The organism is Microbulbifer hydrolyticus, assembly GCF_009931115.1.
Lineage (GTDB): Bacteria > Pseudomonadota > Gammaproteobacteria > Pseudomonadales > Cellvibrionaceae > Microbulbifer > Microbulbifer hydrolyticus.
On sequence record NZ_CP047491.1, the window covers coordinates 1,020,001 to 1,077,671 of the forward strand.

The window sequence follows — 57,671 nt, forward strand, 5'->3', positions numbered from 1 at the left end:
CGACAAGGGGGGTGAAAAACCTCCCCGCCGGAAGACCAAGGGTTCCTGTCCAACGCTAATCGGGACAGGGTTAGTCGACCCCTAAGGCGAGGGCGAAAGCCGTAGTCGATGGGAAACAGGTTAATATTCCTGTACTTGCAATTGCTGCGATGGAGTGACGGAGAAGGCTAGGCCAGCACGGCGATTGGTTGTCCGTGTTTAAGGTAGTAGGCTGGGGACTTAGGCAAATCCGGGTCCCTAAGGCCGAGAGCTGATGACGAAGCTTACTTCGGTAAGTGAAGTGGTTGATGCCATGCTTCCAGGAAAAACTTCTAAGCTTCAGGCAATTGTGAATCGTACTCTAAACCGACACAGGTGGTCAGGTAGAGAATACCAAGGCGCTTGAGAGAACTCTGGTGAAGGAACTAGGCAAAATGGTACCGTAACTTCGGGAGAAGGTACGCCGGTTTTGGTGATGGGACTTGCTCCCTAAGCTGAGGCCGGTCGAAGTGACCAGGTGGCTGCGACTGTTTATTAAAAACATAGCACTCTGCAAACACGTAAGTGGACGTATAGGGTGTGACGCCTGCCCGGTGCCGGAAGGTTAATTGATGGGGTTAGCTTCGGCGAAGCTCTTGATCGAAGCCCCGGTAAACGGCGGCCGTAACTATAACGGTCCTAAGGTAGCGAAATTCCTTGTCGGGTAAGTTCCGACCTGCACGAATGGCGTAACGATGGCCACGCTGTCTCCACCAGAGACTCAGTGAAATTGAAATCGCTGTTAAGATGCAGTGTACCCGCGGCTAGACGGAAAGACCCCGTGAACCTTTACTACAGCTTTGCACTGAACTTTGAGCCTACTTGTGTAGGATAGGTGGGAGGCTTTGAAGCTGTGACGCCAGTTGCAGTGGAGCCATCCTTGAAATACCACCCTGGTATGTTTGAGGTTCTAACTCTGGTCCGTAATCCGGATCGAGGACAGTGTATGGTGGGTAGTTTGACTGGGGCGGTCTCCTCCCAAAGAGTAACGGAGGAGTACGAAGGTGCACTCAGCATGGTCGGAAATCATGCAATGAGCATAATGGTATAAGTGCGCTTGACTGCGAGTCAGACATGACGAGCAGGTACGAAAGTAGGTCATAGTGATCCGGTGGTTCTGTATGGAAGGGCCATCGCTCAACGGATAAAAGGTACTCCGGGGATAACAGGCTGATACCGCCCAAGAGTTCACATCGACGGCGGTGTTTGGCACCTCGATGTCGGCTCATCACATCCTGGGGCTGAAGCCGGTCCCAAGGGTATGGCTGTTCGCCATTTAAAGTGGTACGCGAGCTGGGTTTAGAACGTCGTGAGACAGTTCGGTCCCTATCTGCCGTGGGCGTTGGAAATTTGAGAAGAGTTGCTCCTAGTACGAGAGGACCGGAGTGAACGAACCTCTGGTGTTCGGGTTGTCACGCCAGTGGCATTGCCCGGTAGCTATGTTCGGACGGGATAACCGCTGAAAGCATCTAAGCGGGAAGCCTCCTTCAAGATTAGATTTCCCTGACTCCTTGAGAGTCCTAAAGGGCCGTGGAAGACTACCACGTTGATAGGCTGGGTGTGGAAGCGTTGTGAGGCGTTGAGCTAACCAGTACTAATTGCCCGTGCGGCTTGACCATACAACAGAGATGGTTACTAACGATTACTGATTGATCGAATGAGAGGTCAGTGGATTGTGAGCCGAGAGACGCAGAGATCGATTGATCGACTTGCGGTGTATTACTACAGAATGTTTCGCCGACTTATTTGGGGTTATCGCCGGTCCGTAGTGACCGAGGCAAACAAGCGATAACAGGCAGCGCAGGGCACTAAGCCCATAAGACCAGACCAACCCAAGCCAGTTTGCCTGACGACAATAGAGTTGTGGAACCACCTGATCCCTTGCCGAACTCAGAAGTGAAACGCAACATCGCCGATGGTAGTGTGGGGTTTCCCCATGTGAGAGTAGGTCATCGTCAGGCTTCTATCCCAAAAGCCCTGATCGCTAACGCGGTCAGGGCTTTTTTCGTTTTAGCCAGAAATCCTAAAACTGGCGATGGATTGAGCGGTTCATTGCCGTTATTTTGAAAAACTCGGGATGACGGTTTTTTAAACGCTTCCCGAACCCCAGTAACCACGCCGCTCACACCCAATATCCCACACTTACCCACAGCTCTGTCCAAGGTTTCTGTGCGTAACCTGCCTGTGAATAACTGTAAAAACTTTATCAAAATCAATCCACAAGTAACGCCGTGAGCCATCAATAGGGTCTGATGGCTACCAGGTTGAAAAGTTACCCACCGTTGTGGATGAGAAAAGCTGGATATATCCGTTACGCGGGTGTAGATTGTGCACAATCTAATTGTAGGCAACTAAACTCAATAAAGAGGCTTCTAATGACGGACCTTTACTCTATCCCTGTTCAAGCCAACGACGGCCAAGCAACGACTCTGGAAGACTACAAAGGGAAAGTTCTGCTGATTGTAAATACGGCGAGCAAGTGTGGTTTCACACCCCAGTATCAGGGGCTGGAAGAGCTGTACCGGAAATACAAAGACCAGGGGCTGGTGATCTTGGGATTTCCGTGCAATCAGTTTGGCAAGCAGGAGCCCGGTAGTGACAGTGAGATTCAGGAGTTCTGCACGCTGAATTACGGCGTGAGCTTTCCTGTATACGCAAAGCTCGATGTGAATGGCGCCAATGCCCATCCGCTATTTACGCAGTTGAAAAAGGCGGCGCCCGGAATCCTGGGGACGGAAGGGATCAAATGGAACTTCACCAAATTCCTGGTGAATCGTGATGGAGATGTGGTTAACCGCTATGCGCCAAAAGACAAGCCGCAGGATCTCGAGGCCGATATCGAGAAGCAGCTTTGAGCGACCGGAGAACAGACCTGTTTGAATCTGGTGGCGCGTCGCTGAACCTCGATCGGCAACTCTGTTTTGCGCTCTACGCAACGTCACGGGCGATGACGCGCGCCTATCAGCCCATGCTGCGAGAGCTCGGGGTTACCTATCCGCAATACCTCGTACTGTTAGTGCTGTGGCAATGGGACAATGAAAAGGTAAATCCCGAAGACTGTACCGTAAGTGCACTGGGCGACCAGCTGATGCTGGATTCCGGCACCCTGACTCCGCTATTAAAGCGTATGGAGGTACAGGGGAATGTGACACGTCGGCGCGGAAGCCGGGATGAACGGGTTACCCTGGTACAGGTCACCGAAAAGGCGCGGCAACTGCAGTTGTCCGCCAAGGCCTGGATGGATGGCGCACTGCACTCACTCGCAGTACCCCAGGAGCGGCTGTCTGCACTGCACAGGGAATTGTGGCAGCTGCTCGACGCGCTTCAATCTGGCACTTCCAAGTAGGATGCTTATCTTTTATTTATGCCTTGGTTGGGTTCGTCTTTGCGTAAATATGCTGATGCGGCTTTCATATTAGGATGAATCTTGATGTTTGGTGGCTGGGCGACTTATAGTTCACATCACTGGGATGCGGGCTCTGGCGCGGGTTCCAGCGGGCAGGTCGCGATCATCGCGGCCAACTGCCAAGCAACTAGTTTCAAGCAAGCATCTTAAATAACCAGGACATTGATAACAGCAGCCATGAACCCTGTAGCCCCTTTCGGCCCGATATCCTCGGTCGTGCGGCCCTCGGCCTCCAGATCCTCTGCAATTTGCCCCAAATCTGGCCCGGCGTTTCTCTGCGCCCCTTCCTCCGCTGCTCTCCTGCTACTAACAAGCCTGCTACGACTGCCGCGCCGCGGCATATAATTTTATCCCCCTACCTCTCTACAGAATTCCGTACTTAATTAGAGCAGTGCATAGACAGCAACGCCACGGCTGTTTAGCCTCGGGCCAGACTAGGAGAAGAGCCCTGATGAACACTAAAAAAGATAAATTAGTCATTTTTGATACCACGTTGCGCGACGGCGAGCAGAGCCCCGGCGCTTCCATGACGAAAGATGAGAAAATCCGCATTGCGAGCATGCTGGAGCGCATGCGTGTGGATGTGATCGAGGCCGGCTTCGCGATTGCCAGCCAGGGCGACTTTGAGGCAGTTCAGGCCGTGGCTGAAACGGTCAAAGACTCGACAGTATGCAGTCTCGCCCGGGCGGTAAAGCCGGATATTCTTCGCGCTGCAGAGTCCCTGAAGAAGGCGAATTCTTCGCGGATTCATACCTTCATCGCCACCTCCCCGATCCACATGAAGTACAAATTGCAGATGGATCCGGAGGATGTGCTGCGACAGGCCGTCGAAGCGGTCAAACTCGCTCGCCAGCACACCGACGACGTAGAGTTTTCGCTGGAAGATGGCAGTCGCTCTGAGCCGGAGTTCATGTACCGCATAATCGAAGAGGTGATCAAGGCGGGAGCGGGTACCATTAATATCCCGGATACTGTCGGTTACGGTGAACCGGGTGAGTACGGCGCCATGTTCAAGCGGGTCATTGAAAATGTCCCGAATTCAGACAAGGCCATTTTCTCGACCCATTGCCACAACGACCTTGGGCTCGCCGTTGCCAACTCCCTGTCGGCTGTGATGAATGGCGTCCGCCAGGTCGAGTGCACCATCAATGGTCTGGGTGAGCGCGCCGGTAACGCCGCCCTTGAGGAGATCGTGATGGCCGTGCGCACCCGCCAGGATCTCTACCCGGTAGAGACCGGCCTCGATACCACGCAAATCGTGCCGACATCCCGCCTGGTGTCATCAATTACCGGATTCCCTGTACAACCCAACAAAGCGATTGTCGGTGCCAATGCCTTTGCGCACGAATCCGGTATCCACCAGGATGGCGTGCTCAAACATCGCGAGACCTACGAAATCATGCGCGCTGAAGATGTGGGCTGGGGGCAGAACCGGCTCGTGCTCGGCAAGCATTCCGGACGTGCGGCCGTCAAAGCGCGCTATGGAGAACTGGGTATCACCTTTGCTGACCCAGCGGAGTTCAATGTGTTGTTCCAGCGCTTCAAGGACCTTGCGGACAAGAAGCACGAGATTTTCGACGAAGACCTGCAGTCGCTTATTTCCGGTGCCGCCGATCCGGTGGAGCACTATCAGTTGGCCGATCTCGAAGTGCGCAGCAAAAGCGGCAGCAATCCCCAGGCGCACCTTGAACTGCTGATCGACGGTGAAAGAACCGCGTGCAGCGCGGAAGGCAGCGGTCCGGTGGATGCAACCTTCAAGGCGATCGAGTCTGTTGTCGGCAGTAACGCTGACCTGCAGTTGTACTCGGTCAATGCGGTAACCCAGGGAACTGATTCCCAGGGCAGTGTGACGGTTCGCCTCGAGCGGGATGGCAAGCTGGTCAATGGCGTGGGTGCGGATACCGATATTCTGGTCGCGTCCGCCAAAGCGTACCTGGATGCGTTAAACTTGCTGGCCAGCAAGAGCGCCAAGCCTCAGGGCGTTTGACCGGCAACCTAATCGGGAATCAATGTGAACGAGTTACAGCGGACGGAATACCTCACGGCACTGGGTCTGACCAGCTATATGCCGCGCTTCCGTCTGCCGTTGGCCCCGGAGCCGTTGCAGGCTCCGCTGCCTCCGCCGGCTGATGAACGTCCGGAGGCAACGCCAGCGGCTGTCGCGGTAATGGCGGCCGTTGCTGGTGTGGCCGCGGACGCCGCGACCACACCGGGTGAACCCCATGCACAGCCCGATACTCGCCCGGAGCAGGTTCGTCCTGAGCCTTCTGCAGATATGGGGCGGGTGCTAGGCAGTATTACCGCGGAAACCCGTGTAGCTCCAGCCGCGTCCCAGGTGACACCGGTCGCACCGCCACAACGGCAGGTGGCGCCATTCGTGTTGAGTTGCTGGCGTTTGGGTGAGGAAGTTCTGGCCGTAGACAGCCGTGAACCCGGTAGCGCGCTGCCGGTGGAGTCGCTGTTTGGCAATATTGTCCGCGCGCTCGGCTGGCACCAGCTGGCGTCGGAACGAAACAAGTTACGCTGGCCCCTGGCAGAAAGCCCGTTCGCTGCGGCGGCCGGGGCCGATGATGCAAGGGATACCTGCAGTAGCTGGGTGGAGGCAGCCTGTGCCCGCAAGCCGGTAAAGACAATCTGGCTGATGGGGCAGCAGGCACAGGAATTCTGTGCGCCGGCGCCCATGACCGAGGCAGTGGCTGACTGGCAGGGCGTGCGCCTGGTATCCATGCCGAGCCTTACCGAGCTACTTCAGGAGCCTGCGCGCAAGCGCGAGGTGTGGAACCTGTTGCGCAAACTTTACCCCGAGCAAACCCGACGCTGAATCACAAGCCCGGACACAGCACCGGCAACGGAAGTCGCCCTCCAGTGAATCCCCGATCTCCCAACTTTCCCCCTGTACCTGACACCTCTGCAGCCGGCCTCCCCGTGCGTCTCGAAAAAGCAGGGCTGTCGGATTGCGAGGCTCTGGCGGTATTGGCCCGCAGTGCCCACAGCCATCCCTGGAGTGCGGCGCAATACAGGGGCAGTCTTGAGTCAGGACACACCTGTTGGATATTCCGTGCAGGTGATTCAGGCGACCAGGTTTCAGCCGGGATTGCCGCCTGCTGCGTGGTCAGTCGGTTGTTCGACGAGATGGAAATCCTGGATGTCGCCGTGGCTCCAGAGTGGCGTCGTCGGGGAGTGGCAGGACGATTATTGCAGGAAATATTTTCCCGCCTGCCGGAAGATGTCGCACGCGTGTTACTCGAAGTACGCGCTTCCAACCGTCCCGCCCGTGCGCTGTACCACAAGCTCGGGTTTTCTGAAGACGGTCGCCGAAAAAATTACTATCCCAAGCCAGACGGTAGCCGGGAAGACGCGCTGCTGATGAGTCTGGTATTGTAAGTGCCATCTATCGGGGAGCAGCCGCCGCTACAGCGCCGCAGCGATAAATAGCAACCCCTCGCCAAATTCCGGAATGACCATGCCTCCCAATCGTACCCAACCGTCCCTGCTCGAAGGCCCGGTCGCGGCGCACCTGCGTCGCCTGGCTTTGCCCATGGTGTGGGGCATTCTCGCCACCATGTCATTCAATGTGGTGGATACCTATTTTGTAGCGCAGCTGGGCGATGCGCCGCTGGCGGCGATGAGCTTTACTTTTCCGGTGGTAATGGTCATCAACGCCCTGGCGATTGGCCTGGGGGCTGGGACCTCATCCGCGGTGGCACGGGCCTATGGTGCCGGTGACATGGTGCGGGTGCGACAATTGGTGAGTGACGCAACGTTTCTCGCGTTGATCATCGCCCTGGCGGTGAGTGCCGTGGGGCTGCTTACGATCGAGCCGCTGTTCCATCTTCTGGGTGCTGAAGCGCGGTTATTGCCGCTGATTGCAGACTATATGGTTCCCTGGTATCTGGGTGCCGTGTTCGCAGTGGTTCCCATGGTTTCCCTGTCGGCCTTGCGGGCTATCGGTAACAGTTCGCTTACCGGCCGGATCCTGATGGCCGTTGCGTTGTTCAACCTGATTCTCGATCCCCTGCTGATTTTTGGCCTGTTCGGCTTCCCGCGCCTTGAGCTGCAGGGGGCGGCACTGGCAACGGTGATCGCGCGCGGATTGAGTTTTGCCATAGCCCTGTATGTCCTGGTAAGGCGAGAGCAGATCCTGACCTTGCCGAGCTGGCAGTGGCCGGCGCTGCGAGATTCCTGGCGCACCCTGCTGGCGGTTGGGCTTCCGGCAATCGCCACCAATGTAATCATCCCCATGTCTGGCGGTGTTGTGGTCGCACTGGTTGCCACCCATGGCGTAGACGCGGTGGCTGGACTTGGCGTTGCGCTGCGTATAGAGCCTGTAGCCCTGATCGTGTTTTACGCCTTGTCTTCTGTGGTGGGCCCGTTTATGGGGCAGAACGCCGGTGCCGGACTAAATGAGCGCCTGTCGCAGACGGTGGCGGTAATGGCGAAATTCTGCATTGTATTTGGGGTGATACTGGCCGCGGTACTCTGGGTTGTAGGCGGTCCCGTGGCGTCCCTGTTCAGTGACTCTCCGCAAGTGATCGCCGTTGCGGTTGCTTACTTGAGCCTGGTGCCGTTCAGTTACGCCGGCTACGGGTTTGTGATGTCGGCCAACGCGGCGTTCAACGGGCTCGGTCACCCGCTGCCCGGTACATTTATTTCGTTCCTGCGTGTATTGGGTGTCTATCTGCCGCTAGCCTGGCTGGGAAATCGGCTGTGGGGCATACAGGGCCTGTTTGTCGCCACATTGATCTCCAACCTTGTTCTGGGTGTGCTTGCCTGGTGGTGGCTGAGAAAATATCTGGAGTCTCACAGCTCCGAATTAACCAGCGCGGTAGCGAAGTGAATCTGGGCGGCGCCCGCTGGAGCTGAGCACTCTGTGCTCGAGTAAGGCGCCGCAGTTTTAATTTATTGAGAGGGTCACCTGGCTATTGGCCGGGTGGCAGCTTCCAGCCAGGATCGGGTGTGGTCGTTGACCAGCGGGGACAGGGTTTCGCGAACCTGTGCATGGTAGCCATTCAGCCACTCCAGCTCGCTGTCGGTTAGCAGGCTGGGCTCGATCAGTTGCCGCTCGATCGGTGCGAGGGTCAGCGCTTCAAATTCCAGAAAGCCCGGGTATTGGTCACTCGATTTCACGAAAATCAGATTTTCGATGCGAATGCCGTATTCGTCGGTGCGATAAAATCCCGGCTCATTGGAAACGATCATACCCGCTTCCAGCGGCACATTGGTGTTGGCTTTGCCGATCCGCTGTGGCCCTTCGTGCACGCTCAGAAAGCTGCCGACACCGTGCCCGGTTCCGTGGGCATAGTCCAGCCCCACGCTCCACAGTGACTGGCGTGCGAACGCGTCTATCTGCTCGCCGCAGGTGCCCTCAGGAAAGCGCAGGGAGGCAATGGCGATATGCCCCTTGAGTACTCGGGTGAAGTGCTCTTTTGCTTCACCCGGAAAACTGCCGAGCGCGATAGTGCGGGTGACATCCGTGGTACCGTCGGGGTACTGGCCGCCGGAGTCGATCAGGTAGATTCCTTCCTCGCGCATGGGGAGACTGGATTCGGGGGTTACCCGGTAGTGGACGATGGCGCCATTGCCGCCATAGCCGGAGATGGAATCGAAGCTGTCATCGGTAAACCCTTCCCGCAGTTCCCGCTTGCTGCGCAGTAAATTGACCGCTTCCAGTTCACCGAAATTTTCCTGCTTCACCGCTTCAGGCAGCTCCGCCAGAAACTCACACAGGGCTGCGCCATCGCGCACATGAGCGGCGCGGCTACCTTCCAGTTCCACGGTGTTCTTGCGTGCCTTGGCGACGGTAATGGGGTCGCGTTCCAGCAGAATCTGTATCTCGCGGTTCCGCAACTCTTGCAGGGTCCAGCAGTTGGTCAGTAGCGGGTCTGCCCACACGCGCTGCACATGCTGGCGCTCGGCAGCGGCAAACAGTGCGGCTTTGTCACTGACTATCTCCACATCGTTACCCAGGTGCTGGCGCAGGGCATCGCCGATGGCGCTCTTCGCCAGATACAGGGTCGCGCTGCCATCGGCGTAAAGGAATCCCATCGAGAGAGCGACAGGCAAGTGGGGGATGTCACTGCCACGTATATTGAATAGCCAGGCGCAGACTTCGGGGTTGGCCAGCCAGAGTGCCTGCTGGTTCTTTTCCCCCAGTATTTTGCCGATACGCTGTCGTTTGCTGGCGGATCCCTCACCGGTAAAGGTCTGAGGGTGGGGGTGCGCTGCACCGCTGGGGGGCGCGGGGCGATCGCTCCACACGCTATCAACGGGGTTGATGTCCACAGCCTGTAGCTTGATACCGCATTCATCGAGGCGTTTTTTGAGGGGGGCGAGCCCGGGCTGGGTATGCAGGCGCGGGTCGTAGCCGAGGGTGTCCCCTTCGCGCATTGCGTCGCAAAGCCAGTTGGCGACGTCGGCTGGCGCCAGGCTTTGTTGCTCAATCGGCTGGTTGCCGATCTGCTGCTTTGCCTGGATGGTGTAGCGGCCATCCACAAACAGTGCGCTGCGGCTGTTGGTCACTGCGGCCAGGCCGGCGGAACCGGTAAATCCGGTAAGCCAGGCGAGACGCTCGTCGGCGGCGGGCACATATTCGTTCTGGTACTCGTCGCACCGGGGCACCAGGAATCCCTGTAACTGCTGTTCAGACAACCCCTGTTGCAGCGCTTCCAATCGTTCCTGACTCATTGTTCACCTCGAAATCTTATGGGGTGTGGCGATACCGGGCCTGCCGTGTCTTTGCGCCCGGGCCGGCAGTTATGTTCCAGATTTGCGGCAGTCTAGGCCTCACCTATCGTCTTTGCCAGCGATTCTGGCGCGGCAGACGTGTATAATGCGCGCCTGTTTTTTATCCAGTCTCAAGTTGCATTATGGGTCAGTCTTCGAACCTGGCGGGCATCAACGGCCGCCGTACCTTCGCCATCATCTCCCACCCGGACGCCGGTAAGACCACGGTGACCGAAAAGCTGCTGCTGTTCGGAAATGCCATCCAGCTGGCGGGCTCGGTCAAGGGCAAGAAAGGCCCGCACGCGCGTTCGGACTGGATGACCATGGAGCAGGAGCGGGGTATCTCGGTCACCTCCTCCGTGATGCAGTTCCCCTACAAGCAGCGGGTGGTGAACCTGCTCGATACACCGGGGCACGAGGACTTCTCCGAAGATACCTACCGGGTACTGACCGCGGTGGACTCCGCGCTGATGGTCATCGACGGCGCCAAGGGTGTCGAGGACCGTACCATCAAACTGATGAACGTTTGTCGCCTGCGTACCACGCCGATCCTGTCGTTTATCAACAAGCTCGACCGCGATATCCGTGACCCCATTGAGGTGATGGATGAGATCGAGGAGGTGCTGAACATCCAGGCCGCGCCAATCAACTGGCCGCTGGGATCCGGCAAGCACTTCAAGGGCGTGTACAACCTCTATACCGACACCATCCATGTGTTCAAACAAGGGCAGGGGCACACTATCCCGGAGGACACCCGGATCGAGGGGCTGGACTCCGACGAGGCTACGGCGCTGCTGGGCGAGGATGCGGATGATATCCGTGAAGAAATCGAGCTGGTGCGTGGCGCCACCCACGAATTCGACCTGGAAGCTTACCGTGCCGGCAAGCTGACCCCGGTGTTCTTCGGTACCGCGCTCGGCAACTTCGGCGTGCGCGAGATGCTGGACGGGTTTGTCGAGTGGGCGCCGGGCCCGCAGTCGCGCGCGACCAACGAGCGCGAAGTACAGCCCAGCGAAGACAAGTTTTCCGGCTTTGTTTTCAAGATCCAGGCGAATATGGATCCTAAACATCGTGACCGCATCGCCTTTATGCGGGTCTGTTCGGGTACCTACCGCCGCGGTATGAAAATGAAACACGTGCGGCTCGGCAAGGATGTAAAAATTGCCGATGCCGTCACCTTTATGGCCGGCGACCGCACCCATGTGGAAGAGGCCATTGCCGGCGATATTATCGGTCTGCACAACCACGGTACCATCCAGATCGGCGATACCTTTACTGAGGGTGAGAGCCTGAAATTTACCGGTATCCCCAACTTTGCACCGGAACTGTTCCGCCGTATTCGCCTGAAGGACCCGCTTAAACTGAAGCAGTTACAGAAGGGCCTGCAGCAGCTGTCGGAAGAGGGTTCCACGCAGGTATTTTTCCCGCTGGACAACAACGACATCATTGTCGGTGCTGTGGGGGTGCTGCAGTTTGAGGTGGTGGCTTACCGTCTGAAAGACGAGTACAAGGTGGAAGCCATCTACGAAAACGTGAATGTGAACACCGCGCGCTGGGTCGATAGCGAAAGTGCCAAGGAGCTGGAAAACTTCAAGCGCAAGGCCAGTATCAACCTGGCACTGGACGGGTCGGGGCACCTGACCTACCTGGCGCCCACCCGCGTGAACCTGCAGCTGGCAGAGGAGCGTTACCCGGATGTGCGCTTCTACGCCACTCGTGAGCACTGATTCAGAATATGAACCCGCAAAAACCTGAAGAGATTGTTGCAGTGACTGCCGTAAAGAAAACAACGATTCCCACACAGCTGCCAGAGGAGATGCCGCGTACTGGCAACTGGTTTACCAAGGGGGTTGGCCTGCTGATTGTCAAAATGCTGGGCTGGCGGTTTGATGGGGAATTTCCCCACGAGAAAAAGCTGATGGTGGCTCTGGCCCCGCATACCTCCAACTGGGACTTTATCGTGGCCATGCCGTTCATCATGGCATTGAAACTGAAAGCTTCCTGGTTGATGAAAAAAGAGGCCTTTTTCTTCCCGTTTAAAGGTATTTTCATGTCGTTGGGTGGTATTCCCACCGACCGCTCTGCCGCTGGCGGGATGGCCAAGCAAGTGGCCAGCCAGTTCAAGCAAAATGACAAAATGTGGGTAGCCATCACCCCGGAAGGCACGCGCAAAAAGGCCACCAAGTGGAAAAATGGTTTCCTGCGTATTGCCCACGCGGCACAGGTGCCTATCTTGCTGATTGCCTGGGACTTCCCTACAAAGCGCATCTGCATAGATTCGGTCTTCCACACCACCGGTAACCTGGAGGCGGATATGCAGGAAGTTCAGAAGCGTTTCAGCAAGTATCGCGGCCGCAATCCGGAAAACCAGACGGATATCGCCTGACGATCCCAAGGTGCAGACCATAACTGGCGAGCTTTCCCCCAACCTGTATTTGATCCTGTCGGCGGTGGCCTTTGCCGCGGGATTTATCAGCTCGATCGCCGGCGCCGGCGGGATGCTGACCCTCCCGGCCCTGCTGTGGGCCGGTATTCCGCCGCTGGACGCGTTGGGAACCAATAAATTCCAGAGCGTCTTCGGCACCCTGTCGTCGACGCTCAATTTCTTCCAGAAGGGACATCTGAACTTGCGGCCTCTGTGGCCCGGGATATTGGCCTCTGCGGCCGGCTCGGCCCTGGGGGTGTGGGCGGTGACGCGCTTGGGCGGAGACCAGCTGCGTACCCTGTTACCGATATTGCTGATTGCTCTCTCGTTGTATTTCGCCTTCTCGCCACGGATTTCCGACCGCGACGGTACTCCACGTATGGGCAATGGCTGGTTCAACCTGCTGGTTGGTGGTGGTATCGGTTTCTATGGAGGGTTCTTTGGCCCTGGCATGGGCTCCCTGTACGCCCTCGCATTCGCCGCGCTGCTGGGGTACAACATGCGCAGGGCCACGGCACATACAAAGCCCCTGGTGCTGGCCACCAATGCCACTGCCATGGTGATTTTCATGCTGGGTGGGCACCTGCTGTGGGGGCTTGCACTCTGTATGTCTGCGGCGCAGTTTGTGGGGGCAAGGCTGGGTTCGAGCCTGGTGATTGCGCGCGGTGCGGGCCTGGTCAAGCCGGTGATCATTGTTGTGACCGTGGCAATGGCCATTCGCCTGTTGCTGGAAGCGTAAGCACCTCCGGCGGTACAGGGTAATCGAGGAGGGATTTGCGGTGACCATCGTCATAACACTATGCGTGGCATTTTGTGTGTTCGCGGTCATTGTCTGGGGGTTGATGCACATGCGTACCCCGCGCTTCCGGTTGGAGCGGGAGCAGTTCCAGCAGGGGCTGGAAGATGTGATCACCGGGCAGGCGGATGACAATGAGTGGCGGGTGTTGATCGGCTACCCGATGCGACACGATCCGCCGCTGGAAAAGCTGAGGCTGGAGTGTCTGCAGATTGAAGAGGACGAGTACACCGGTAAACTGCCTTATCTGTTTTCCGATGCCGGCCTGACACGGCTGCGCGAGGTGCGCGAGCGCCTGCTGGCGCTACCGCCGCAAAGTGACACTGATTGACCCTGATAACTGATTTAATCCCTATAAAAATTCTCAACGTTGTAATTGGAGAGATCATGCTGAAATCCCTGAAAAAGTTTACCGGCGGGCTGTCGGTAGCGCTGTTGGCGGTCACCGCGCAAGCTGCGCCGCTCAAGCAGGAAGACCTGTCCGTGGCGGAAGTGCTGCGGGATCGCGCATTGGAGTCTTCCGATGCGTACAGCATCGTCGAATCCCTGACGGTGGAGGTGGGACCCCGTCGCGCTGGCACCAAAGGCGATGAGCGCGCCGTGGCCTGGGCACAGGAAAAAATGAAGGCGCTGGGGTTTGATCGTGTCTACACCGAGCAGATCGATGTGAAACGCTGGGCGCGCGGCCACGCACACGCCGAAGTGACGGCACCTTTCCCGCAGCCGCTGGTGGTGACCTCCCTGGGCTATGGTGCCTCCACTCCGGAAGGTGGCCTCACCGCGGAAATCGTTGAATTTGCCGATGTCGAAGCACTGCTGAAAGCGCCGGCGCGCAAGGTGAAAGGCAAGATTGCGTTTATTAACAAGCGCATGGAGCGCGCCCGTACCGGTGAAGGCTATGGTCCTGCTGTACAGGGCCGCAGCCAGGGTATGCGTGCCGCGGCGGAAAAAGGGGCGGCAGCCATGCTGCTGCGCTCCGTGGGCACCGACTCCGATCGCTTTCCCCACACCGGCATGATGTCCATCGACGGTGTCGAAAATCCGGTACCGGCACTCGCCCTGTCCGCACCAGACGCCAACCTGCTGGAGGCCATGTTAAAGCGCGGCAAGCCGGTGGAAGTGAAGCTGAACGTACACAATGAGGCGCTGGCTGACGGCCCCTCGTTCAACGTGATCGGTGAAGTGGTCGGTCGTGAAAAGCCGGAAGAAGTAGTGTTGATTGGCGCGCACCTCGATAGCTGGGATGAGGGCACCGGGGCACTGGACGATGGCGCCGGTGTTGCCATCGTGACGGAAACCGCACGCCTGATCGCGGAACTGCCGCAGCGTCCACGACGTACCCTGCGTGTTGTATTGTTCGGTGCGGAGGAGATCGGCCTGGTCGGTGCGAAGCAGTATGTGGATGCGCACCAGAACGACCTGGACAAGATCATTATGGTTTCCGAGTCGGATTTTGGTGCTGGCAAGGTCTGGCGTTTTGACACCCGTATTCCTGAGAGCAAATTCGCAATCGCCGACCAGATGATGCAGCTGCTGGCCCCACTGGGAATCGAGCGCGGCAATAACAAGTCCTCCGGTGGCCCGGATAGCAGTGTTTTCGTCGCTCAGGGCGTGCCGGCAATGGGGCTGTACCAGGATGGTAGCGACTATTTCGACTATCACCATACCCCCAACGATACGCTGGACAAGGTGGACCCGGAGAACCTCAAACAGAACGTGGCGGCCTGGGTAGTGATGTCTTTCCTTGCCGCGGAGATGGAAGGGGACTTCGGTCGCGTTCCGACGGAGCACTGATCCCGAAGTAGTGATACTCAAATCCTGAAACCCCGCAATCGCGGGGTTTTTTATTGTCGTGACAATTGCCTTACCCGCAACTTCATTGACTTTGTTTTTTCGCGTCGTGCATGCTTCGACTACATTCACCTGAAGTAAATAACAGAATCTGAGGAGCACACCATGGCAACAGTCACAATGAAGGGAAACCCGGTGGAAACCGTCGGTGAACTGCCCGCGGCGGGCAGTCAGGCGCCAGCATTCACTCTGGTGCAGGGCGACCTTTCCGATCTCACACTGGAAAGCCTGGCAGGCAAGCGCATCGTGCTGAATATTTTCCCGTCTGTGGACACCGGCACCTGTGCCATGTCGGTTCGCACCTTCAATGAAAAGGCCGCCGCGCTGGACAATGCCGTCGTGGTCTGTGTCTCTGCGGATCTACCGTTCGCCATGACCCGCTTCTGTGGTGCCGAAGGTATCGAGAACGTGAAACTGGGTTCGGCGTTTCGCTCCGACTTCGGCAGCGATTACGGTGTCACCTTCAAAAGTGGCCCGCTCACCGGTTTGTTGTCCCGCGCGGTTGTCGTAATCGACGAGAGTGGCAAGGTCGCCTATACCGAGCAGGTTGCCGAAATCACTGAAGAGCCGGACTACGAGAGTGCGCTCACTGCGCTTTAAACCTGCAAGCTCGAGATCTGGGGCCGCAATGAACAATCTCAGGAGGTTCATGGCGGCCCTTTTTTTTGTGCGTGTTGCCTGTTGTCGACACCGCTGCGGCAGCAGTCGACTACCAGATCGAGCAGCTGCAAGAAAATGTCTACCGGTTTTCCGCAGGGTTAAGGATGGTTAACGCTGTTCTCCCCTGAGCCCCAGCACCCGTTCCTGAAGCTCATCCAGTTTTACCGCCGATGCCTCAAGCGGCTGATCCGCTACCACACACACCCTGGACCAGAATCGCTTTGGTAGCGTGCTGAACGCGTGCCCGTCTTTGTGGCTGAAGAAACTCCCCCACAGGCCGCGCAACGCCATGGGAATGACCGGTACCGGTGTGCGCTGCAGGATTTTTTCAATCCCCGCCTTGAACGGTTGTAGCTCGCCATCTTTGGTTAGCTGGCCCTCGGGGAAGATGCATAGCAGGTCGCCGTCTTTCAGTCCCTGCTCAATTTCTTCAAATGCCCTGGCGTAGCCCTCCGGGTCCCGCTGTCGTGAGCAGATGGGAATGGCGCGGCTGGTCTTGAAGATGAAGTGCAGTACCGGAATTTCATAAATGGGCTTGTACATGATAAAGCGGATGGGGCGGCGTATCGCACCGGCCAATAGCAGCGCGTCCACATAGCTCACATGGTTGCAGGCGATAATGGCCGCGCCTTCGGCGGGGATTTTTTCAAGTCCCTGATGCTTCACCCGGTACATGGTGTGCGACAGCAGCCAGATCAGCAGGCGCATGGCGAATTCTGGTACCCGGTTGAATACGAAAATAGCCACGGCTGCATTCATCAGCGCGATGATGAGGAAGAACTGCGGAATGGTTGCGTCGAGAACGTTCAGGAAAACGATCCCCAGCACCGCAGCGACCACCATAAACAACGCATTGAACACGTTATTAACGGCAATGATCCGCGCGCGAATTTCGGGATCCGACCGCTCCTGCATCATGGAATAGAGGGGCACGATAAAGAAACCGCCGAAGATACCAATCAGTGTCAGGTTAACGAGAATTCCCAGAGCGCCATCATTCGCCCAGAAGGCTGCAATGGTGGCTTCTGCCGGAGGTTGGTAACTGCCCGTTGTAGTAGCCAATAGAATGCCCACGACGGTCAAACCTGCAGCACCGATGGGCACAAGTCCTAATTCCACCCGTCCACCAGACAGTCGTCCACACAGCAGCGATCCGATGGCTACACCGATGGTGAAGCAGCAGAGCAGCAGGGTAACCAGTGATTCGCTACCACCGAGTACATTGCGCGTGAGGCTTGGGATCTGTGTCAGGTAGGCCGCTCCCAGCAGCCAGAACCAGGAAATTCCGATAATCGCGTAAAACACCGCGGGCTTTTTCGCGGCTTCCTTCAGGATGCGGACGGTCTGGGTGACGGGGTTGTAGTTGATCTTCAGGTCCGGCGCAGGTGGAGCCGCCTTGGGGATAGCGCGACTTACCAGGTAGCCGGTGATGGCCGTGACCAGAATCACGGTGGAGATCCACAGCAACCCGGATTCTCCTTCACCGGTAAAACCGGCCAGTAATCCGCCGACAATGGTGCCGGTGAGAATGGAAACGAAAGTACCCATTTCCACCAGTGCATTGCCGCCCACCAGCTCGGTTTTCTGCAGGTGCTGCGGCAGGATCGCGTACTTCACCGGCCCGAAAAATGCCGATTGCACCCCGAGCAGAAACAGGACACCCAGGCAGAGATAATTATTGCCGCTGTAGAGTGCGCTGATACCGAGTAGTGCGATACCTATTTCAGCGAGTTTGATACGTCGGATCAGTGTGCTTTTATCGAGCTTGTCGGCCACCTGCCCGGCGGTGGCGGAGAACAGGAAAAACGGCAAGATAAACAGCCCGGCGGCAAGGTTGATCAGAAAGTTCGCTTCACTGGTGGCAAGCCGGAACGCGATCATTACGATTAGCGCATTCTTGAACACATTGTCGTTAAACGCGCCCAGGGACTGAGTGCAGAAGAACGGCAGAAAGCGGCGGGTAGCCAGCAGTTGAAACTGGTTCTTGTGGGCCATGATGGTCTCCCCAAAGTCCTTTGCGAACTATGGTAAGCCATTCGAAGGGATAGGGGACAGTAACATCTGCAATAAAAAAGCCCCGCAGAGCGGGGCTTGTTCAGTCAAGGGCGGTGTTACCAGATAACGACACGCTCTTCTTCCGGAAGGTACATACCGTCACCCTCTTTTACATCGAACGCGGAATAGAACGCGTCGATATTGGGCAGAACACCCTGTACACGGTACTCCGCGGGTGAGTGCGGGTCGGTTTTCAGGCGCTCGCTCAAGGCTTCCTCGCGCATTTTGCTGCGCCATACCTGTGCCCAGCCCAGGAATACACGCTGGTCGCCATTGAAGCCGTCGAGCACCGGTGCTTCCTCGCCGTTCAGGGACATCTTGTACGCCTTGTAGGCGATGCCGAGACCGGACAGGTCACCAATGTTCTCACCAAGGGTCAGCTCGCCATTTACGTGCTCGTCTTCCAGCGGCTCGAAACCATTGTACTGGGCAACCAGCTTGTTGGTGAGGCCTTCAAAGTTGGCGCGGTCGGAGTCGGTCCACCAGTTATTCAGGTAGCCCTTGCCATCGAACTTGCTGCCCTTGTCGTCGAAGCCGTGGCCGATTTCGTGGCCGATTACACCGCCGATGCCACCGTAGTTCACGGCATCTTCCGCATTCATATTGAAGAAGGGCGGCTGCAGGATAGCGGCCGGGAACACGATCTCGTTCATTGCCGGGTTGTAGTAGGCGTTCACGGTCTGCGGGCTCATGCCCCACTCACCGCGGTCCAGCGGTTTACCCAGCTTGTCGCGCTCGTGCATGGTTTCAAACAGAGTGGCGGCGAGGGCATTGCCCACCAGATCGTCGGCACTTACCTGCAGGTCGCTGTAGTCGCGCCATTTGTCCGGATAACCGATCTTGGTGGTGAAGTTGGCCAGCTTGGTCAGCGCTTCTTTCTTGGTGTCTTCACTCATCCAGGCCAGGGATTCGATGGATTCTTTATAGGCAGCCTTCAGATTGTCCACCAGCTTAACCATGCGAGCCTTGGCTTCCGGCGGGAAGTATTTTTCCACGTACCGCTGGCCGACGAGTTCACCCACGGAACCATTGACGAACTGTACTGCACGCTTCCAGCGGGGTTCCATTTCTTTGGTGCCGCGAATGGTGGTGCCATAGAAATCAAAGTTGGCCTGGGCAATTTCGCTGTGCATGTAGGGTGCTGCAGCGGAAAGTACTTTGATCTTCAGGTAGCGCTTCCAGGTATCCAGTTCGGTGTCCGCAATGATGTCGTTGGCAGCTTCGAGGTATTCCGGCTGACCGACAATAAACTCTTCGGCCTTTTCCAGGTGTGCTTTCTGCAGGTAGCTGTCCCAGTCAACTGCGGGCATCATCTCTTTCAGCTCGGCGACGGTTCTCTTGTTGTAGTACTTGTCCGGATCCCGGTTTTCCACGCGGGTGCGATGGTGCTCAGCCAGGCTTTTCTCCAGATTGAACAGTTTGTCCGCAAATTCTTCGGCGTTCTCCAGGCCGGCAATCTGTTGCATCTCGACCAGGTAGTCGCGGTAGGCCTGCTGTAGCTTCTGTCCTTTTTCGGAGTCGTCGAAGTAGTAGTCACGATCCGGAAGGCCGAGGCCCGCCTGCCACATGAAAGTGATGTAATTTTCGACCTGCTTGAGGTCCTGATAAATAGTGCCACCGAAAGGTGCGTCGTAGCCCACGGTATCGGCATAGGCGAAAAAGTCGGTCAGATCTTTCTGCGACTGGATCGCATCGACCTTGGCCAGTTCGCCGGAAATCGCGTTGAGACCCTTCTTCTCGATCAGCTCTTCGTTCATAAAGCTGTTGTACAGGTCGCCGATCTGTTTGGCTCCAGTGCTATCGGCATGGTCGCCGGCTTCCATGATCAGGGCCTTTACTTCCTCGGTTGCCTTGTCGCGGAGAATGCTGAAACCACCCCAGCGGGATTTGTCCGCGGGGATTTCAGTGGTTTCCATCCACTTGCCGTTAACGAAGCTGTAGAAGTCGTCCTGCGGGCGCACGCTAGTATCCATGGCGCTCAGGTCGATGCCGGAGCCCAGCTCGGCGACCTGAATGGCGGAGGCTTCAGCAGCGGAAGTGCTGGTCTGGGTGGTGTCTGCCTTGGGGCTTTCGGATTGCGAACAGCCGGTCAGAGCCGTGCCGGAGATGATGCCGGCAATTGCCAGGGGAAGAAGCAGTTTTTTCATAGTTGGCCTTTTGGGCTTGTTATACGTGATCGGTCTATGGACCGGGTGACAATCGGGTCAATCCCATAGTATGCACCGAGATTGGGGTCGGGCAAGCGGGCATGCGGCCAGTTGCAGGGCAGGAGCGACGGATTTCGGGCAATAAAAAACCCCGCGAAGCGGGGTTTTCTGGGCCTTTCCGGATTAATCCGGGAGGCGGAAGGTGATGGGGACTGAGAACTTGTACTCATCGATATTCAGCTGGTCTGGAGTGGCCGGGAAGGGGCCGGCACGTTCCACCGCCTCCAGGGCCTCCCGGTTGAGGCTGGCATAGCGCGATTCCTGCAGGGTGCGAACGTTCTTGACGTTGCCTTTGCTATCGATGGTCACATTCAGGCGAACGCTGCCTTCCTGGCCGCGCTCCTGGGCGCGTTTCGGGTAACGGATATGCTTGAACGTGTGGCGCAGCAACATGGAATGGTAGATCTGGCGCGCCAGAATCATGTTGGCGGTAAGCGGAGCCTCTTCCTCTTCTTCCAGTTCGTCTTCTTCCATCGGCGTCGCTGGGCGCGTTTTGGTCGGCTTCAGTGGTCTGGGCTCGGAGGTCTGCGCTGCGGCAGTCGCCGGTTTGGCTCCTGCGCCTATCGGCGTCGGTTTCGCGATTGCCGGTGCGCCGATGGCGGCCAGGGTGGGTGGCGGAATGTCGGGGGTAAGCTTGGGCTTGCTCGCAGCGGCGACCTGAGCCGGCTCTGGCTTGGGCTCCGGCGCTGCCGCCGAAGCCTCTTGCTCTTGCGTGGCTTCCTGCACGTCAGCCATGGCGGCAACCTGGGCTACACGTTCGGCACCAGGCTGCAGGGCTTCGTAGGTGGCCAGCAGGCCCGAATTGACTTCACCGGATCCCATCAGGTCGTCGCGGAAGTCCGTGGACGGCGGCACCGGGCCAATCCAGGCGCGCAGCAGGGTGTTGAAGAATTCGCGGTCCTCGATCATCCCCAGCATGATGTCATTCAGGGATACCGAGGTAGTGCCTGTATCTGCGGCGAAGTCGATGCGGAGTCGGTCTCCGGCCATCAGCCGGCCCTTGAACAGGTTGGCAAAGGTCACCATGTTCTCGGCCTGGCCAGTGAGTACGCTACCTGGATTGTTGATGGCAATGCCTTCCATCCACTGATTGCGGAAGCGGCGGGCAGAGAGGCGATCGGCTATGACGCGAACCTCCAGGCTGCGAGGCATGCTGTTGTTGAGCAGTGCACTGGCATCGCCGGAGAGCTGCTCGGAGTATACGGCGGCGATGTATTGATCTTTATTGAATTGTTGTTCCAGAGCGAGACCGTTCAGCAGCGGAGCCGCTTTTGCAGCCAGGGCCGTAGCGAACAACAGCAGGGCAATGACGAGTTTGGTCGTTTTCATTTTTGCTTTGGTATCTATTTGAAAGCCGGATGGGCTGAACCCGGCAGATAAAGCGCTGAAAAATCAATCAAAATACCCCAGAAAAATTTCCAGCTGCTTCGATCGCACCTTCCCCCCGAAAGGTACGAGGCCTCGTGATCATTGACCTGAAAACTGGTGGGTATTTTTCATCCAGTTTTGGCTTATATTAACCGAGGCTCTGCTCAACTCTACTGCAACTGCAACGGAGTTCAACCCTGAAATGGGTAAAATGTCTCGTTTTTTCAAATCCGGGAAATGGTGGGGCAGACAGCGGTCACTTTCAGCCTAGAATGCGGCATCGAATGGTGCACTCGCGACAGGCAGGGTTTTGTCGCTGCGCCACCGAAACGCTGGGAACTGGTCCGAATTTCCCCCCGGTAGTACGGTAGCCGGTGATACCAGCATATAAATACAAATACGCACAATACGATTAAGCCAAGAGTTTCATGAACTACAAGCCGCTCAGTGACTACCCGCGGGATGCGGTAGATCGCCTCCTGAATGTCATACATCTGTTTCGCGATATTCGTGCTACCAGTGAATGGCAGTACGATGTGTTGTTAAAACGCTCCCGCCTTTCGACTCTGGCCCCGGGCGAGGCGCTGCTACATGCGGGTGATGTGGATCAGTGGGTCTATTTTCTGTTGCGCGGTGAATTACACGTGCACGTGGATGACGATGCAGCGGCCCGCGAAGAGCGGCCCCTGGCGGTGATTCGCCCCGGAGAAGTCTTTGGGGACCTTTCCATGTTACTGGCGAAGCCGCGTAGCGCGACTATTGTTGCGGCGCCGGTCGGGCAGGAGGTTCAGGTACTGGCCGTGGACTGCACCCTGTTTGGTGACCTCGAGGATTTTTCACTACTGCACCTGCCGACCAAGCTCGTGTTTTATCGCAACATGGTGCATTCACTGCGCTGGAAGCTCGAGGTGTATCGCTCCAAATACCCTGCCCACGAGCTGGCCAATAGCCATCGCCGCCTGAAACTTTATACCGGGCCGAAAAACAGTAAAGAGGAACTGGTTGCTCTGGCCGGGCAGGCGCGCGACCTGGCGCGGATCCTGTTGGACTGGAATGCCGAGTTCGGCAGCGGTCAACTGGCCGCCGAGGAATCTGACATGACGAACTTTCTCGAGTCGATTCTCTCCTAAACCCCGCTTAACTGCCTGAGCACCCCCGCCATCCCCATTGCCGGGGAAACGGGGGCTCAGCCCCGTTTTCCGCTTGCTCGCGGTGGTGGTTCGACCACCTGCTTTCCCCATCTTCCCGCAAGGGCTTTCCCTTCCGTCAAAAGCCTGGTCATTGGCACATGGCCGGGCAGTCAAACTACTTGGCGCTGCCTGTACGCGGCTGGTGTTTCTGTTTCGAGATACAGCAAGGTGAGCCTGTGGCCACTCTAAGGCCTATTGATTTCGCAATTCGGCAGCTTTCACCACTGCACGTTGATCCTATCGCGCATAAAATGCGTACACTTCCACCTCCCAAAGGGCGATCCGGCCCACGAACCGTACGCTTCCCGAATGCACAGGAATTATGCAGGTATGAATTTTCTGGTATCTCTCTGGCGGCAGCGCAATTACCGAATCGCTGCAATTGTCACCCTTGTTGCTGTTGTGTGGCTGCTGAGTGGCCTCCTTTCCGGCGGGAATGAGAGTGCGCGGGGGAGTGCCCCGGTTGCAAGCACGCAGAGGCCGACCGCTGAGGCGATAACGGTCAAGGCGCGCAGGTTGGAGGCTCAGCCATACATCACCCGTGTAGTGGTGAACAGCCGCACCGAGGCCAATCGCAGTGTTCAGGTGCGTGCCGAGCTGGATGGCGTTATTGCCGCGCTTCCGGTAGCCGAAGGCCAGCGCGTGGCTGCAGGAGATGTGATTTGTGAGGTCGCAGCAGAAGACCGGCCAGAAAAACTGGCGCGGGCGCGGGCGACCCTGCGCAAGGCCGAGCTCGATTATGCCGGAGCCAAAAAATTGCAGGGGCGTGGGCTGCAGTCTGAAGCGGCCATGGCGCAGCAGGAAGTGGCGCTGGCGAATGCCCGTGCCGAGCTCAAGCGTGCACAGGTGGATGTCAAAAATCTCCAGATCCGCGCGCCCTTCGATGGTCTGGTCAACAGTCGCGCGGTAGAGCTGGGTGACTTTATCCGTCGCGGTGAAGAATGTGCAACTGTGCTGGACCTCGATCCGATGCTGATTGTGGGTGAAGTATCAGAATCACAGGTAGGTCGACTGAAGCCGGGCGGCCAGGCCAGTGCCCAGTTGCAGCAGGGGCAATTAATAGAGGGGCATTTGCGCTACGTGAGCCAGCAGGCACACCCGGTCACCCGCGCCTACCGGGTGGAGGTTGCTGTGCCGAATGCCGAAGGCGCTTTGCGCAGCGGAATCAGCGCGCGCATGGCACTGCCTACGGGGGAGGTGCTCGCACACAGAATCAATTCCTCGCTTCTGACCCTGGACGACCGCGGACAGCTGGGAGTTCGCACCCTGGATGCGGAACACCGGGTCCGGTTTGTGAATGTAGAGCTTGTCAGTGATGAAAATGCCGGTGTTTGGGTTACCGGATTGGCGCCGAGACCACTGCTGATCACTGTGGGGCAGGAATATGTGAGTGAGGGGGAGCAGGTTATGGTGGAGTTCGAAGCATCCGCAGGGGACCTGCCGGCTCCTGCGGCGGGTTTGGACACCACGGATAAGGCCGCGTTGCTCTCCGGGACCAGCTTGATTGAGCCCACCGCTGACGTGGCGACGCAGCAGGTCGACGCGAAGGCCCAGGAGCCTCAGCAATGAAGCTACTGGACAGTGCCGTAGACCGGTTTCGCAGCAGCATCAGTCTGATGTTGCTGATCGTCATTATGGGGATCGCTGCCCGTGGCGCGATGACGGTGGAATCCAGCCCTGAAGTAAGCCCGCCCATCGTGATCGTTCAGGTGAGGCACGAGGGCATTTCCCCGGAGGACGGGGTTCGCTTGCTGGTTCGTCCCCTTGAGCAGGAGATTCGAGCCCTCGAAGGGGTAGAGGAGGTGATTGCCAACGCGCGCGAGGGGCTGGTGTATCTGGTGATCGAGTTTGACTCGGCAGTGGACATCGATATCGCGGTGGATGACGTTCGTAACGCCGTCGACCGCGCGAAAGCGGAGCTGCCTCGGGATGCGGATGAGCCCATCGTCGAGGAGGCCTCTGCACAGCCATTCCCCGCGATTGTGGTGACGCTCGCGGGTGAGGGAATGGGTGAGCGGGAGATGCTGCGCAGCGCGCAGCTGCTCAAACGCAAAATCGAAAACATCAGTGAAGTACTGAGTGCCGAGATCAACGGCAACCGGGAAGAGGTGGTGGAAGCCATCATTGACCCGGTGCGCCTGGAGCACTACCAGATTACCAGTGGCGAGCTGATCAACGCGGTGCTCGGTAATAACCTGCTGATTCCGGCGGGGGAAATGGATGTCAGTAAGGGGCGCTTCTCTGTCAAGGTCCCGGGGTTGATCGAAACTGCTGCGGACGTGTATCAGATCCCGCTGAAACAGTCCGAGCACGGTGTGGTGACTCTGGGGCAGGTCACTGATATCCGCCGCACGTTTAAAGACGCCACCAGCTATACCAGCGTAAATGGGCGCCCGGGCCTCGCTATCAATGTGGAAAAACGCACGGGGGTCAGCTCAGTTGACCTCGCAGATACCGTGCGTGCGGTGGTCATCGCCGAACGTGAATATCTGCCGCGCGGGGTACAGGTCGACTTTGTATTCGATACGTCGCAAATGGCGCGGGATATGGTCAGTGAGATGGAGGGGAATATCCTCACTGCCATGTTGCTGGTGATGATCATCGTAGTGGCCGCGCTCGGGTTTCGCTCGGGTTTGCTGGTCGGTTTCGGTATCCCGTTTTCATTGCTGTTTGGGTGCATTATCACCTGGTATCTGGGCTACTCGTTCAACTTTATGGTGATGTTCGGCATGCTGCTGGCCCTCGGCATGTTGATTGATGGTTCCATCGTTATTACCGAGTTTGCTGACCGCAAAATGGCGGAGGGCCTGTCGGCGCGGGTGGCATATTCCATTGCGGTGCGCCGTATGTTCTGGCCGGTGATGGCGTCTACCGGCACGACACTCGCCGCGTTTCTGCCGATTATTTTCTGGCCGGGGGTGGTGGGCGAGTTCATGCGCTACCTGCCGGTAACGGTATTTTCGGTGCTGGCGGGCTCCCTGGTGTATGCACTGTTTTTTGCGCCGGTATTGGGTTCGGTATTTGGCAAAAGCAATATGGGCCTGCAGGACCAGCAATATCTCAAGCAGCTGGAGAGCGGAGATCCAACCGGGCTGGCCGGCGTTACCGGTGTCTACGCGCGTATGCTGGACCCGGTAGTGCGTCACCCCTTCCTTTCTTTTGCCGCCACCATTCTGGTGCTGATTGGTATCTTCGTCGCATTCAACAAGTTCAACCCGGGTGTAGAGTTTTTCACGGAGACGGAAGAGCAGTACGGTAACGTGGAGGTGCGGGCACAGGGCAACCTTTCGATTGAAGAAAAGAAAGTCCTCGTTGCACAGGTGGAGCAGGCCCTGATGCAGGTTCCCGAGGTGCGGGTTGTGTATTCGGCCATTGGTTCTGGGGGGATTTCCGGTAACTCGGAGAAATCACCGGACCAGATTGCCAACCTGTTGGTGGAGCTTCTGCCTTCCATGGAGCGCGAGCGCAAGAGTGGAGCGATATTTGCGGATATTCGCAGGCGCACTGCCAATTTCGCCGGAATCAAAATCACGGCCAATGAATTTGAAGGCGGTCCTCCGATAGGCAAGGACATCGTGCTGGAATTGCGCAGCCGTGATTACGCCCCATTGTTGGCGGAAACCAAGCGCCTGCACCAGGCGCTGGAGGGTGAGTTCGATGGCCTGCGGGATGTCGTCAATACCGCGCCGCTACCGGGTATCGAGTGGGAGGTGAAGGTGGATCGGGCCAAGGCTGCACTGTATGGGGCAGACCTGACCGGTGTGGGACGTGCTGTTCAGCTGGTTACCAACGGGGTATTGATGGCGGAATACCGACCCGATGACTCCGATGAGGAAGTGGATATCCGTATTCGCTACCCCGACTACGTCCGCGGCATAACCGCACTGGATGAGCTGAAGGTGAATACTCCCGGCGGTGCGGTGCCTGTCAGCAGTTTTGTTACCACTGTCCCAGGCCCCAAAGTCGACAAGATTGAGCGTATCGACGGTATCACCCGAATGCAGGTGAAGGCGGACGTAGAAGACGGTGTACTGGCTGATGACAAAGTGCGGGAAATCCGGCAGTGGCTGGCGGATCACCCGATGGATGATCGTGTAGAGCTCTTGTTCCGCGGCGCCGACGAAGATCAGAACGAGTCCCTGGTCTTTCTCCAGGTGGCGTTTTCACTGTCGCTGTTCCTGATGTTTATCCTGTTGGTGACCCAGTTCAACAGCTTCTATCAGTCTGCACTGATTTTATCCTCCGTCATTATGTCTACCGCAGGTGTAATGCTGGGGTTAACCCTGACCCAGAGTACATTCAGTGTGATCATGACCGGAGTGGGTATCGTGGCGCTGGCGGGTATTGTGGTGAACAACAATATTGTTTTGATCGACACCTACAACTATGTACGCAAGGCAGAGCCGGAAATGAGCCACGGCGCCGCTGCGGTAAAGGCAGCGGCGCAGCGGTTGCGGCCAGTGTTCCTCACCACCGCGACCACGATCCTGGGGCTGTTGCCTTTGGCGCTCGGAGCGAGTGTGGATATGTTGGGGCGCACAGTGGTGGTGAATGGGGTGATTGCCTCGTTCTGGGTGAAGCTCGCCAGTGCGATCGTTTACGGGCTCACTTTCTCCACTCTGCTGACGCTGATCGTCACTCCGGTGATGCTGGCACTACCTTCCGCAGTAAGAGACTGGGTGCGGCAGATTGTCCCCGGTCGAGACCGGACTGCAGGTGAGAGCTAGTAGGTAAGCAAAGAAAGAGAGAAGGCGTGAAATGGGGGTGTCATTCTGCCCCCACTAACGAAAAAACCCCGGCATGCCGGGGTTTTTTCGTTCCGTCTGCCAGAAATGACAGCTTAGGATTTTGCTTTCGGCGGACGACCGCGGCGGCCGGGAGCCTTCTTGGCAGCAGAGGACTTGGGCGGACGGCCCGGCTTCTTCTTGGCTGCAGAGGACTTGGCCGGACGACCTGGCTTTTTAGCAGCGGTTTTAGTCGCAGCTTTTTTTGCCGGACGGCCAGGCTTCTTCTTGGCGGCTGCCTTTGCTTTAGCCTTGGCTTTCTTGGCCTTTTCAGCAGCTTTTTTCTTGGCAGCAGCGGCTTTTTTCTTCTCAGCAGCGGCTTTCTTCTTGGCCGCAGCGGCAGCCTTCTTCTTGGCGGCAGCAGCTTTCTTCTTGGCAGCAGCAGCGGCTTTCTTGGCAGCAGCAGCAGCTTTCTTCTTGTCAGCGGCAGCTTTCTTCTTGGCAGCAGCAGCGGCCTTCTTGGCGGCAGCAGCGGCTTTTTTCTTCTCGGCGGCAGCCAGCTTCTTGGTGATGGCTGCCTCTTCCTTGGCTACAGCCTTGGCAACTTTGGTTGCCAGGGCGTTGTCGGAGCTGATGGCTGCCAGCTTGGACTTGGCATCACTTGCGACTGCTTTGGCGGCGGTAGCGACCTTTTTGGCCGCAGCGGCTGCGGTCTGGGCGGCTTTCAGCTGCTTCTGCTGAGCAGCGGATTTCTTTTTAGCGCGAGCGGCTTTCACCTTGGCAGCGGCAGCCTGTGCTTTTTGAGCAGCCTTGTCAGCTTCCTTGGAAGCTTTGTCGGCTTCCTTCTTCGCATCGGCTTCCTGGGTGCTGCGAGCCTTTTCAAGCTGGCTTTTCAAAGAGGCGAGTTCCGCTTCCAATTTCGCTACGGCGCTCACTTTGGTAGCAGCGGCTTTTTTACGTGCGGCCATAAAATATCCCTGTATCTAAATTTAGTATTTAGGTGTTATTTTGGATGAGTGGAATTCATCGCGCTAATTGCAGCTTATTTATATACTTGAATGCAAGTGTTTTAAGGGTGTTTTTACTCTGTAATGAATAAATTTAAGGTTTTTTTTACATTTATCGGCTTTTTCTGGTTGCTGCTCTGTGGATTTGGAGCCATTTACGCGATCGCAACCGGGTATGGGAGTAATTCACCGACGGCCTGGTTAGGGCTTTTAATTAATGCTTGGGCGCTACCGATCTGGATGCTGGTGCGCTATTTGTATCCCGGAAAAATCGCGGGTGATTTGCGTGAGCCGGGCGCTTTTTCCGGCGTGTTGATGGGGCTGGCAATTGTTTTGCTGGCGGACAATGAGCGAGGGTTGCCGGTTTATCTGGCGATAGCCAATTTGTTCGTACTTCTGGCTTATCTTTACCATCTGAGCGCAGTGCGTCACCCGAAAATGCCTGCTCTGGATACGGAATTTCCGCCGTTGGAGATTGAGGGGAGTGAAAATTGGCGAGCTGCCGCGTTTTGCCGTGAGCGGAGACTGGACGGCGTACTTTTGGTGTTTCTGCGGGGGAGCTACTGTGCTGATAGCCGGAGCCAGCTGCACCAGATACGGGCGCTATTGCCGGATCTGACGCGTCGCAATATCGGTTTACTTCTGTTGAGTACGCAACCAGAACTCAAATGGCCCGCGCCATACGCTACAGACCCTTCTGTGTTTGTTGGGGGGAATGTTGGTGTTGGGAATACAGCGGGGCGGATTCCTTCCGGTGCAGAGAAGTATCGGGAAGATAGTCAGCTGCGGCAGCTGGATGTCAGTGGGGAGGCTAGCTCATCGTTTGTGGCCCGGTCCGCTGCGCCGTTTATTTTACGGCCCTGGGTCAGGGACGCGGCGCGCCCCAGTGCTTGGTTAATTGACCGAGAGGGTTACATCCTTTGGCGCGAGCTGGCGGCGAATTACCGGGAACCTGCGAGTGTGGAATTGCTGCGCAGCCAGCTGTTTCGGGTGGAAGACTGATTGGGTTTTCCCTGGAGGCCACTTACTCACATAAAAAAGGCGTAGCGGAGAACCCGTTACGCCTTTTCTGCTTTTAGCCGCCTTCCCCGGAGATTTTCTACAGGGAAACACTCAGGAAGTGGATGGCCGATTAGCGGGGGGGGGTTACAGCGGGCCGTAGGGCAGGTACCGGTTGTCGGAATGCTGTCGAATCCACAACAATTGCTCCCGCTGCAGGGGCATCTTTCGTTGACGCAGGGATTTCGCCAGCGGAATGACCGGAGACTCAGCGCCCCCCTGCCAGTCCTGTAGCTGCATCTCGGCCAGAGTGAAGAAGCGGATCAGCGCCCAGACCTGGGTGCTATTCCAGTTGGGAGCCTCTTCCAGCCACTGGGTTGCGGGCAAGCCCGCAAGCCAGTTGGCAGACTGCAGATCCTGCGCGAAAGATTTGAGATCCGGTGCACTCTCAATGTCATTGCTCTCTCCGCTCGCTTCGCTTACGGCATCGATAATCCGTTGCAGCACTGCGCGATCAATCTCCGTGCGCGACTGGTCGTTGGATGCTTGGTTGTCTGGTTCCCAGGCGCCGACACTCATACTCTCTCCTATATAGGTAGGCATGCGAATAGCAGGCATGCATTTAATGGTGCGGATTATACCTGCCCCGCGCCGGGGCTCTACCCGGCATTTCGGGTGCGCTCCGGGGGGGCTTTTGCCGGGCCCGGGGCGGGGCATCTGTACAAATGGATGCAGGGCGCGGAATTTAGCATAATCACCCGGTACCTCACGGTCTCGGCCATCCTCATACTGGAGACCGTTTACCCGGAGTACATTATTGAGTTGACCAAAATTTCCCTGGGGGCCACGTGGATTACATAGACCAGCCGATCGCTGCGCAGAAGCGCATCGCTTTGGTAGCGCACGACAACCGCAAGTCGGCACTGATTGAGTGGTGTCACAAGCACCAGAGCGTTCTCCAGCAGCATCACCTGCTGGGTACCGGCACCACCGGCAGCAAGATCGAGGCGGCCACCGGGATGCCGGTAGAGCAACTGTTCAGCGGCCCCATGGGCGGTGACCAGCAGCTGGGGGCTAAGATATGCCAGGGCGAGGTGGATATCCTGATCTTTTTCTGGGATCCCTTCGAGCCCATGCCGCACGACCCGGATGTAAAGGCGCTGTTGCGAATCGCCGCGGTGTGGAATATCCCGGTGGCCTGTAACGCGAGCAGTGCCGATATGATCATCCAGTCAGAGCTGATGACGCGGAGTTTTCCCCGGCAGATACCTGACTATCAAGGCTATCTGGCAGCGCGAAAGGACGAATTGGCTGTATGATTTGTGAGCTTTCGGGTTGGGGGAGCTTACTAACCCCTTGATTTGCAAGGGATATGGCCGGAGTGAGCAGGTTGCACTTGCATTGATGGCCATTTCCCGGCAATCTTCCCCACCTGATTAGACCGGGGAACCGGCGAATTCGTATTAAAAAACTGTACGGTGTTTTATGAGTAGACGACGCGGTAAGGCCGTAGAAGAAGAAAAGGCCGATATTGACCTGACGCCCATGCTGGACGTCGTGTTTATCATGCTGATCTTCTTCATCGTTACGGCATCCTTCGTAAAAGAGAAGGCGCTGGACGTGAACGTGCCGGATCCGGATCAGACGGAACAGACTCCACCAGACCCCGACAAGCAGAATATCCTGATCACAGTGAATTCTGCCGATGAGATCTGGATGGGCCAGAACCGCATCGATAGCCGTGCTGTGCGCGCTCGTATCGCGCAGATGTTTGCGGAAAACCCGCAGGCGATCGTGATTGTTCGTGCGCACAACAAGTCCAGTGCGGAGACTTACGTGACAATTGCCGATGCGGCGAAAGAGGTAAACCCGAACATTCAGGTTTCCCTGGTGCCGTTCGAAAAGGAATAATTTCCTTTCGACGCAGCCCATCGAAGAAAAAGCCAGCATTTGCTGGCTTTTTTTATGCCTGTAGAATGGTCTTCGCCGCTCAAAACTCCGAGCGGATCGCCCACAAATCCGGGAATACCGGCTTGAACAGGGTGCTCTGCAAGTAGCCTACCCCGCTGGATCCACCGGTTCCCATTTTCCTGCCGATGGTGCGCTCCACCATTTTTACGTGCCGGTAGCGCCACTGTTGCAGGGATGTGTCGATATCCACCAGAGCCTCACAGATATCGCTTACCAGCGGGTCATTCCGGTATACGTCAATCAGAACCTTCTGTACCGCAGTTGACGGCTCAGCCGTTACGCTGAAGTCCCGTTCCAGTACGGCGGCCGGGATCTCATGCCCCTCATGGGCGAGAAAGCGCAGGAACGCATCCCAGAGGGTGGGGGCCTGCAGGCGCTTTTGCAGGCGCAGGTAGTGATCGGATCCGGGCTCGTAATTCTCAAGCTTGGTCGAGTCCTTGGCGCCATACAGGAACTCGAGTTCGCGAAACTGATAAGACTGGAAGCCACTGGCGGTGGACAGGCGGTCGCGGAAGGACATGAACTCCAGTGGTGTGAGGGTTTCCAGGATATCTACCTGCTGAATCAGGGTGCGATAGATGGCGTCTACCCGTTTCAGGGTATGTAGCGCCCGGTTGCGCTCGCCGGCATTGAACAGCCGAACGAGGAAATCGAGCTCGTGCAGCAACTGCTTGAACCACAGCTCGTAGCTCTGGTGAATGACAATAAACAGCAGTTCGTCGTGTTCCGGGCCCTCCGAGAGCGGCTGCTGGCATTTCAGCAGGTCGTCTACCTTGAGGTAGGAACTGTATGTCACGGTCATGGTGTGGTACTTCCTTTGCCTGTTCCTGCGACCGAAACGACTGTACCGGTATTCACAGGAATATGAATCTGAAATTGCGTAAATTCGCCAAACTGTGGCCGCATTATAAGGTCTTGTGCCGGCGGGTTGGAAAACTCCGTTTAATTCCTTCCATGTACAATACGTTACCCAAACTGGTCGAATTGGACCTCGTGCGGCGAGTGTGAGTGGCTAAACTAGTGACTTGTTCACTGTGACCATAATTTGTCTATTTGGTCATAACGCTCGTTTGCCAGTGCAAAACCCTGTGATAATCACACAAACGCGGAGTCCGCTATGCAGAGCTCATGTGCAGAAATTCAGGCCCAGGTATCCGACCGGGTACTGGAAATCACAATCAATCGCCCGGAGCGCAAAAATGCCCTCACCATGGCCATGTACTCCGCGATGGCGGAGCTACTGAACAGTGCCGCCAGCGATCCGGGTGTGCGGGTAGTCATTCTCGCCGGCACCAGTGGTGCATTTACCAGTGGCAATGACCTGGGGGATTTTCTTGGTGGCTCGGCTTCCGGTGAAGAGTCACCGGTGTTTCAGTTCATGTCGGCGCTGTACAACTTTCCCAAGCCGGTGGTGGCTGCGGTCAGCGGGCCGGCGGTGGGGATTGGCACCACACTCTTGCTCCACTGTGACCTTGCAATCGCCGACGATCATGCGGTGTTCCAGATGCCATTTGTCAATCTGGGGCTCTGTCCGGAATATGGCTCCAGTTTCCTGTTGCCGCGGATCATGGGGCACGCCAAAGCCTCTGAACTTTTACTGCTGGGGAAAAAATTTGATGCCCAGACCGCTGCGGACGTAAATATCTGCAACGAGGTTGTATTCGCCGGTGAGGCACTGGGCCGAGCCAGGGAGTATGCGAAGGAGCTTGTTCAGAAGGCGCCAGAGGCGGTTCGTCTGACCAAGAAGCTGCTCCGGCAGGGTACTCTGGAAAACGGGCTCGCGGCCATCAGGGAGGAGGCGGGCCACTTCCAGAGCCGGCTGCAATCCGATGAATTTCGTGAGGCGGCCACCGCGTTTATGGAAAAGCGCCCGGCGGACTTCTCCAAGTTCGATTGAGCCCGCGCATCAGGGCGAGTTGACTCTCTGGGGCTCTCGCCTGGAAAATTGAATTAATCTCATGCAAGGTCGCCTCGGGGCGGCCTTTTTTATTTTGTGGCGGGCAGCCTGCGAGCAGTGGGCGCGTATTGCACCATGGCCCTTTCGGGCTAACGGTATATTGCTTCCAGGGCAGATTGGCTGATTTGTTAAATACCAGTGAAAAAAGGGACATGATTATCGTGCCGTGAGCCGGTACACTTTCACTCTCAACGTTTCCCGGCCAGCCACAAGCTCCGGGGTATCCTCACCGGACGTCCAAAAGATAAGATCCAATAACAGGTGGGGTTCAATATTCGCGCAGAATGTCTGCGCCAACCTGGTTTTCAGGACCATGATTACTGCGCCTCATATTTTCCGAACATCCTCTTTCCCCACACCTGTTACGTCCATGCTGCGAACTATCGTTATTTCTGTGCTGATGCTGGTTTCTGCGATTGCGCTGGCGGATAGTGGGATTGCCATGGAGCCGGTTGTGGTCAAGGCCGGCGAGGATGGACGGTTGCGTACTGGCCAGGGTGCCATCTGGCACGATACTTCCGGGACTGCGAAGCTTGAAGCCGCGCAGCGGGCACTTGCCGACGGTGCTTTCCACCCCCTCAAGAGCGCGGGCTCTACCGGGCTACAGAAAGGGAGCTACTGGTCCTACTTTGCGCTCCGCAACAGTGCGCCGAAAGCGGTGACGTTGCACCTGGAATATGTGGATCACCAGCTGATACAGCTTCAGGCCTATGCACGCCCCGCTGTCTCCATGGCTGGATTTGCCGAAATTGCGGACCTGTCGATGGGCGCGCCGTTTTCCGCACGCCCCGTGTTTCACAACCGGTTTGTGGTTCCGGTTTCCCTGGGCGCGGGCGAGACCCTGGAATTTCTGGTGCGGTTTGACTCGGAGGAGGTCGGTTTCGTATTCCCCTCCATGCGAATCTGGGCCCCCGAGGAACTGAGCAAATCCCATACCGGGGAAACGGCCATACTGGCTTTCCTGTTCGGTGGCATTGCACTGATCTCCCTGTTCTCCCTGATTGTCGGAGTGACCACTGGTGAATCCAGTTTCTTTGCCTATTTCGTATACGGTATTTCCAAAATCGTTGCGTGGGGCACGATCATGGGTTTTACCCACCAGTACGTACTTCGCAGCGAGTTTCACTGGAGCTATATGTCCGCCACCGGTGCGGTGAGTATTCTTTGCGGAGTGATGTTCGACCGTCTGTTTTTGCAGACGCGAAAGTACACGCCCAGGCTCGACTACATTCTGATTTTAATGATGCTCAATGCCAGTGTGTTGCTGCTGAGTGCGCTGTTTCAGATCAAGGAGGTGGCACTTCTCAGTATCACTTTCGCACTATTACTTTATCCGGCCTCTACTTTTATTGCTCTGGTACGCTGGCGCCAGGGTTCCAGTGAGGCAGCGGTTTTCGCTCTGGGCTGGACGCTGTTGCTTGCGGGGCTCTTTTACCAGGCCCTGCGTGACCTTGGTTACGTGGAGCACAACCTGGTCAACTACTACCTGCCACCGCTAAGTTCGTTTATCGAAATGGTCACCATCATGGCCGCCATGGGGATCAAATTGCGCCGTGTGCGCCTGCAGGGGCTCGAATCGGAGCGCCAGTACCGCCGCCACCTGGAGAGATCCAAGGTCGAGCTGGAAGGGTTGGTGCGTGCGCGTACCGAGGAGCTGGAAAAGGCGAAGCAGCAGGCGGAGCAGGAGGCGCGCACCGACCCGCTTACTGGTATCCGTAATCGTCGCAGCTTTCTCGCAGAGGCCGCGCTGGGGATCAAGCGCGCCCAGCGCAAGGGGGAGCCGGTCAGCCTGTTGATGTTTGACATCGACCACTTCAAAGCCATCAACGACAGTCACGGCCACGGTGTGGGTGACGAGGCGCTGCGCCTGTTCAGCCAGACGATTCAGAAGAAAATTCGCGAAACCGACGTATTTGGTCGCCTCGGTGGCGAAGAGTTTGCGCTACTGATCATCGAGACCAAGCCGGACTCACTGCATACCGCCGAGCGCCTGCGTGACAATATCACTCAGGTTAGCCTGGATTGTCCCGGTGGTAGGGTCCAGTTCACCTCCAGTATTGGTGTCGCGCACAGCGAACCAGGGGACACGTTGGAAAAATTGCTGCGTCAGGCAGACCAGGCTCTGTACCGCGCCAAGGAGCGCGGCCGGAATATGGTGGTTGAATACCGCGTGGAAGATCAGCCTGAGGGTATCGCCGGCAGTTCAGTGGCCGGGCTTGAACCTGCGGAAAGCATCGACGCGGAACCGAAGCCGGAACCCGCCTGAAAAGGTCCTTGAAAGACCCTTGAGCAGCGCAGGTTTACCGTGCTGCTTTCTCCTGGGCTGCCCTGTCTGCTTGTGCACCGGCGATATAGTTGCGCACCTTGTCGGGGTGATCAGTGAATACCCCGTCTACCCTGACCTCGTTTACAAATAGCCCTACCAGATCCTCGAAACTCCCAATGGAGCCGGGTACCTGCTGCGGGTCGGCGCGAAACGTAAACGGGTGTACTTTCAGTCCCAGCTTTTGGGCCGTTGTCGTTGTCGCATTGGGCCTGAACGCACCATTATCGGATGCCTGCTCCACCAGCATGGGAAACCACGGGCCAATACCTGCGGCGTATTCGGCAATCGTTTCCAGCCCCTTGGTGGTGAGCATCCAGTCGTAGTCGTAGTTCACCCATTGGCCTTTGACCTTCAGGCGTTTCTCTCCCCAACGGGTTTCTGCAATCAACTGTACCAGTGGCAGGTCGATTTTCAGCTGCGGCATCAGGGTACGTTTGATGCGCTGTAATTCTTCCGCATCGAAACTCTGTACGAAGACCTTCTGGCTTTTCGATGTATAACCGTAGCGCTTGAGGGTTTCCAGTACCCTCAGGGATATATCCCTGCCTTCGGCGCGGTGAAAATACGGTTTTTTGATCTCCGGATAAATGCCTGTGTCATAACCCAGCGACTGATTCAGTCCCTGGATCAATTCCAGTTCTTCTTCAAAGGTCGCCAGCTCAAACCGTGATTTCCACAGCGGGAAACGCCCTGAATATTTCGCAACGTTGTGTCCGATTGCCGGTAAAAACGGTCCTGAGACCTGTAGTTCTTTAAGTTCGGCGAGGGTGAAGTCGATTGTATAGAAATGCCCATCTTCACGGGCGCGGCGGGGAAACTTCTCTGTTACGTCGGTAATGTTATCCAGATAGATATCGTGCATGACGATCAGGTGATTGTCCTTGCTCAATACAAGATCCTGCTCGATGTAGTCGGCTTTCATTGCGTAAGCCAGCGCCTTTGCTTCCAGCGTGTGTTCCGGTAGATACCCGGAAGCGCCGCGGTGGGCGATTACGATGGGGGGGTGTTTACCGCTTGCGGATCCCTGGAGCGGGTAAAGGGCAAGAGCGGCGGATAGCAGGCAGGAAAACAGCAGCAATACACTTGGCTTCGGGTACATGGCAACGGTCTGATTTGAATGGTTGCCTAAACATACCGCGAGTCAGAAAGCGTGAAAACCGTCGGGGCCGAAATTGCGTTGTGTTTAATGGTTCTGCAACATTGAGGAACTGCGGGGTGGACCGGAACCCGGGCACCGGGTGGGCGTTCTGGAACACGCCCACCCGGCGTGGTTACCGCACAATCTTGATCCACTCACCAGGCTTGGGTTCACCGCGCGGGTAGTAGCCATTGAGCAGGCGAAGCTGCTCCTCCGCGTATTCGCCAATTTCCATATGCCGCGCGAGGGAGGAAAAGGTGGTTTTGTCATTCGCCTGAACGTAGGTGACCCGCTTGATATCCGGTTTCACCATGTCTGTTTTCCGCAGCGGGCGGAAGCTGCGAATACTGGTCAAGAACAGGTTGTCATATTCGCTCTGCGCCTCGGAATCCGACGGCTTTTCACTGACGCGTCCCTCCAGGATGTACTGGCGGCTACCGTAAAACAGCACCGCGACCCGCTCCGGTACATCTTCACCACTGACCGGCAGTTTACCCGTATGCCCCTCCAGGCGGTACTGACTCAGCGCCTCGTCCTGCTCCAGGCTGCGCACGTCGTACACACCACGCAGTGCCATATCCGCGGGCTGATTGCCATCGCGCTTGGCCACCTTGATCGTCAGACTTGCCGACTTGTCCGGGGCGATACCCACAATTGCGGTGCGCTGGTTTTCCACCGTCCAGCCCTCCGGAAACAGCATTGAAAAGCCCAGGCTCTTGTGGTTGAAGCGATTTTTTTCGCTCTCCTGAGCATTTTGTCCGTACACAATGCCTTCGGTTTTCTCCCGGTAATACTCCACCTTGGTGATTTTCTTGTCTTCCGGCAGTGCGCCGGCGGCTTCTACCACCTCGCGCAGTCGCACATCATTGCGGGGGTGGGACGAGAATACACCGTGATAGGACTGCTGCTTTTTGCCCTCGACGCGGGCACGCCGGCGGGCAAAAGTCTCCTGATCTTTCAGTAGTGCAATCACATTGATCATCGACTGTGGATCGTAGCCCGCGTTGTACATGTACTGGGCGCCAAAACGGTCCGCCTCCAGTTCCATGTCCCTGCCGTAACCCTTCACCGCTGCGGTACTCCACAGATTGGCGACATCACCAACCACACCGCTACCGGTCACCAGAACCGAGAGCACCGAGGCCACGCCGGCGCCTGTGGCCGCCGTCTTCTGGCGCACCGCGTGGCGAGCGGTGATGTGACCCACCTCATGTGCGAGTACGGCCGCCATCTCCGCTTCTGACTGCAAATATGTCAGCAGCCCACGGTTGATATACACATAGCCGCCGGGCAGCGCAAAAGCATTGATATCCTGACTGTCGATAATCGTGAAGTGGTAGGTGAGGTCGGGCCTGTCGCTGGTCTTGGCGATTTTCTGGCCGACGTGCTCCACATACGCGGTAAGGATCGGGTCGTTGTAGATCGGGGTGCTGGCGACGAGTTTCTCGTGCATTTCGCGTCCGATCTTGACCTCTTTCTCTTCCGACATCAGCACCAGGTCCGGCCGGTTAGTCGCCGGATTAAAGGCGCAGCCGGTTGCCGTGGCCAGCAGAATGGCTGCCAGTAGTTTGATGAGCGTGTGCATCTGGGTCTCCTGTCGTTATTGTCTGCAGTCAGAATCACCGGCGCGTTAGCGGCTGGCGGATTGCGGCGGCAACAGGAACTCCTGTAGTTGCGCCGCCATACCTTTGCAGGCGTTGTTCTGCACCCGCGCAATCAGCGGGATCGGTACCACGATGGCCGGCATATAGGACGTGCCCTGTGCGTCTGCACTGATCTTTCCGGATAGCTGCTGTTCGCGGAAATCCCAGACCGAGGCTTCGTAGTCGGACTCTTTATCCCAGGTTCCAAAGCCGAAGCAGCCGGCGCCGGCAGTGCCGATAGAGCAGCCGATGGAACCTGCGCTGGATGTAGTTTCGGTGGAACCGTCGATCCAGACGATGTACTTGACCCCGTACTGGGCCATACGATCGCGTACGTCGGGTATATCCATCAGCTTGTCGAGAGACTTGATGTGCATGGGGGCGGTACGCGGCTCAAACCACGGGTAGAGTGCGTCGACAAACTGCCGCTCGGGAATCACATTCACACCGGCCTTGGGGTTGTGCAGGGTTTGGCCCACACAATCGATCAGATCGGGCTCAGTCTCGTAATCACTTGAGTGGCGGCGGCCGAGTATTACCACCGAGTCGCCCAACGCCAGCTCGCCGGCGCTGCGACGATACTCGTCGATTACCACAGTGGTACATCCGCTGGACAGTAGTGCCAGCACAGAAACCGAAAAAAAAGCACTCAGGAATTTCACCGATACATCCTCCATGAGATTTTCGCGAGCGTCACTCGCGAATGGAACTCCCAATATCCTGTGGAAGTTATTCGTCGTCGTTGGTCTGCTTCATGCTCAAGGCACGTTGCTTGTTGGCGATAAAGGCCTGCAACTCAGGAACCCGCTCAAACCCGGTATACAGGGTGGCCCCGGCATCCCTCAGTGCCACATTGATCGCCTGTGCCAGTGCCGCTTCCTGGGATTTCAGAAAAGCCGTTGGGGTTTTGCCGTAGGCGGTGATCACCCAATCTGCGACGGAATCGCCCTGCTGGTTGTAGGCGTGCATGTCGTACTTTATCCAAACCTCGAAAATATTGACCCGGGTCTCCCGCGGCATAGTGAACTGCAGTTCCCGTACCTCCGGAACGATGACCAGATCAAGGCCCTGGGGAAGGTTGGCCGGATACTGGGCCAGATTGACGGTCTCCTTGAACATGGACCCAAGCACGGTCTCGAACAGGTTTTTCTGCGCGCGCCCGGTGTTGATGTTCCATTCGTCGCGATCGTCACGGTTCTCGCTGTACGTGAACTGGCGAAAGTCATCGCTCAGGTAGACTCCCACGGTGAGTGGGTGTGGATCCCCCACGGGCGTGGGAAATTCGCCATCGACAGAGACGGTATGGGCACAGGCCGCTAGCAGGCCTGTCACCACCAGCAGGGCGAGGTACCTGATCGCACTAATTCCTTTTAACAAGCGATTCATTGTTTACTCCTGGGTTTCTCCCAACCCATGTTGTCTCTGTTTGTTTCGTTTAGCGGAAGTCGTTGAGACCCACGAAAGTGCCACCATTCCGGTAGGTAAGCTCGCGCATCAATGCCGCGAAACGCAATCCCGTGGTCTGCAGATGCAGGGGGCGTGAGAACTGAATCGGGAAGCCAATGGCATGGATTCGGACCATCCGTTGCTCTTCGCCCCGCTGTGCATTCACACGATCAACTGCCATCATCACGTTGCGTATGGATTTTCCAGTGAATTCATCGCCCAATACATAAATACTGATTTTCTTGTTGGGGTCGTAAAAAGTGCGTACTGCTTTCTGGATGCCCTCGACCGGACTGGAGTTACTGAACGGATTCCAGGAGCGAAGCCGGGAGAGGACAGCCTTACGGCGCCCGGGGGTGTCAGGAATCCAGCGGTTGCGATAATTGGAGAACATGTAATCCCCCATGTCGTTCATCACCTGAATGCCCTTCACATTGGGGTAGAGATTCAGGGTGTTGACCATTTCTTCGATCATGCGGTCCCAGCCATAGTTGAACATACTGCCGGAGGTGTCGATGATGAACAGGATGTACTCGCTGTCGACGGGGATGCCTCCGATGACATTGTTCTTGCGCTGGTAGTTTTCTCCCAGTAATCGTTTCATTTCATCGGTCATTGTCTGCAGTGCAATGGTCAGCTCACCCTTGAGTTTGCCTTCCTCGGTCTCGCCCTCGGTTTTGCGCGCGTACTGGGCCTGCAGTGTTTCCAGTTCGCCCTTCAGTTTTGCGATGCGCTTGGTTTCGATATCGAGCTGCTCTTTCTTGGCGTTGAGATCCCGGTTCAGCACCGAGGTCTCTCCACGTATTTCTGCCAATTGCTGCTGAAGCTCCTGGACCTGTCCGTCGAGATCCAGTTCTGCCTCCTCCAGCACGATGGGCTCCACGGTTTTGGCGATCATCAACAGCAGCACGATGGCGCCGAAACCACAGCAGATCACGTCCAGAAACGAGATGCTGAACTCTTCCTGTTGCCTTTTTTTACGTCTACTCATGGCCAGTCCTTAGAAGGTGCGAGGAAAGACCCCTGGGTTTCCATGGCCAGCTTCCAGTACTCGCTGGCGGCGAAGGGATCGCCTTCCATGGGGGCCAGGACGATGTTGACCGGGATACTCTTGGGCAGTGCGTCTACGGCCTTGCGGAATAGCTTTAGCCTGTCCTTACCGGAAATCGTATTGCCGCGCGGTGCCTTCATTCCCTGGGTCGGCAAGCCATCAGTGATCAGGATGATGTTGTCCGGCAGGGGAGACATACTGTTCACCGCGTTGAAAATACGTTCCAGGCTGGTGCCGTTCTCGGGCACGATGGTGTCCAGTGCTTTCATCGCGTCGTCCATCTGGCCGCGGTCGTCCACGTTCAGCCAGCGATCTTCCGTGCCGACGATGGCGGCGCGGAATCCGGTATTGAAAGTGTAGATCTGGTACTGGCTGTCCTGAGGAAACTGTGAAACGAGCCAGGATACGGTCTGTTTGGCACGGCGCCATTTTTCGGTATCTCTTTTCACCGAATCCGACATATTGCGCGTGCGGATTACCTTGATCAGTTCATCGCCGAGCATACTGGCGGAGGAGTCCAGCAGAATCAGAATGCGGTCGCCGCCAAGGCGCAGGCCAGTGAGATACTGTCTGTCGCCATCGCCGACAAACTTGCGCACATTGTTGCCAAGCTTTTTGTTTTCCGCTTCCAGCTGCTTCTTTGCTTGTTCCAGTTTTTTGAGCTTTTCCTGCAGACGGGCAACATCCATTTCGTCGGTACTGCTGTCGACTTCGGCAATATTGCCCTTCACTTCCTCGATCTGCTCCATGATTCGCCGGGCCAGGCCCTGGGTTGTGGCCAGTTCATCACTGGTTGTATCCAGGGTATTGCGGGCCAGCACCAGGTGCTCCTGGCCAAACTGGACCTCCTCCTGTAGCAGGTTTACTTCCGCTGCCAGGTCCTGGTTTTCAGCTTCGATGTCGGTGTCGGAACCGTGCTTGATGATCAGGAAGATCAGCGCAACGGCACCGAAGCCACAGGACATGATGTCCAGAAACGACAGGCTGAAGGCGGAAAACCGCCGGTTTTTACGCGCCATAGTGTTCCACACTGATCGCAGTGATTACGCCGTCAAAATTTTCCGCACCGATACGGTCGCCGGCGGTGAGGTTGACCGGCGCTGAGATTTCCTGGCCGTTCAACATGAGCTGTGCGCCAGCGTCCACGCGCATGGCCAGGCGGCCGGCGTGATTGGTGATTGTCGCTGCTGGATGGGATGGCGGCGTGGGGGTGAGATTCAGCTTGCCCTCCTGCCAGCTCACAAATAGTGGCTGCTGTGCCGCGAGCGCACGGTGCCCATATAGCAGATGGGTTGCACCGGCTTCCGCGGCCGCATTGACCTGTACCGCGACCTCGGTAGCGGGGGCGGCACTCAGTGCGTTGATCAGACGCAGGTTGCCGCTCTCGCTGTGTACCTCCTGCCAGTGCTTCTCCGCGGCCTGCGCCACGGCATTGTGCGGCAGCAGGTGAATACGTTCGGCGAGCTGGGCTCCGCCGGGAATTTCCGCCCAACGGTGCGAGACAAACACCACACTGTTGGCTTCGCTGAGGTTTTCGATCATTGCGCGGACTCGCGACAGGATCGGCGTACTGGCGTCCTGAAGTTGCCGCAAGCTGACTTTGGCGGTGCGGTCATCCAGCTCCGCCATTACTTCGCCCTGGCGCATGGCGCGGGCGATCCACTGGGGCAGCATGTCGTAGAGTTGCTGCTCGGCTTCCGCAGAGTGCAGTGGGTCGAACCGGCACTGCATGATGAACGCATCGGTAAAGATACGTGCCCAGGCTTCCTGGAAGTGCTGAAGGCCTGCGTCAGTGACGGTTTCTGCAATATCCAGCTCGGCCTGCTCATGCACCACCACACGACTTACCAGGGTTTGGTGGCGGTGTAATTCGATATGCAGGTGCACGCCGCGCGGCGCACAGCTGCTGATACAGGCAGTGGCGGCATCGATCAGGGAGACCGCGTTGAACGGACTCTCCTTGATGACACCCAGAAGCAGTGCGAGCTGTTCCCGGGTGAAATTGCCGGGTACCGCGAGGGCGATTTCGTCCGGCAGGTCGCACAGTTCGGCGATGTGCTTGAGGTGACAGAAGGCGAGGTCTGCGTGATGGCGGCACCCCTCATTATCGGATTTGACCGATTCCAGGCTGAGCCTGCGCCAGAACTGGTGGTTGACCTGCGTGGGGTGGCTGCGTGCACGCATCAGTGCGCCAGTGCCCGTAATAATTTCATGGCGGTTGATAATCGCAACGCCCGGGCTTTCCAGTACTTCGTTATTGCCGTCAAAAACGCGTAGACCGCAATCGTTGATATCCAGTACACCTTTGCTCATGGAAGCTCCTGTTTTCCCTTGTCCGGGCTGCCATTTCCCTGGCTGCCCGCGGATTGTTCCAATTGGACCTGTTTGGTACTTGCTCAGCCGACCTTCAAGAAACGCAGTAGTTTGTTGTCACAATAATTCTGGGTGTCCAGCACCAGGCGCTCCTGCATCAGCTGTAACTGATGGGTAAAGAACATGATCACGATACTGATCACCAGTGCGATAAACGTGGAGTTGAACGCGACACCCAGGCTGACGGTTACTCCCGCAATATCGCCTTCCACCGCGCGGTGTGCCTGGGCCAGAGCCTCACCGATACCGCGTACGGTACCGATAAACCCGATGGAAGGAATCGCCCAGGTGATGTATCGCACCATGGCAAGTTCTGAATCCAGCCGATCACCTTCCGTTTCACAGACCTCCTTGACGGAGCTGGATACGGCTCCCACATTGCGCGTCGAGCCGAAGCGTTGCAGTGCCGTGAGCAGGGCGCGCGGCAACAGGAAGTTGCGTTCCTCCTCCGGCAGCGCCTGTATCGGTCGCGACAGGTCGCGCGCATCTTCCGGCAGAATGGGGGTTCCCTCACTCACGTTCAGCAGGGCCTGGTCCAGCAGCTTGCGCTCGCGCATACTGCGGCGGGCCTTGAGCCCCATGATCGCCATGGCCCAAAGCATCAATACGAAACAGGCTTCCTGCTCGTAGTCGCGCATGACGATGTAGATCGAACGCTGCTGTATATAGGTTTCCCCGGCTTCCTCCCGCGCCATCTGCTCAGCGATCAGTGCGTCGGCGTTGGGGCGAATAATGGCGACATAGATGGCGTGTACCAGAATGATGGCCCCGAGCAGGGCAAACAGCTGGAATACAAAATCTGAAGACTTGAATTTCATGGGATTTCCCGCTTTTTTGTAGGGCCATTCCTTTGGCTAAAGGCCCGGGTATTACTCTGCTGGTTCCGTTGCATCCGGTGATGCCTGTGTTAGATATCCACCGGGTAGGAGACCGAAAGGTCTTCCGAAATTTCTTCCGACGCCTCGTAATTGTCGGCACTCTGGGCACTTTGTGCCTTGATCTTGGGTGCCTTTGCGCTGGTCGGCTTTACGCTCTTGTCCGCTGTTTTGGTGCTGACCTTTTGCACACTTGTCGACGCCTCGTCAGATTCTGCCGATGAATCTTCCCCTGTCTGTGCGGCGGCCGGCAACGCCATAATGGTCAGCAGGGCGACGGTCAATACCCTGGTGCGGCTGTAATTAAAAATCTGCTTCTGTTTCATACCGCTGCCTCATCCGTTGTTACTTTTCTGCATTCCCGACTGGCTGTCAGTTCACCCAGCGAGCAACACGGAAACCGATATCGTTGCGCGCCTCTGCACCGTAATCGCGGTAGGACAAACGCAGCTCCGTCAGCCCCGCATGTTTCCAGCTGGACCCGCGTACGACGTGGTAGTCACCCTCCTGCGGCCCCACCGGGTTTTCTTCCTGTTTGAGTGAGAGACCGGTGCCGATGGTGTAAAGATCGTGAATCCACTCGGACACATTTCCGCCCAAATCGAACAGGCCGAGATGGTTTGCACCGAAGCTGGCCACTGGTGCGGTAGCGGCATAGCGATCGTTGTAGGTGCGCAGCACCGCGGGCACTATCTGGCCGGCGCTACTGTCGGCGAAGTTTCCGGAATTTTTTCCAACGGGTAGTGCGTCTCCCCAGGGGAATTTGCGCATGGCACCGCGTTCGAAGCGCGCTGCCCAGGCCCACTCGGCCTCGGTGGGCATGCGGTAGCCATTGGCACTTGCGTCGAAGCCCACCACTCGACCACGTTCACTGCGGTAGACCTCTTTGAGCCCGTCGCGTGCGCTCAGCCAGTTACAGAACAGGGCCGCATCGTTCCAGCTGATGTTCACCACCGGCAGGCTGTCGTTGTCCAGGCTAATACCATTGGTGTGGCTGGAGCTGTGCATACGCTGGTAGCGCCGGAATTCCTTGTTGGTGACTTCGGTGGCACCGATATAGAAAGGTCGCGTTAGGGAGATTTTACGCAGGACCTCATTGGCGCGACGGCCCTGTTCGCGACGTGAAGATCCCATGGTGAACTGGGCGTTGGGTCGCATCAGAAGCATTTTGCCACCAGCGCCGTGGGTGATTGTCGCCGGTACATTACTCCAGCGCGCCTGTTCACCCGTGAGCAGAACGGCGCGCACCGACTGTTTCAGTTTGCTGGAGGGAACGATGGTGGTCTGGTAGTCCTCATAGCCGGACTTGCGAACGGTAATGTTGTGGCTACGGGTGGGCAGGGTGAAGGTCTGGCCAGCGATACCCGCCAGTTTGCCATCGATAAAAACCTGCGCTTCTGGCGGGCTGCTGGTGATGGACACCTTGCCAAACACCGCGGTGAGCTGCACATTCATATCCCGTAGGTCACCAGCGCGTACATCCACGGTGCGTTCCACGGTGCTGTAGCCATCGAGGAAAAAGCGCAGTTCGTGGCGGCTGTTGGACGCGAGATCCAGGTCCATGGGCGTCTGTCCGCGGTACTCGCCGTCCACGGTAACGCTGGCCCCCGGAGGAGTGCTGACGACACGCAGGGTGCCGTCAGCAGCGTTGAGGTCGACTGTGGCCAGGGTCTGGTCGACGCCGGCGGTCACCGGGACCGTGATCTGGGCAGTTTTGTGATCCGGCAGGGAAATATTTACCAGCTGGTCACCCTGTACCAACTCGGCAGTAAGTGGTGTGGTGCCGAGAATTTTTCCTTCGACACTGACGGTGGCGCCGGCGGGATTACTGGTAATGTACACATTGGCCCAGGCCGGGCGAAGATTGGCGGTGAGCGTCTGGGTATTGTCCAGGCCCTCGATCTCAATTTCCTTGCTGAATGGCAGGTAGCGTTCAGTGAGGATGGTTATACGCTTGCGGCCGGCGGGAATGGATTCTGCCAGGCCATCGGTGCTGCTGACTTCGGTGCCATTGACCAGTACCCGTACTGGCACTTGCGGATCGGTTACCACCTGCAAATGGCCCGGCAGGCGCTGCAGTTTGACCGCGTGACGGCTGTTGCTGTCACTGCTCACTTCCACTTCACCGCTCTGGGGCAGGTAGCCGGTAGCGCTGACCGTATAGCTGTAGCTTCCCGGTAACACCAGGTGACCATCGCCCAGAGGGAGGGCCAGGCCACTGACAGACACGTCGGCATCGGCGGGCTGTGTTTCAAAAATCAGTGAACGGGCCACCAGCAGATAAATCAGCACCAGGGCGCCCAGAAGCAGGCCGCTGGCAACGGCGATGGCCTTGGGGGACAGCAGTAGCTTGTTGCCTCCAGTGGAAACCGGGGCCGGAGTGAATCCTATCGGTTGAATGACGGACGCATCTTCATTTGCCGGCTCGCTGTCGCGAACGGGTACCGCTTCCTTGGCTGTCATTTATGATTTCCTGTTACTGCGTACTTATTGATTTTTACGTAGCTGGAATCTCTGCCGCCGGGTGGCGCATTTCGCACCGAACTCCTGTCCGACCCGGGCTTGCTACCAGAGACAAAGCCGCGCATTTCAGCTTAGTCCGCTCTGGAGCCCGCAGCCTGAGGACCGGTGTTTTTGGCGTTGGTTTTTCTGTTTTACCGACACCAGCACGACAATTTCGTCCATTGTCTGAGGCGAGCTGCAGACTCGCTTTTGTGGCATGAATTTCGGTTCAAGAACGTGGGCGGGCAGTCAGAAAATCTGGCGGGTCCGCGGACAGCTACGTCAAAATCTGGATGACTTCAATGTCGTGCAGTTTTGATCTGTCCGCGGGCAAAGGGTTTCGCGATTCAGGATTTATTGGCGCTGTTAATTTTTTCCGCGCACTCGATGGTAACGACCGGCGACTCTGCCGATGGATCCACCACAAGCTCCTGGCGCACATCACGGTAGCCGTGACGGGTGCCGATTACGGTGTAACGCCCAGGTTTCAGCGCAATTTCCCGTTCGGAGAAATTCCCCAGCTTTCCCACGTGGTAGATGGTCACGTTGGTGCTTGCGTCGGACTGCAACAACACCGTAATGGGAATCAGGGATTGGGTAATTGCGGATTCCAGCTGCTCGATCTGCCCCTGTAGGCGAGGTGTTTCAGCCTTGAGCGCGCGTGCATCGGCCAGTACCTTCCGCGCGTATTGGTTGCGCTTGCTTTGCCCAAGTGTGAGCGGGTCGTCGAGCAACTCCTGCAATTGATCGTCCAGTTTTGCGCGGGCTTCAGAACGGGCCTTGCCGGTCAGCGCCGAGACCAGGCTGCTGTCCTGGGAGACCAGCTTGCGGTACGTTTCCGCAGCCTGGTGCCACTGTTCTTTTTTCTCGCTCTGCGCGGCGCTCGCAAACAGGCGGTCGATACGTGCCTGGGCGATGCGATTTTCCGCCTGCTTGATTCCGACTCCCGGATCAACGGCATCCGGCTTCAGTTTAGCGGCCTTCATGAAAAGGGACTTGGCCTTGTCGAATTCACCACCGGCAATGGATGCGTAGCCGGCGGACATGGCCTCACTGTAATCCCGCTCGAGGATTGCGGCGTTCACTTCGGGCAGCAGCGCCTTGGCGGGTTCTGTTTCCGGGTCCAGGCTCAAGGCCTTTTCCAGCTCCGCCTTGGCAGTATCCAGAGTATTTTCCGAGAAGGCTTCCTTGCCGGCGGTGAAATGCGGCCATACCTCCGGCAACAGTTCAGCGCGGGCCTTGCCTTTTACGCCACGGGGGTGGTCTTCGGAAATGGTAAGTGCGAGATCGAATGCCTTGCGGGCCGCGTCTGCATTGCCGGCATTCAGTGCCGTGTGACCTTCTGCCAGATGCTGTTCAATGCGTTCAGGAATACTGTCACGCAACTGCTGCATGCCGGTCAGAGCCAGACGGTACTGCTCCAGCGCCTGCATGAACTTGCGCTGGCGATAAATTCCGTCGGCTTCTTCGGCCAGCGTACGAGCGGCAAAGTATTCCTCTGCCGCCCAGATTTCTACTTTTCGCTCCAGCAGTTCTTCCTGTAACTGCAGAATTTCCTGCAAAACCTGTTGCACTTCGCGGCGTTGTGCGGTGATTTCTGCGTCTGTGTAGGGGGACTCCTGAATTTTCTTGGCGGCGGCAGGGGGGCTGCTGGTCTCGCTCGACTTGGTGATCTGAGGCACCACCGGTTTTTCCACCATCTGCGGCAATACCCAGAATACCCCCACGAGTGCTGCCAGCATACCGCTGCCGAGGAGGATCGGGAGCAGTTTACTGTCGCGCTTGAGCTTCTGGTCTGGTTGAGAGCCTGAATGTTTTCCGTCGGGGTTCCCTCCTGAGGGGGCGCCCCCGAAAGAAAAATCGGCGGGCTGGATGACGGTTTGTTCTTTCGACGATGATTCGCGGTGTTGCATGATTTTCCCGCTATGTTTCGCTGTTATTTTCACTAGCCGGACTTCGCAGGCTTGGGGCCGCGAAGGCCGGCGCAATTATTTCCGATGGATAGCTGGCGATTTAAATATCGCTCATGCCACCGGTTTCCACCTGGTAAATTTCCTTAAGTAGTTCGCGCCATTGGCGATACTGGTTTTCCACCGAACCGGACAGGGTCACGGTACGGTCTTCCAGCTCGACGATACGGGGTTCCACCTCGGCTTCCATGGAGTCCCCCAGTTCCTGGAGTGCTTCAATGTGCATCTTGGCTTCCGAGCGGCGGTCAAAGCCGCTTTTTACCAGGTAGCCGCCACCGGCCACCGCTACATTACCCGCCTGACGCGCGGCACCGCCGCCGGCGCCAGCGGCGGCAATGCCACCGACAATCGCTGCAACGCCCATGATGGTGTTGTTGCGTGCCTTGCGCTTCAGCTCGCGCATCTGCTTCACTTCTTCATAGCTCATGGCACGCCACTCCTGGTAGGGCGTTTCCATGGTCTTTACAAAGGTGTCGTAGTAGCCCTGCAAGGTATCGACGAACAGGTAATCCCGTTCGCGTATCTGACGTACGCGCATCAGCATAGGATCGTTGTCAGCCGGCAGGGCCGTAAGCTGGTAGAGCCCGGCTTCATCCTGCACCAGATAGCGATCAAACGCCCCGGGTGAAAAACTGCGCGCAAACTTGATTTCGGAAATGGTGCGCAGCTCGGCGATGTAGTTATTTGACAGCCGCTGCCGATACGTCAGCATGTCGTTCGAGATGCGGTTGTAGATCCCCTGGAAAGCATCGCCTTCGGTGGGGTGTTTACGGTCGTACGCGTAGTGGGACGCCTGCTCGGTATATTGTTTGGTAAACCAGACTTGCCCGCGGGAGTCCGTTACGGTCACATCCACGGTCAGCGTCTCGCCGTCGGATTGCACAATGGTGCCCGTTACGGTGACATCAATATTGGTGCGCTGACTGGGGATTACCCGGACCGCACCCCAGCCCTGGCTTGATTGCAGTGCATCGGCGAGGGTTACCGCAATATAGCGGGATTCGGCACGCCGCAATTCAGGGAATACCAGCTCGTCCTCTTCTGGCTCGTCTTCCTGTTCCAGGCCGGCATTGAACTGCACGATGCCCACATCCAGAAGCCGGTTTTCCGCGATGGATTTGTCTTCCACGGTAAGTGGTGTGTAGGCAGTGGTGCGTACATCGGTGGTGGTGCAGCCTGCCAGTACCAGCAGGCTCAGCAGCAAAGTGCACAGGGTTGTGCGTGTGTGCGAGAAAAACATATCACTACTCTCCCTGATGAATGCTCATCTTCATTTCTGTGATTTTTTATATTTCCGATATTCTTCCCAGAGCCGCTCTTGCAATTCCGGGTCGGATTCGCGAATAGCGGCTTCTCGGATCTGCCTTGCTACTACGTCGTCATCATCACCAGTGGGAACATCCGCTGGCACCACCGACGCGCTATTGGTGTGGTTGTATTCGCCTTTGCGACCTTTGGTAGGTAGTCCCGGGCCTGTTGCCTGGCCGCTGGAGTTGTTCTGCTCGGGCCCACTGCCGCCTTCACCGCCGCCGGGCGGCGGCGGTGCTGGGAGTTCGGCTTCCGCTGACTGGATCAGATCTTCCAGGGACTCTCCGGGTGGTACTTCATCTTCCGCCGCTGCCTGTTCTTCGGCCGAGGCCGGGCGGTTACGTACATAATCCCGCTCGCGCAGAATCATGCCGTCGTAACTGGCCATGGTGGATTCAAATTGGCCCTCCAGTTCCGCTACGCGCTCTGCTGCACTGACCGGTGCCTCATTCGGAGCGGGGCTGCCACCACCACCGGGTTGCCCGCCGGCGGAGGCACTGGCCTGGCCGCCACTCTGGCCTCCACTCTGGCCTCCACTCTGTGCGCTACTCGCTTGAGCACTGCTGGAAGGAGAGCTACTCGAAGGTGAGCTGCTGGAAGCGCTACTTGGCGAACTGCTGGATGCACTGGCAGATGCGCTACTGGCTGAAGAGCTGCTGCTCGCAGACGCGCTGCTACTGGACGAAGAACTGCTGGAAGAGCTGGATGAAGAGCTACTTGCCGTTTTTTCTTCCTCGGAAAAATCGATCTCATCCGGTGGCTCACCCTCGCTATTGGATGATGGGTCCGGTGGCATGCGGGAATCTTCCGGGCGGCGGTCGGAGTCGCTGTACACGGGGGTCGATGGATTGCGGCTGGCAGTAGGATCCTCTGCGCTACTGCTGGATGAGCGTGAGCGCCGATCAGATTCCTCCCCGCTATTCGAAGCGGTGCTGCTCTCCTGGCTTGAGCGGTCCGCCGACTCGATGCTGGGAAATGACGTGTTCGGCTGGGCCTGGCTACTGGAGGTCGATACGCTCGGGCTGCGGCTGCTACTCGGAGAGCTCGGCGATGGCATGCTGCTCGCGGTCGACGGGCTCGATTTGGATTGGCTCGAAGATGAACTCGACGATTGCGACTGTGACTGCGATTGCGATGAGCTCGACGCGCTCGACTGCGATTTTTGCTGTGGCTGCGCAGGAGGCTGCTGCTGCGTCTGCTGGTTTTTACAACCGCTGATTACTGCGGCCAGTACCACAATCGATGCCAGGGATTGCAAGCGCAAACCGATGGGCTTCTGTTCCGGTGTCTCGGCTTTGTGCGTAAAGCGTTGTGCGATCTTCCGTAATACCATGAGCTATCTCCTGATGCGTTCGCGGGCCGCGGCGAAATCGCGGCGGCCCGTTTGCTCCTTGTCTGTTCGACAGTTTTCTTCCGCTGGGGTTTGCCCGGCAAAAACATTCATATGCCAGTATTTAACCCGTTTTCGTTTGCCGGTTAACGGGCGTGCAATCCACCTACAGAGTCAAACCAACCTCGCTACATCAGTCGAACACTATTCGTCTTTTTCCCTTTCGCTTTCTTCAGTCAAAAACAAATCTCTGCACGATGCCGGTCGTGTCAACCGGTTCGCCGTCTTCAAACCGCGGGCGGAACTTGGCCCGCTTAAGGACGTTGCGCACCCGCGACCGGATGCTCACTTTGTCTTCCGGCTTGGCGCTTAAAATCTGTATGTTGCGCGCTTTTCCGAATGCGGTGACGTCGTAGGAGACGGTTACATAGGAATTAGCCAGCGCTTCGCGGTCTTCATCCAGTAGCGGTAGCGCGGGTAACGCGGCAGGGCGACCAAAAATTTCTTCGATCTCCTGGTTTGTAGCGCCGTTGTCCCACAGTGCCTGGTACGCTTCACCGTAAGTTTCCCGGGCGGAGTGCCACTTGTTGAACATCATGTACCAGTCACCCAACTCGACTTTGGCCTTGGCGGAGGCTGCCGGCGGTGATGCCGGGTTTTTCTGGTAAACGTCCATGATTTTCGTAATCGCAGTTTTACCGGAACTGAAGCTGTTCATGCGGTAGTGGTCCAGCTGCGCGCGTCGTTCCGGGTCCGCGCTACCGCCGCCGCCGAAGCTGGTATTGATGACAATGGCTTCCTGGGGCTCGCCGGAGTAGGTGGCGAGGTAATAGTTTGTTGCTTTGAGGCCACGGAGTGCCTCTACCAGCCGCAGGTCATTGGCGCCAAAGTTCTGGGAGATTATGTCCACGGCGAGCGCATACATATTAGTGGCATTGATCAGGTGCTCGAACAGGGTCGCCCCTTTTTCATCGATATACGCCTGCAGATGCCAGTTGCTCAGCTGGTTGATGATCGGGAGCATGCGCGGGTCTTTTTCCCCGTAGTTTTTTGCATGCAGCCAGAACAGGTATTCGTGGTTGTCGTTGGCCTCTTCCCACTGGTTGAGCGCGATCTGGCTTTCGATCATGCGCTCGATCATCGGTACCTGGTTCAGGGAGTAAAGCCCTTCATTGACGCGATTGATCAGCATCGCGCGGCGAAATTCCGAGATGGCCTCTTCGTGCGCGCCGCTGCGTTGCAGCGCACTGCCAAGGCCCAATAGTTGTTCATCAATTCCCGCACCGTAGGCGCCATACTCGGCTTCCATTTCTTCGATACGTAGACGGTAGTCATCGGCTGCTTTCGATGGGCGCAGCTGTCGCTTGGGTTTTTCCAGTGGTTTTGATGCCGCTTCGATATAAGCCGCTGGAGGAGCCTTGGCATTGTTTAGGGCAGAGTCGAGCGCGGAGGCTTCCTCCGCTGCAACAGAGCCACACAGCAGAGCTGAGGCTGTAAACATCAAGCCGATAGCAATTACGTTGCTGGTATCTGTCTGTGTCACGGTTGAACCACTTCCATTCCAAGTTATGCCTGACCCGCCCGCCGTTGCTGGGCAACTGGGCTGGCGAGCGCGAAATCCGTACGGCCGGGTCACCGGCCCGCAGACACGTGTGTGGCTGCGGCGATGCCTGTCGCGCGGAACTTCTCTCCCTGAAGTGTGGTTCGTTCACTTTCCTGCCGGGTTCCCGGTGTGTTGTATCGGTACTGGACTTTGGTGTCGCCGGAGGTTCTCAAGCCGCAAAATTGGCATTGCGATCCCTTGCATTTGGCGTTCACCGTCCATGTATTTTCAGTATAGCCAACGATTTTTCGCCCCTTGCTTCCCCGGGTAGGGTGGGGCGCCACAGTGGAGTAAACCTTTTTTGGTGCTTCAGAAAGGGAGCCGTAACGGCGACCTGTTCAGGGGTTTAATGAGTCTGGCAGCCGAGAAAAAAGTGGCGAGGACATCTCACAAAACCCGGTGCCAATAATTTGGGGGCGAAAATAAATTCTGACGGCTCCGGGCTCCTGGAGGTCGAGTTGCGGACTAGTTTGTCGGGTGAGGCAACGCAGAGGCGGTGGCTGGCAAAACTGCGCGAGCGGAGGCGCGGGGTACACCCGAATTGTGACGGGGGGATGATTTTTGTCCTAAAAAGTTCGCTGTAGGCGATTGCTTATTGCGCTAAATGGTGTTGATACGGTGAGCATGTTTGGAAAGGTCGCCGAATGGGGCCATAATCCGCACATTATATGGAACCTGTGTACTTTCACTGGGAGCGCTTTGTGAGCATAAAAATACAACCTGAAGCCATCACGAGCCTGCGGGGATTTGAGATACCGGAACGTCTGGGCTTTGGCACCGTCATGGCTCCCGTCATGTTCCGCGCCCGCTATCAGGACGGCCGCTGGAGCGACGGGGAGCTGGTTCCCTATGGCCCACTGGCGCTGGACCCGGCCGCCAAGGTGCTGCACTACGCTCAGTCCTGTTTCGAGGGGCTCAAAGCTTACCGCTGTGGCAATGGCGTGGGGTTGTTTCGGCCTGAGCGCAATGCGGCGCGTATGGCACACTCGGCACGCCGCCTGTGTATGCCGCCGGTACCAGAGCCCCTGTTTCTGGATGCTGTACGTACGGTGGCGTCCCACTGTGCGACCCTGATTCCCGGCAACAGCGGTGAATCTCTGTACATTCGCCCTTTCTTGATCGGCACTCAACCAGATCTCGCGGTCACGGCCAGCCGGGCTTACGAGTTTTACGTGATTGCGAGCCCTTCCGAGGCGTACCACGCGGGCAATATGCGTCTATGGGTGGAACGCCAAGACAGCCGGGCCGCAGTGGGCGGTACCGGGGATGCGAAAGTTGGCGGTAACTACGCGGCCTCACTTCTAAGTATCGCCGGCCTGAAGGAGCGTGGTTACGACCAGTCACTCTGGCTCAACCCCGGTAATCGTCACACCATTGATGAGCTGTCAGGGATGAACTTCTTCGCGGTCATGGATGGTGCCCTGCACACGCCGGCCCTGAACGGCTCCATCCTCGAGGGCGTCACCCGCGATTCCCTGCTTACCCTGGCGCGGGATTTGGGGCTCGAGGTCCATGAGCGGGAGATTGATATCGATGACCTGCTGGCTCTGGTCGCATCCGGCACGTGCACCGAAGCCTTTGCATGTGGCACGGCGGCGATTGTCAGCCCCATCAGCGAACTGGGCGATGGCGAACGGCGTTACCGTTTGAGCCAGGCACCGGGACCGGTAGCAGAGCAGCTGCGCCGCGCGTTACTGGATATCCAGGAGGGCAGGGCGGAAGACCGGTTCGACTGGATGCAAATGGTGCCGTTGGCAAGCGACTGACGCGGCCTTTCTCGCAAGCGGAAAAAGTGCGGCGTGAATAGGTTCCGTCAAGCGGATAAAAACGCGGGTTTTCGCTGTTCGAGTGGTTAAGTAGCACTCAGATATTTGCGGTTGTTTCCTGGGGAAACGACCGCATTTTTATTTGCGCCTTTTGCCTCCTTTGCGTTGACTTGCATGACCGAGGTGTTACAACTTTATGGTGCTTTGAAAACTGCCTGCTTACCTGTACAACCCGGTCAAAACAGCAGTATGCGAAGCTGGCACTCGCGCAATGCGTGGGTAATACGCAGCCGCGGAAGCGACATGCGTCAACAATAAAAAAACTGGAACTTTTGGGAAAAGCCTTTGGCGGTATCCCTCACTTTGACAAGTAGTATCCAGATCAATTTGAGACACAGGAGTCGATTTGCGACTGTGACTCCTTTAAAAGGCTCTCCCCTGCAGCCACAAGCTGTGAGGTTCCTCGTGAGTGAGGAGAACGGGAATGCTGAATCATCTCTATGGCCTGATGGTGCAACCGCGCAGGCAGTGGCAGGAAATTGCTGGACTGTCTGAGAAAGGGCTCAACCGTCAGATTCCTTACGTTGTCATTCTGGCGCTGGTGCCGGCGCTGTGCTGGTATTTCGGCACGACGGAAGTCGGCTGGAATATCGGTAGTGGCGGTCAGGTACGCACGTTGACCAGTAACAGTGCCCTGTCACTGGTGGGCGTATTTTATGTGACCATGATCCTTGCGGTGATTGCCGTGGGATATTTTATTCACTGGATGGCAAAAACGTACGGTGCCAAGTCCCACCCCATGAAGGGCATGGTCATTGCGGGTTTTACCGCAACCCCGATTTTTGTCGCTGGCGCCGCCGGCCTCTATCCAATTCTGTGGCTGGATATCCTTCTTGCCACGCTGGCAGTAGCCTACGCGGTGTACCTGCTGTATGTGGGTATTCCCATCGTTCTGAACGTAAATGAAGAGCGCGGGTTTCTGTTTGCCAGTGCCGTGGTCACGGCATGCCTGGTGATGGCCGTGGTGGTGATGGTAGGAACGGTGCTGTTCTGGAGTTACGTCGCTGCGCCAGTCTTCCAGCACTGACGCAAGCGCTAAACCACCGCTACTAAAATGCCCACCCGCTATGCCAGCGGGTGGGCTTTTTTATTGGCTGCAGTGAAAGCTCATGCCGGACCATAAATAACGTCCGCAGGAGATTGGGGCGGCCAGCCCGCAGGGTGGAGACCGTTCGGTCATCAATCCGCTGGTTAAAATGAGACAGATTTCCTTTTTATTCATTGCTGCATTTCTGGGCATTGGATACTATCCGGCCAACGGCAGTCGACAGTCTCCGCGCGCCCTAGTTGGTACATTCGTACCACTTGGGAATCTGCGAAACGATATGGTCACGGTTTCGCGCTGTTGCGCGGTTGAGTAGGGCTGCTGTGCGCCTCGTTTGGAGAGGGGCCGTTAGCGGGGTACCCCCCTGTACACAATAAATACAGATAAAATCGTCACAAAAACCAATAAGGAAAGCGGGAGATTCCATGAAAGCACCAGTCAAATTGGGTGTAGCCTTACTTGCGGCCCTGGCTGCGGCGTGTTCGCAGGACAACAGCCCGAGCAAATCCAGTGCGGAAACCGTAGCGGCATCGGCGGACTTTCAGAAGCAGCTGCTCAAGCAGCTGATCACTGCCCAGTCGGGTGATGTGATTGAGATTCCCGAAGGGCGCTACGAGCTCAATCGCAGCCTTTCGTTAAATGTGGATGGCGTAACCATCCGCGGCGCCGGCATGGACAAGACCATTCTGTCCTTCAAGAACCAGATTCAGGGAGCGGAAGGCCTGCTGGTAAACGCCAGTGATTTCACCATTGAGGGTCTCGCTATCGAAGACACGATTGGTGATGCGCTGAAGGTCAACGAAGGCAAGAACATCATCATCCGCGACATCCGTGTGGAATGGACCAACGGCCCGGCCACCGAAAACGGTGCTTACGGGATCTATCCGGTGCAGACCGAGAACACACTGGTGGAAGGCACCGTGGCCATCGGCGCATCGGATGCAGGCATCTATGTGGGGCAGTCGCGCAATGTGATCGTGCGCAACAACCGCGCCGAATATAACGTGGCCGGCATTGAGATTGAAAACACCATCGGTGCCGATGTCTATGACAACGTAGCGACCAACAACACCGGCGGTATTCTGGTCTTCAATATGCCGAACCTGCCGCAGCCGGGTCACAGTACCCGTGTTTATGACAACAAGGTTTTCAAAAACAACTACGAAAACTTCGGCCACGAAGGTACGCCGGTAGCGGCGGTGCCTGCGGGTTCCGGGATTGTGATTAATTCCAACGATTTCGTAGAGATTTTCAATAACGACATCGCGGATAACGACACTGCCAATGTGATCGTCAGCAGCTATTTTGCCGCAGGTTACTACAGCGACAAGTCGACCCAGGAAAACTTCGATCCGTATCCGGAAGGTATCTACATCTACAACAATACCTTTACCGGGGGCGGCACCTCTCCGGATCACATGGAGCTGAAGGCGCTCAAAGTGGCTAAATTCGGCCTCACTGGCAGCATGCCGGATATCCTGTGGGACGGTGCGATTGATAGCGCCAAGATGGTCGACGGTGAATTGCCGGAAGGCCTGAAGCTCTGCATCGAAAATGAAGGCGTTGGTATTGTTAATGTCGATGTTCAGAACAACTACAAGAACATCACCACCGACCTCAGCGCGCACAACTGCAGCCTCAAGAAGCTGCCGCAGATTGTGCTCGAGTTTGATAGTGAACAGGAAAAACCTCAGGACGAGCAACACGCAAAGAATGAGGTAGCCGATGCGTAATCTGCTGTCGCCCCGCTGGTTAGGGGGCGCGGTGCTGGCCTTGGCGCTCGCGGGGTGCGATGCATCCCGCGAGTCGGTCACACTGCATGAAAGAGATGCTGTACCCGATAATCTGAGCCAGTGGCATGTGGTTGAAGCCTTAGAC

General features: G+C 57.1%; 46 protein-coding genes and 2 rRNA genes (2 of these 48 only partly in view). 26 read left to right on the plus strand and 22 right to left on the minus strand.

Going from position 1 to position 57,671, the window contains the following annotated elements; genetic code table 11:
• Together GTQ55_RS04285 and rrf are read left to right on the plus strand one after the other, a co-directional pair.
• Positions 1-1,637, plus strand: a 23S ribosomal RNA gene (locus tag GTQ55_RS04285); it begins 1,246 nt to the left of the window's first position.
• A 226-nt stretch (positions 1,638-1,863) separates the two neighbouring features.
• A 5S ribosomal RNA gene (rrf, locus tag GTQ55_RS04290) occupies positions 1,864-1,979 on the plus strand.
• On the opposite strand, the gene GTQ55_RS17880 is transcribed toward rrf, so the two are convergent.
• Complete coding sequence (locus GTQ55_RS17880; protein WP_237567821.1) at positions 1,974-2,258, minus strand: hypothetical protein; 285 nt, start codon at positions 2,256-2,258, stop codon at positions 1,974-1,976. The two genes, rrf and GTQ55_RS17880, sit on opposite strands and share 6 nt — an antisense overlap.
• Before the next feature lie 135 nt (positions 2,259-2,393).
• Between GTQ55_RS17880 and GTQ55_RS04300 the strand changes: the two genes are divergently transcribed.
• The 6 genes from GTQ55_RS04300 to GTQ55_RS04325 all read left to right on the plus strand — a co-directional run bounded on the left by GTQ55_RS04300 (position 2,394) and on the right by GTQ55_RS04325 (position 8,261).
• Positions 2,394-2,873: a glutathione peroxidase gene (locus GTQ55_RS04300; protein ID WP_161857622.1), complete on the plus strand. Its 480-nt coding sequence runs from the start codon at positions 2,394-2,396 to the stop codon at positions 2,871-2,873.
• On the plus strand, positions 2,870-3,364 hold the full coding sequence (locus GTQ55_RS17885) for a MarR family winged helix-turn-helix transcriptional regulator (RefSeq protein WP_272927889.1): 495 nt from the start codon (positions 2,870-2,872) through the stop codon (positions 3,362-3,364). The genes GTQ55_RS04300 and GTQ55_RS17885 overlap by 4 nt, the downstream gene beginning before the upstream one ends.
• A 511-nt stretch (positions 3,365-3,875) precedes the next feature.
• On the plus strand, positions 3,876-5,411 hold the full coding sequence (locus GTQ55_RS04310) for a 2-isopropylmalate synthase (RefSeq protein WP_161857623.1): 1,536 nt from the start codon (positions 3,876-3,878) through the stop codon (positions 5,409-5,411).
• Positions 5,412-5,435: 24 nt separating this feature from the next.
• Positions 5,436-6,245 (plus strand): hypothetical protein, encoded by an 810-nt coding sequence (locus GTQ55_RS04315; protein ID WP_161857624.1) that lies wholly within the window; start codon positions 5,436-5,438, stop codon positions 6,243-6,245.
• 104 nt (positions 6,246-6,349) lie between these two features.
• A complete protein-coding gene (rimI, locus tag GTQ55_RS04320) occupies positions 6,350-6,808 on the plus strand; it encodes a ribosomal protein S18-alanine N-acetyltransferase (protein ID WP_161857625.1) in 459 nt (152 codons plus the stop codon).
• A 79-nt stretch (positions 6,809-6,887) separates the two neighbouring features.
• Positions 6,888-8,261 (plus strand): MATE family efflux transporter, encoded by a 1,374-nt coding sequence (locus GTQ55_RS04325; protein ID WP_161857626.1) that lies wholly within the window; start codon positions 6,888-6,890, stop codon positions 8,259-8,261.
• Positions 8,262-8,335: 74 nt separating this feature from the next.
• Here the strand turns inward: GTQ55_RS04325 and GTQ55_RS04330 are convergent, their stop codons facing one another.
• Complete coding sequence (locus GTQ55_RS04330; protein WP_161857627.1) at positions 8,336-10,108, minus strand: aminopeptidase P family protein; 1,773 nt, start codon at positions 10,106-10,108, stop codon at positions 8,336-8,338.
• Between the two features lie 182 nt (positions 10,109-10,290).
• Here GTQ55_RS04330 and GTQ55_RS04335 point away from each other — a divergent pair, with 182 nt between their 5' ends.
• The 6 genes from GTQ55_RS04335 (at position 10,291) to tpx (ending at position 15,819) form a co-directional block, all read left to right on the plus strand.
• Positions 10,291-11,874: a peptide chain release factor 3 gene (locus GTQ55_RS04335; protein WP_161857628.1), complete on the plus strand. Its 1,584-nt coding sequence runs from the start codon at positions 10,291-10,293 to the stop codon at positions 11,872-11,874.
• A gap of 8 nt (positions 11,875-11,882) precedes the next feature.
• Complete coding sequence (locus GTQ55_RS04340) at positions 11,883-12,533, plus strand: 1-acyl-sn-glycerol-3-phosphate acyltransferase (protein WP_237567822.1); 651 nt, start codon at positions 11,883-11,885, stop codon at positions 12,531-12,533.
• Between the two features lie 10 nt (positions 12,534-12,543).
• Positions 12,544-13,311, plus strand: coding sequence for a TSUP family transporter (locus GTQ55_RS04345; RefSeq protein ID WP_161857629.1), 768 nt, complete (start codon positions 12,544-12,546; stop codon positions 13,309-13,311).
• 40 nt (positions 13,312-13,351) lie between these two features.
• Positions 13,352-13,699: a hypothetical protein gene (locus GTQ55_RS04350; RefSeq protein ID WP_161857630.1), complete on the plus strand. Its 348-nt coding sequence runs from the start codon at positions 13,352-13,354 to the stop codon at positions 13,697-13,699.
• A gap of 56 nt (positions 13,700-13,755) precedes the next feature.
• Positions 13,756-15,162 (plus strand): M20/M25/M40 family metallo-hydrolase, encoded by a 1,407-nt coding sequence (locus tag GTQ55_RS04355; RefSeq protein ID WP_161857631.1) that lies wholly within the window; start codon positions 13,756-13,758, stop codon positions 15,160-15,162.
• 162 nt (positions 15,163-15,324) lie between these two features.
• On the plus strand, positions 15,325-15,819 hold the full coding sequence (gene tpx, locus GTQ55_RS04360) for a thiol peroxidase (RefSeq protein ID WP_161857632.1): 495 nt from the start codon (positions 15,325-15,327) through the stop codon (positions 15,817-15,819).
• 168 nt (positions 15,820-15,987) lie between these two features.
• Here tpx and GTQ55_RS04365 read toward each other — a convergent pair whose 3' ends face one another.
• The 3 genes from GTQ55_RS04365 to GTQ55_RS04375 all read right to left on the minus strand — a co-directional run bounded on the left by GTQ55_RS04365 (position 15,988) and on the right by GTQ55_RS04375 (position 21,470).
• Positions 15,988-17,874 carry an MFS transporter gene (locus GTQ55_RS04365; RefSeq protein WP_161857633.1) on the minus strand — a complete coding sequence of 629 codons (1,887 nt, stop codon included), beginning with the start codon at positions 17,872-17,874 and terminating at the stop codon, positions 15,988-15,990.
• A 116-nt stretch (positions 17,875-17,990) separates the two neighbouring features.
• Entirely contained in the window at positions 17,991-20,081 is a 2,091-nt protein-coding gene (locus GTQ55_RS04370; protein ID WP_161857634.1) for a M13 family metallopeptidase, read from the minus strand.
• Positions 20,082-20,264: 183 nt separating this feature from the next.
• Entirely contained in the window at positions 20,265-21,470 is a 1,206-nt protein-coding gene (locus GTQ55_RS04375) for a TonB family protein (RefSeq protein WP_161857635.1), read from the minus strand.
• Positions 21,471-21,937: 467 nt separating this feature from the next.
• Between GTQ55_RS04375 and GTQ55_RS04380 the strand changes: the two genes are divergently transcribed.
• The 3 genes from GTQ55_RS04380 to GTQ55_RS04390 all read left to right on the plus strand — a co-directional run bounded on the left by GTQ55_RS04380 (position 21,938) and on the right by GTQ55_RS04390 (position 27,426).
• Positions 21,938-22,639 carry a cyclic nucleotide-binding domain-containing protein gene (locus tag GTQ55_RS04380; RefSeq protein WP_161857636.1) on the plus strand — a complete coding sequence of 234 codons (702 nt, stop codon included), beginning with the start codon at positions 21,938-21,940 and terminating at the stop codon, positions 22,637-22,639.
• Positions 22,640-23,029: 390 nt separating this feature from the next.
• The gene (locus GTQ55_RS04385; RefSeq protein ID WP_161857637.1) at positions 23,030-24,268 is read left to right on the plus strand and encodes an efflux RND transporter periplasmic adaptor subunit; all 1,239 of its coding nucleotides are present in this window, start codon (positions 23,030-23,032) and stop codon (positions 24,266-24,268) included.
• The gene (locus GTQ55_RS04390; protein ID WP_161857638.1) at positions 24,265-27,426 is read left to right on the plus strand and encodes an efflux RND transporter permease subunit; all 3,162 of its coding nucleotides are present in this window, start codon (positions 24,265-24,267) and stop codon (positions 27,424-27,426) included. The genes GTQ55_RS04385 and GTQ55_RS04390 overlap by 4 nt, the downstream gene beginning before the upstream one ends.
• A gap of 113 nt (positions 27,427-27,539) precedes the next feature.
• On the opposite strand, the gene GTQ55_RS04395 is transcribed toward GTQ55_RS04390, so the two are convergent.
• Entirely contained in the window at positions 27,540-28,391 is an 852-nt protein-coding gene (locus GTQ55_RS04395; RefSeq protein WP_161857639.1) for a hypothetical protein, read from the minus strand.
• A 123-nt stretch (positions 28,392-28,514) separates the two neighbouring features.
• Here GTQ55_RS04395 and GTQ55_RS04400 point away from each other — a divergent pair, with 123 nt between their 5' ends.
• Positions 28,515-29,432: a hypothetical protein gene (locus GTQ55_RS04400; RefSeq protein ID WP_161857640.1), complete on the plus strand. Its 918-nt coding sequence runs from the start codon at positions 28,515-28,517 to the stop codon at positions 29,430-29,432.
• Between the two features lie 144 nt (positions 29,433-29,576).
• Here GTQ55_RS04400 and GTQ55_RS04405 read toward each other — a convergent pair whose 3' ends face one another.
• Positions 29,577-30,008, minus strand: coding sequence for a hypothetical protein (locus GTQ55_RS04405; RefSeq protein ID WP_161857641.1), 432 nt, complete (start codon positions 30,006-30,008; stop codon positions 29,577-29,579).
• A gap of 269 nt (positions 30,009-30,277) precedes the next feature.
• On the opposite strand from GTQ55_RS04405, the gene GTQ55_RS04410 reads away from it, so the two are divergent.
• Both GTQ55_RS04410 and GTQ55_RS04415 read left to right on the plus strand, forming a co-directional pair.
• Positions 30,278-30,748 carry a methylglyoxal synthase gene (locus tag GTQ55_RS04410; protein ID WP_161857642.1) on the plus strand — a complete coding sequence of 157 codons (471 nt, stop codon included), beginning with the start codon at positions 30,278-30,280 and terminating at the stop codon, positions 30,746-30,748.
• A 166-nt stretch (positions 30,749-30,914) separates the two neighbouring features.
• Positions 30,915-31,340 (plus strand): ExbD/TolR family protein, encoded by a 426-nt coding sequence (locus GTQ55_RS04415; protein WP_161857643.1) that lies wholly within the window; start codon positions 30,915-30,917, stop codon positions 31,338-31,340.
• Between the two features lie 79 nt (positions 31,341-31,419).
• Here GTQ55_RS04415 and GTQ55_RS04420 read toward each other — a convergent pair whose 3' ends face one another.
• The gene (locus GTQ55_RS04420; RefSeq protein WP_161857644.1) at positions 31,420-32,202 is read right to left on the minus strand and encodes a tryptophan 2,3-dioxygenase; all 783 of its coding nucleotides are present in this window, start codon (positions 32,200-32,202) and stop codon (positions 31,420-31,422) included.
• A 315-nt stretch (positions 32,203-32,517) separates the two neighbouring features.
• On the opposite strand from GTQ55_RS04420, the gene GTQ55_RS04425 reads away from it, so the two are divergent.
• Positions 32,518-33,297: an enoyl-CoA hydratase gene (locus GTQ55_RS04425; RefSeq protein WP_161857645.1), complete on the plus strand. Its 780-nt coding sequence runs from the start codon at positions 32,518-32,520 to the stop codon at positions 33,295-33,297.
• Positions 33,298-33,727: 430 nt separating this feature from the next.
• Positions 33,728-35,623 carry a sensor domain-containing diguanylate cyclase gene (locus GTQ55_RS04430; protein ID WP_237567823.1) on the plus strand — a complete coding sequence of 632 codons (1,896 nt, stop codon included), beginning with the start codon at positions 33,728-33,730 and terminating at the stop codon, positions 35,621-35,623.
• 34 nt (positions 35,624-35,657) lie between these two features.
• Here GTQ55_RS04430 and glpQ read toward each other — a convergent pair whose 3' ends face one another.
• The 14 genes from glpQ to GTQ55_RS04500 all read right to left on the minus strand — a co-directional run bounded on the left by glpQ (position 35,658) and on the right by GTQ55_RS04500 (position 52,862).
• Positions 35,658-36,782 (minus strand): glycerophosphodiester phosphodiesterase, encoded by a 1,125-nt coding sequence (gene glpQ / locus GTQ55_RS04435; protein ID WP_161857646.1) that lies wholly within the window; start codon positions 36,780-36,782, stop codon positions 35,658-35,660.
• Positions 36,783-36,954: 172 nt separating this feature from the next.
• Positions 36,955-38,406: a M48 family metalloprotease gene (locus GTQ55_RS04440; RefSeq protein ID WP_161857647.1), complete on the minus strand. Its 1,452-nt coding sequence runs from the start codon at positions 38,404-38,406 to the stop codon at positions 36,955-36,957.
• Positions 38,407-38,451: 45 nt separating this feature from the next.
• On the minus strand, positions 38,452-39,126 hold the full coding sequence (locus tag GTQ55_RS04445; RefSeq protein ID WP_237567824.1) for a hypothetical protein: 675 nt from the start codon (positions 39,124-39,126) through the stop codon (positions 38,452-38,454).
• Between the two features lie 67 nt (positions 39,127-39,193).
• Positions 39,194-39,850: a hypothetical protein gene (locus GTQ55_RS04450; protein WP_237567825.1), complete on the minus strand. Its 657-nt coding sequence runs from the start codon at positions 39,848-39,850 to the stop codon at positions 39,194-39,196.
• 49 nt (positions 39,851-39,899) lie between these two features.
• On the minus strand, positions 39,900-40,901 hold the full coding sequence (locus tag GTQ55_RS04455) for a vWA domain-containing protein (RefSeq protein WP_161857649.1): 1,002 nt from the start codon (positions 40,899-40,901) through the stop codon (positions 39,900-39,902).
• Positions 40,898-41,980 carry a vWA domain-containing protein gene (locus tag GTQ55_RS04460; RefSeq protein ID WP_161857650.1) on the minus strand — a complete coding sequence of 361 codons (1,083 nt, stop codon included), beginning with the start codon at positions 41,978-41,980 and terminating at the stop codon, positions 40,898-40,900. The genes GTQ55_RS04455 and GTQ55_RS04460 overlap by 4 nt, the downstream gene beginning before the upstream one ends.
• Positions 41,970-43,274: a hypothetical protein gene (locus tag GTQ55_RS04465; protein WP_161857651.1), complete on the minus strand. Its 1,305-nt coding sequence runs from the start codon at positions 43,272-43,274 to the stop codon at positions 41,970-41,972. The genes GTQ55_RS04460 and GTQ55_RS04465 overlap by 11 nt, the downstream gene beginning before the upstream one ends.
• Before the next feature lie 83 nt (positions 43,275-43,357).
• Positions 43,358-44,152 carry a MotA/TolQ/ExbB proton channel family protein gene (locus tag GTQ55_RS04470; protein ID WP_161857652.1) on the minus strand — a complete coding sequence of 265 codons (795 nt, stop codon included), beginning with the start codon at positions 44,150-44,152 and terminating at the stop codon, positions 43,358-43,360.
• Between the two features lie 89 nt (positions 44,153-44,241).
• Entirely contained in the window at positions 44,242-44,535 is a 294-nt protein-coding gene (locus GTQ55_RS04475) for a hypothetical protein (protein WP_161857653.1), read from the minus strand.
• 46 nt (positions 44,536-44,581) lie between these two features.
• Positions 44,582-46,672, minus strand: coding sequence for a PEGA domain-containing protein (locus tag GTQ55_RS04480; RefSeq protein ID WP_161857654.1), 2,091 nt, complete (start codon positions 46,670-46,672; stop codon positions 44,582-44,584).
• Positions 46,673-47,058: 386 nt separating this feature from the next.
• A complete protein-coding gene (locus GTQ55_RS04485) occupies positions 47,059-48,624 on the minus strand; it encodes a tetratricopeptide repeat protein (RefSeq protein ID WP_161857655.1) in 1,566 nt (521 codons plus the stop codon).
• Positions 48,625-48,724: 100 nt separating this feature from the next.
• Positions 48,725-49,921 carry a hypothetical protein gene (locus tag GTQ55_RS04490; RefSeq protein WP_161857656.1) on the minus strand — a complete coding sequence of 399 codons (1,197 nt, stop codon included), beginning with the start codon at positions 49,919-49,921 and terminating at the stop codon, positions 48,725-48,727.
• Positions 49,922-49,951: 30 nt separating this feature from the next.
• Positions 49,952-50,824 carry a hypothetical protein gene (locus GTQ55_RS17890; protein ID WP_237567826.1) on the minus strand — a complete coding sequence of 291 codons (873 nt, stop codon included), beginning with the start codon at positions 50,822-50,824 and terminating at the stop codon, positions 49,952-49,954.
• Between the two features lie 727 nt (positions 50,825-51,551).
• A complete protein-coding gene (locus GTQ55_RS04500) occupies positions 51,552-52,862 on the minus strand; it encodes a hypothetical protein (protein ID WP_161857658.1) in 1,311 nt (436 codons plus the stop codon).
• Between the two features lie 761 nt (positions 52,863-53,623).
• On the opposite strand from GTQ55_RS04500, the gene GTQ55_RS04505 reads away from it, so the two are divergent.
• The 4 genes from GTQ55_RS04505 to GTQ55_RS04520 form a co-directional block, all read left to right on the plus strand.
• On the plus strand, positions 53,624-54,688 hold the full coding sequence (locus tag GTQ55_RS04505; RefSeq protein WP_161857659.1) for a branched-chain amino acid aminotransferase: 1,065 nt from the start codon (positions 53,624-53,626) through the stop codon (positions 54,686-54,688).
• 484 nt (positions 54,689-55,172) lie between these two features.
• Complete coding sequence (locus GTQ55_RS04510; protein WP_161857660.1) at positions 55,173-55,775, plus strand: Yip1 family protein; 603 nt, start codon at positions 55,173-55,175, stop codon at positions 55,773-55,775.
• Between the two features lie 443 nt (positions 55,776-56,218).
• Complete coding sequence (locus tag GTQ55_RS04515) at positions 56,219-57,526, plus strand: parallel beta-helix domain-containing protein (RefSeq protein WP_161857661.1); 1,308 nt, start codon at positions 56,219-56,221, stop codon at positions 57,524-57,526.
• On the plus strand, positions 57,519-57,671 hold the beginning of the coding sequence (locus tag GTQ55_RS04520) for an SO2930 family diheme c-type cytochrome (protein ID WP_161857662.1). The gene runs 981 nt beyond the window's last position; 153 of the gene's 1,134 nt are visible here — the first part of the coding sequence; the start codon lies at positions 57,519-57,521; its stop codon lies beyond the right edge, outside the window. The genes GTQ55_RS04515 and GTQ55_RS04520 overlap by 8 nt, the downstream gene beginning before the upstream one ends.

Coding starts and splice junctions, on each gene's coding strand:
- glpQ (WP_161857646.1), bottom strand. CDS start 36,782: ATGTACCCGAAGCCAAGTGTATTGCTGCTGTTTTCCTGCCTGCTATCC.
- GTQ55_RS04370 (WP_161857634.1), bottom strand. CDS start 20,081: ATGAAAAAACTGCTTCTTCCCCTGGCAATTGCCGGCATCATCTCCGGC.
- GTQ55_RS04395 (WP_161857639.1), bottom strand. CDS start 28,391: ATGGCCGCACGTAAAAAAGCCGCTGCTACCAAAGTGAGCGCCGTAGCG.
- GTQ55_RS04515 (WP_161857661.1), top strand. CDS start 56,219: ATGAAAGCACCAGTCAAATTGGGTGTAGCCTTACTTGCGGCCCTGGCT.
- tpx (WP_161857632.1), top strand. CDS start 15,325: ATGGCAACAGTCACAATGAAGGGAAACCCGGTGGAAACCGTCGGTGAA.
- GTQ55_RS04425 (WP_161857645.1), top strand. CDS start 32,518: ATGCAGAGCTCATGTGCAGAAATTCAGGCCCAGGTATCCGACCGGGTA.
- GTQ55_RS04480 (WP_161857654.1), bottom strand. CDS start 46,672: ATGACAGCCAAGGAAGCGGTACCCGTTCGCGACAGCGAGCCGGCAAAT.
- GTQ55_RS17880 (WP_237567821.1), bottom strand. CDS start 2,258: ATGGCTCACGGCGTTACTTGTGGATTGATTTTGATAAAGTTTTTACAG.
- GTQ55_RS04365 (WP_161857633.1), bottom strand. CDS start 17,874: ATGGCCCACAAGAACCAGTTTCAACTGCTGGCTACCCGCCGCTTTCTG.
- GTQ55_RS04390 (WP_161857638.1), top strand. CDS start 24,265: ATGAAGCTACTGGACAGTGCCGTAGACCGGTTTCGCAGCAGCATCAGT.
- GTQ55_RS04455 (WP_161857649.1), bottom strand. CDS start 40,901: ATGAGTAGACGTAAAAAAAGGCAACAGGAAGAGTTCAGCATCTCGTTT.
- GTQ55_RS04355 (WP_161857631.1), top strand. CDS start 13,756: ATGCTGAAATCCCTGAAAAAGTTTACCGGCGGGCTGTCGGTAGCGCTG.
- GTQ55_RS04300 (WP_161857622.1), top strand. CDS start 2,394: ATGACGGACCTTTACTCTATCCCTGTTCAAGCCAACGACGGCCAAGCA.
- GTQ55_RS04375 (WP_161857635.1), bottom strand. CDS start 21,470: ATGAAAACGACCAAACTCGTCATTGCCCTGCTGTTGTTCGCTACGGCC.
- GTQ55_RS04465 (WP_161857651.1), bottom strand. CDS start 43,274: ATGAGCAAAGGTGTACTGGATATCAACGATTGCGGTCTACGCGTTTTT.
- GTQ55_RS04385 (WP_161857637.1), top strand. CDS start 23,030: ATGAATTTTCTGGTATCTCTCTGGCGGCAGCGCAATTACCGAATCGCT.
- GTQ55_RS04415 (WP_161857643.1), top strand. CDS start 30,915: ATGAGTAGACGACGCGGTAAGGCCGTAGAAGAAGAAAAGGCCGATATT.
- GTQ55_RS04470 (WP_161857652.1), bottom strand. CDS start 44,152: ATGAAATTCAAGTCTTCAGATTTTGTATTCCAGCTGTTTGCCCTGCTC.
- GTQ55_RS04485 (WP_161857655.1), bottom strand. CDS start 48,624: ATGCAACACCGCGAATCATCGTCGAAAGAACAAACCGTCATCCAGCCC.
- GTQ55_RS04440 (WP_161857647.1), bottom strand. CDS start 38,406: ATGCACACGCTCATCAAACTACTGGCAGCCATTCTGCTGGCCACGGCA.
- GTQ55_RS04340 (WP_237567822.1), top strand. CDS start 11,883: ATGAACCCGCAAAAACCTGAAGAGATTGTTGCAGTGACTGCCGTAAAG.
- GTQ55_RS04330 (WP_161857627.1), bottom strand. CDS start 10,108: ATGAGTCAGGAACGATTGGAAGCGCTGCAACAGGGGTTGTCTGAACAG.
- GTQ55_RS04450 (WP_237567825.1), bottom strand. CDS start 39,850: ATGAATCGCTTGTTAAAAGGAATTAGTGCGATCAGGTACCTCGCCCTG.
- GTQ55_RS04510 (WP_161857660.1), top strand. CDS start 55,173: ATGCTGAATCATCTCTATGGCCTGATGGTGCAACCGCGCAGGCAGTGG.
- GTQ55_RS04380 (WP_161857636.1), top strand. CDS start 21,938: ATGAACTACAAGCCGCTCAGTGACTACCCGCGGGATGCGGTAGATCGC.
- GTQ55_RS04430 (WP_237567823.1), top strand. CDS start 33,728: ATGCTGCGAACTATCGTTATTTCTGTGCTGATGCTGGTTTCTGCGATT.
- GTQ55_RS04405 (WP_161857641.1), bottom strand. CDS start 30,008: ATGAGTGTCGGCGCCTGGGAACCAGACAACCAAGCATCCAACGACCAG.
- GTQ55_RS04400 (WP_161857640.1), top strand. CDS start 28,515: ATGAATAAATTTAAGGTTTTTTTTACATTTATCGGCTTTTTCTGGTTG.
- GTQ55_RS04310 (WP_161857623.1), top strand. CDS start 3,876: ATGAACACTAAAAAAGATAAATTAGTCATTTTTGATACCACGTTGCGC.
- GTQ55_RS04420 (WP_161857644.1), bottom strand. CDS start 32,202: ATGACCGTGACATACAGTTCCTACCTCAAGGTAGACGACCTGCTGAAA.
- GTQ55_RS04325 (WP_161857626.1), top strand. CDS start 6,888: ATGCCTCCCAATCGTACCCAACCGTCCCTGCTCGAAGGCCCGGTCGCG.
- GTQ55_RS04475 (WP_161857653.1), bottom strand. CDS start 44,535: ATGAAACAGAAGCAGATTTTTAATTACAGCCGCACCAGGGTATTGACC.
- GTQ55_RS04490 (WP_161857656.1), bottom strand. CDS start 49,921: ATGTTTTTCTCGCACACACGCACAACCCTGTGCACTTTGCTGCTGAGC.
- GTQ55_RS04335 (WP_161857628.1), top strand. CDS start 10,291: ATGGGTCAGTCTTCGAACCTGGCGGGCATCAACGGCCGCCGTACCTTC.
- GTQ55_RS04460 (WP_161857650.1), bottom strand. CDS start 41,980: ATGGCGCGTAAAAACCGGCGGTTTTCCGCCTTCAGCCTGTCGTTTCTG.